Consider the following 52,832-nt stretch of genomic DNA (forward strand, 5'->3'; position numbering starts at 1 on the left):
CCGAGAAAATGCCGCACATCACCGCCAGCACCAGCCCTTTCCTCAGATTGAAATCCTCGGCGGTGATGCCCATTTTGCGCTCTTTCAACTGACCTGCGCGGGTGACTATCCCCACGCCAATTACCGCTACCAGCACGCCGAGCAGCGTCATTCGTCCGCCATGGGTGTTGAGCAGCACGTCGAAATTACCGTTCAGGATTGGCGTTATCAGCGTGCCGACGATCAGGGTGATCCCGATGGCAATCCCGATCCCCATCGACATGCCCAGATAGCGCATGGTCAGGCCGTAGTTAATATTACCGATGCCCCACATTGCGCCAAACAGAAAAACGGGCAGCAGCGTCGAGGCGTTAAAGGAGGTGAAGTAGGCCCAGAAATCGGGCAGAAGTATGGCGCTGATGGTCCAGGGCAGGATCAGCCACGAAACCGTACCGCCAACGGACCACATGGTTTCCCATGACCAATGTTTGACCTTTTTAAACGGGGCATAGAAACAGGCTGCACTGGCTGCGCCTATCAAATGCCAGAAAATACCCATCGTAATCGCATGATTCATTTTTACATCCTCATCGTTTTTATATGTCGTTGGCTTCCCTCCGACCCGATGAGTGTAAAAATTAAGCGGTGAGCGAACCTTCAGAAGGTTGCCGCACTTTTCTGCCAAATGGCAATCAACGCGTTAACCGCGTGAGCAGACTCACAATTTCACGAATGATACAAAAATGAATAACCTTATAAAAAGTACGGCATTGATAATCATTTTCAATATCATTTAATTAACTATAATGAACCAACTGCTTACGCGGCATTAACAGCTGTGCCGCCCGACAATAATGGAGAGGATTATGAGTTATACACTGCCATCCCTGCCGTATGCCTATGACGCACTGGAACCGCATTTCGACAAGCAGACGATGGAAATCCATCACACTAAACACCACCAGGCTTATGTAAACAACGCGAACGCTGCGCTGGAAAGCCTGCCAGAATTCGCTGAATTGTCCGTTGAAGAGCTGATCACCAAACTGGATCAACTGCCAGCAGACAAGAAAACCGTTCTGCGTAACAACGCTGGCGGTCACGCTAACCACAGCCTGTTCTGGAAAGGCCTGAAAACCGGCACCACCCTGCAGGGCGACCTGAAAGCCGCTATCGAGCGCGATTTCGGTTCTGTGGATGCTTTCAAAGCGGAATTCGAGAAAGCCGCTGCGACCCGTTTCGGTTCTGGCTGGGCTTGGCTGGTACTGAAAGGTGACAAACTGGCTGTGGTTTCTACCGCTAACCAGGATTCCCCGCTGATGGGTGAAGCCGTTTCTGGCGTGTCTGGTTTCCCAATCGTGGGCCTGGACGTGTGGGAACACGCTTACTACCTGAAATTCCAGAACCGTCGTCCAGACTACATCAAAGCATTCTGGGACGTGGTGAACTGGGACGAAGCAGCAGCGCGTTTCGCCGCTAAAAAATAAGGTTGCATTGACGCCTGTGAGAAGCGAGTCTGATGACTCGCTTTTTTTGTCTCTGCAGAAAGGAGCAATGACACATGCGCTATCCAGTTAACGTGTTTACAGGCAAGGTAAGGGATTACGACGGTAGCCGTCCGAGCGCTATCGCCAAAGTGCAGGTCGACGGCGAACTGACCCTGACCGATCTCGGGCTGGCGGGTGACGAGCAGGCCGAAAAGAAAATCCATGGCGGGCCTGAGCGCGCGCTGTGCCATTATCCCCGCGAACACTATCTCCATTGGGCGCGTGAATTCCCCGAGCAGGCGGATCTCTTCGTCGCTCCCGCGTTTGGTGAAAACCTGTCGACCGGCGGGATGACCGAAAAAGACGTCTTTATCGGCGACATTTATCGCTGGGGCGATGCGCTGATTCAGGTCACGCAGCCGCGTTCCCCATGCTTTAAACTCAACTTCCATTTCGGTATCAGCGATATGTCCTCGCAGATGCAAAGCGCGGGTAAAACCGGCTGGCTGTATCGCGTGGTGCTGGCGGGGCAGGTTTTTGCCGATGCGCCGCTGGAGCTGGCGTCGCGTCTGAGTGATGTGTCGGTTTACGATGCCTGCGCCATCGCCTGGCATATGCCGTTTGATGACGAACAGTACCATCGGCTTTTGTCTGCGGCGGGGCTGTCGACAAGCTGGACCCGAACGATGCAGAAGCGACGAATTGCCCGCAAGATCGAGGATAATTCGCGGAGATTGTGGGGGAAATAGCGCGACTGTTATCCCCTCACCCCGGCCCTCTCCCAAGGGGAGAGGGAGAAAGACTGCACGGAGCCATTCTTTTCCTGTTGGAGAGGGGAAAGATGGCACTGAAGCATTCCCTCTCCCTGTGGGAGAGGGGTAGGGTGAGGGCAAAGGGCTACGAACGCTTATACAGCGGCAACCACATGGTTAACCGTAATCCTCCCAGCGGGCTGTCGTCGGCTTTCACCCAGCCGCGATGCTGCTGAATGGCGGTTTCGACAATCGCCAGCCCAAGCCCCGTGCCGCCTGACTCGCGATCGCGGGCCTCGTCGGTACGGTAGAACGGCCGGAAAATCTGCTCACGATCATCCGGACTCACGCCTGGACCATCGTCGTCCACGTTGATGGTGACCCCATCTTTATCGACCGAAAACGCCACCTCAATCTTCGTGTGCGAATAGCGCAGGGCATTACGCACGATATTCTCCAGCGCGCTTTCCAGCGTGTTGGGGTTACCGTACAGCGGCCACGGTCCCGGCGGGAAGTTGACGGTAAACGACTTGCCCATCTGTTCGGCTTCGAACGCGGCGTTATCCAACACCTCATGCCACAGGTGATTGGCTTTCACCGTTTCGCTCACCAGCGCATTTTTTTGCTGATTGCGCGACATCACCAGCAGGTCGTTGATCATGCTGTCCAGACGATGCGCTTCCATCTCGATACGCTCCAGCTCCTTGCTTTCACCGCTACGACGACGCAGCAGCGCGGTGCCGAGTTGCAGGCGCGTCAGCGGGGTGCGCAGCTCGTGTGAGATGTCCGACAGTAAACGTTGCTGAGAAGTCATCATCCTTTCGAGTGCGGTGACCATCTGGTTAAAACTGGCTCCAGCGGCAAGGAATTCTTGCGGCCCGGCTTCCAGTTCCGGATGCTGTCGCAGGTTGCCCTGAGCCACTTCATCCGCCGCGTTTTTCAGCTTACGCGCCGGTTTTGCCAGGCTCCACGCCAGCCATAACAGTAGCGGGGAACTCAACAGCATGGTGACAATCAGCAGCAGCAGCGGACGGTCAAACAGCAAGTTGATAAAGTCAGTCTGGGAGCTACTTGCCGGTCGAATCAGATAGAGCTGGTAATTATCTTCCCCATCCCTGATGGAAAATGGCCCCACCATTTCTACCCGACCGTACTTTTTCTTTTGCGGATGATCGGCGTTATCCGCCTGGCCAATGAAGTTACGGATAATTTGCATTTCATTGCGTTCCGCACCGATCACGCGGCCTTCGCTGGTGACCAGCAGCAGGCGTTGTCCGGGCGGCGCCCATTTGTCGATAGCGCGAAACAGCCTGCGCCACCACATCAAATCATTGGGCGGATCGTTTGCCAGTTCAGCTTCTACGTGTTGTTCGATCATCACGCCCTGACGTTGCTCGCTGTCGAGAAGCTCCGTCATCTGGCGTGAGTCGAGTTTTGGCAACATCAAAACCAGCATCAAAACCAGTGCCAGCGTCAGCCAAAAAATGGCGAAGATGCGGGCGGTTAAGCTGCCTATCATGAAGCGGAAACCATCAGATAACCGCGACCACGTAGGGTTTTAAACCATGGGTGACCGTCTTTGCGCTCCGGCAGCTTACGGCGCAGATTAGAGATGTGCATGTCGATGGCGCGGTCAAACGGCGTAAGACGCTTGCCCAGCACTTCCTGACTCAAATGTTCACGCGATACCACCTGGCCGAGATGTTGCGCCAGCAGATAAAGCAGGGTGAACTCGGTGCCGGTTAATTCCAGCGTGACGCCATCAAAGCTTGCTTCCTGGCGGCCAGGGTTCAGGCTCAAGGAATCCACTTCCAGCGTCGGTGAACTGTTATCGCTATTCTGCTGCTGTTCGCTCCAGTGGGAACGACGCAGAATCGCGCGGATACGCGCTACCAGCTCGCGATCGTTAAACGGTTTAGGTAAATAGTCATCCGCGCCCAGCTCAAGGCCGAGAACGCGATCCAGTTCGCTGCCGCGAGCGGTCAGCATAATTACAGGTGTCTGATAGGTCTGGCGTAGTTCTTTAAGCGTATCGATACCGTTTTTCTTCGGCATCATCACGTCAAGCAAAAGCAAGTCAATGCTGTCGTCCAGGAGACTCAGCGCCTGTTCCCCATCATGGGCAACAATCACGTTGAAACCTTCCATGTCCAGCAGCTCTTTTAGTAGAGATGTAAGCTCTCGGTCATCATCAACTAACAGGATTTTATTCATTGTTTAAATACCTCCGAGGCAGAAATTACGACATCAAGGCTGTCTAATCCATGACTTTACGTTGTTTTACACCCCCTGACGCATGTTTGCAGCACGTATCGTAATCTGTCTTCGTTGAATCGCGACACGAAAGATTTTGGGAGCAAGTGATGCGCAAAGTTACCGCTGCCGTCATGGCCTCAACACTGGCGTTTAGTGCTTTAAGCCAGGCTGCTGGAGTCATCACCGGCGTTAACGGGTCCTCAGCTGAGGGCATTACGCAGCACAGTGGCCAAAGCCATATGTTTGACGGCATAAATTTAACTGAACACCAGCGTCAACAGATGCGAGATCTGATGCACAGGGCAAGACACGATCAGCCCCCTGTTAATGTTAGCGAAATAGAGACAATGCACAGCCTTGTCACTGCAGAAAATTTTGACGAAAGCGCTGTACGCGCTCAGGCACAAAAGATGGCGCAGGAACAAGTTGCCCGCCAGGTCGAGATGGCCAGGGTTCGCAATCAAATGTTCCACCTGCTATCGCCCGAGCAGCAAGCGGTTTTGAACGAGAAACATCAGCAACGAATGGATCAGTTGCGTGAGGTTGCCCGGATGCAACAAAGCTCTGATATGACGCTTTTCAGTAGCAATACCCGTAGCAACCAGTAGACCCTGTTTTCCTTGCCATAGACACCATCCCTGTCTTCCCCCTCATGATGAGGGGGTTTTTTTTGCCCAAAATCTCGACTCTGCCCGCAGCGTAACGCCGATTGCGTATTTCATTACCGCCATTGCGAGTACATTCAACCGCCCGCGTTGCGCTTTTTACGTACGGTAATTCACTAGGACGACGTAGTTCATTCAGTTATCATTACTAACAGTAGTACTGAGATAGCTGAACCGCCAAAGATAAGTGGCGGTAAAATAAAGATAAAATCAGAAATCCAAACAGAGTAAACCGACGAGCCTTGGGTTTGCGGGATAACAATAACGCTCTGATCTTTTTCGCTCATGTACTTCTGTTAACGACGCTCTGCGTCATTTTTTAGACAGACATCATTGTGTCTGCCATTTAACAGTGATGTTTTTCTCTGACGATGAAATTTTTAATACCTCTGCTGCTTTCGCCCTTGCAGGCGCTGACCGGTTGCACCAACAGCACGTTGTCGCAAATGGATAATCCCGAGCAAAATATCACCCCGGTGACGGTGGGATATTACGGGCGCAATATTGATCCGATGATCAATCAATATATGCAGGAAAAGCAGGTTACCGGCATGGTGGTCGCGATCATCTATCATAATGGGCCGGCAGAATTCCACTCTTATGGGGTAACGGACGATCTGAGTCAGCGTGCGATTACGCCTGATACCCTCTTTGCACTGGGATCGCTGAGTAAAGGGGTGACCGCTGAGGTTGCCACGCTCTTCGTGAATGAGGGACAACTTAACTGGACGGATACGCTGGAAACTCTGCTTCCACGGGGAACGTCGTTAAGTCCGGATGCTAAAAAAATCACGCTATTGCAGCTTGTGACTCATACTTCGGGTCTACCCCGTCAGCCCATGGATTTATTAACGCTGGAGAACCTTCTCAGCTATTTCCGAACGGGTGAAAACTTCTATGCCCAACTGGATAATGATTCGCTGCTGACGTATCTCAGCGATTTTGACGCGCCAGCCTATCGGGTACCGCAGTATTCCAACATCGGCTATGCCCTTCTGAGCAATATTTTGCAACGACGTACCGGCAAATCGATGGAGACATTAGCGCAGGATAAACTCCTGAAACCGTTACAGATGAGCAACAGCAGCTTCAGGCCGGAATCGCTCAAGACGTATCCCTACCGCGCGCTCGGACACGCAGGAGATCAACCCAAATTTATCTCGCGTGGCGCACTCACTCCCGACTGGGTATTTCAGCAAAATATGATGGGGGCGGCGAGCTTATATAGCAGCGCCCGCGATCTTGCTGAATATGCGCGTGCGCACTTCAGTACCACATCACACCCCACCATTGATCGCGCCCTGGCGGATGTGACGCAAACCTATTTTTACCGACAAAAAGAGGCGGCTAATATCGCCTGGGTCAGTGACGAAACCGCCAGCCAGAAAATAACCTATCAAGTGGGATATATTGGCGGATATTCAAGCTATATCGGTTTTGATAAAAAAAACCAGAGTGCAGTGGTTGTGCTGCAAAATAGCTTTAACTGGAGCAACTACATTGGTCAGACGATCCTGACGCTGCTTGAGCCACAGAAAAGCCCAACCCTTCAGGAAGGTACTTTGGCAATGACGAAACGATCGCTTTGAAAATGGCGGTGATGTTTTTATCCGCTTCATTCTGATTTGTTAACCGTTTATTCATGCTTTACCTCCTGATGCATCCGTTATACTAGCGGCAGAGCATGACAGGAGCGTGTATGAATCAATCCTATGGCCGGCTGGTGAGCCGCGCCGCAATCGCCGCGACGGTTATGGCGTCGTGTTTGCTAATCATCAAAATCTTTGCATGGTGGTATACCGGCTCGGTCAGTATTCTGGCGGCACTGGTGGATTCCCTCGTCGACATCGCCGCGTCGTTAACCAATCTGCTGGTGGTGCGCTATTCTCTGCAACCTGCGGATGATGAACACACGTTCGGCCACGGCAAAGCAGAATCGCTCGCCGCGCTGGCGCAAAGTATGTTTATTTCGGGCTCCGCGTTATTTCTCTTTTTAACCGGTATTCAGCATTTGGCCTCGCCCGTCCCCATGAAAGACCCGGGTGTTGGCGTGGTCGTAACGGTTATAGCACTTATTAGCACAATTGTTCTGGTAACGTTCCAACGCTGGGTGGTTCGCAAAACGCAAAGTCAGGCGGTACGGGCAGATATGCTTCATTATCAGTCTGATGTTATGATGAATGGTGCGATTCTTGTTGCGCTCGGACTCGCATGGTATGGATGGCATCGTGCCGACGCAATATTTGCGTTAGGGATTGGGATCTATATTTTATACAGCGCCTTGCGAATGGGTTATGAAGCTGTGCAATCGCTTCTTGACCGCGCGCTGCCCGATGCCGAACGAGCAGACATCTTTGATATCGTCACCTCCTGGCCGGGCGTCAGTGGTGCTCACGATCTTCGTACGCGGCAGTCAGGGCCGACCCGCTTTATTCAGATTCATTTAGAAATGGAAGATAACCTGCCGCTGGTTCAGGCGCATGTGATTGCTGAGCAGGTTGAACAGGCGATTTTGCAGCGTTTCCCGGGGTCGGACGTCATTATTCACCAGGATCCCTGCTCAGTCGTACCAGGACATTTGAGCTTTCGTAATTCGTTGTAAAAAAGTGAGCCAGGCCAGCATTTTGTGGATAAATTACCCCCATTGGGGCTGACCTGAATCAATTCAGCTGGAAGTGGTTGATATACTATTTGCAGTATCGGTTGGTTGAATCGACCCGTTATATTTCAAGTTGCCCGTGCTTTCCTGCAAATTGAAATATTTCGGGTATAGACCTCTTCCGGCAACAGATTTCATTTTGCATTCCTAAGTTCAGAGGTAGTCATGATTAAGAAAATCGGTGTGTTGACAAGCGGCGGTGATGCCCCAGGCATGAACGCGGCAATTCGTGGTGTTGTGCGTGCAGCGTTGACGGAAGGTCTGGAAATTTTTGGCGTTTATGACGGCTACCTGGGTCTGTATGAAGACCGTATGGTTCAGCTCGATCGCTACAGCGTATCTGACATGATTAACCGTGGCGGCACCTTCCTCGGTTCCGCGCGCTTCCCGGAATTCCGCGAAGAGCACATCCGTCAGGTGGCTATCGAAAACATGAAAAAACGCGGCCTGGACGCGTTAGTGGTTATCGGCGGTGACGGTTCTTATATGGGCGCAAAACGCCTGACTGAAATGGGCTTCCCATGTATCGGTCTGCCCGGCACCATCGATAACGACATCAAAGGCACCGACTACACTATCGGCTTCTTCACTGCCCTCGGTACGGTTGTTGAAGCGATTGACCGTCTGCGTGACACCTCTTCTTCTCACCAGCGTATTTCCATCGTTGAAGTGATGGGCCGTTACTGCGGCGACCTGACCCTGGCTGCGGCCATTGCAGGCGGCTGTGAGTTCATCGTCGTTCCAGAAGTGGAATTCAGCCGTGAAGACCTGGTAAACGAAATCAAAGCCGGTATCGCGAAAGGTAAAAAACACGCCATCGTGGCGATTACCGAACACATCTGTGATGTGGACGAGCTGGCAAAATACATCGAAACCGAAACCAAGCGCGAGACGCGTGCCACGGTTCTGGGTCACATCCAGCGCGGCGGTTCCCCGGGTCCTTACGATCGTATTCTGGCCTCCCGTATGGGCGCATACGCTATCGAACTGCTGCTGCAGGGTCATGGCGGTCGTTGCGTCGGTATTCAGAACGAAAAACTGGTTCACCATGACATCGTTGACGCGATCGAAAGCATGAAGCGTCCGTTCAAAGGTGACTGGCTGGACTGCGCGAAAAAACTGTATTGATTGCTGGCACCCCTCTTCCCGTCGGAGAGGGGTGTTTATTCCCCTAGGTTATAGCCAATCTTTTTTTATTCTTTAATGATTGGTTCTCTTTCTGGCACGCTGCATTCATCAAAACACTACTTTAAGAGAGTTGGGCGATGAACAAATGGGGCGTGGGTTTAACGTTATTGCTGGCATCGACCAGCGTTCTGGCAAAAGACATCCAGTTACTAAACGTGTCGTACGATCCGACGCGTGAGCTGTACGATCAATACAACAAAGCGTTCGCGGCGCACTACAAGCAAGAGACCGGCGATAACGTGGTGATTCGCCAGTCGCATGGCGGCTCCGGTAAACAGGCTACCTCTGTCATTAACGGCATCGAAGCGGATGTGGTCACCCTGGCGCTGGCCTACGACGTAGACGCCATCGCTGAGCGCGGTCGTATTGATAAAAACTGGATTAAACGTCTACCGGACAACTCCGCGCCGTATACTTCTACCATCGTCTTCCTTGTGCGCAAAGGTAATCCAAAACAGATTCATGACTGGAACGATCTGGTTAAACCGGGCGTTTCCGTGATCACCCCGAACCCGAAAAGCTCCGGCGGCGCACGCTGGAACTACCTGGCAGCCTGGGGCTACGCGCTGCACCATAACAACGGTGACCAGGCCAAAGCACAGGATTTCGTGAAGTCCCTGTTCAAAAACGTCGAAGTGCTGGATTCCGGCGCGCGCGGCGCAACCAATACCTTCGTAGAACGCGGCATCGGTGACGTGCTGATTGCATGGGAAAACGAAGCGCTGTTGGCAACCCATGAACTGGACAAAGATAAGTTCGAAATTGTCACCCCGAGCGAATCGATTCTGGCGGAACCGACCGTTTCTATCGTCGATAAAGTGGTTGAGAAAAAAGACACCAAAGCGGTGGCCGAAGCCTATCTGAAGTATCTCTACTCTCCAGAAGGCCAGGAGATCGCGGCGAAAAACTTCTATCGTCCACGCGACCCGGAAGTCGCGAAGAAATATGACAGCGCGTTCCCGAAACTGAAGCTGTTCACCATTGACGAAGAGTTCGGCGGCTGGGCGAAAGCGCAGAAAGAGCACTTCTCTAACGGCGGCACGTTCGACCAGATCAGCAAACGCTAAGCGTTCAGCCCGCATGACACCAGACCCGGCGTGAGAAATTCGCCGGGTTTTTATTTGGTCATCATTTTGCGTTACTCTTTCGCTTCAATTGGATACAGGGAACGCGTGATGAAAAAAATTATCGTACTGGCGCTGGTCGTCAGTGTGGCTGTAGTGGGCGGCTGGTTCTGGATGAAGTCCGGTAATCCTGACGCACTGCGCCATATCGTTCTCGAACAGTGTCTTGTGAATCAGCAACAGCACCGCAATCCCGCGCCGTGCGCGCAGGTAAAACCGGATGCCGGTTACGTGGTGTTTAAAGATCGCAACGGGCCGCTGCAATATCTGCTAATGCCGACGTACCGTATCAACGGTACCGAAAGCCCGTTGCTGACCGAGCCGCAGACGCCGAATTTCTTCTGGCTGGCGTGGCAATCGCGCAACTTTATGAGCATGAAGCGCGGTACGGAAGTGCCGGATAGCGCCATCGCGCTCACGATTAATTCGCCGACCGGGCGCACGCAAAATCATTTTCATATTCACATCTCCTGCCTGCGTCCTGACGTGCGCGAAAAGCTGGATGCGAATCAGGGACAAATTAGCACGCAGTGGCTGCCGTTTCCTGGCGGACTGGAAGGGCATGAGTATCTTGCGCGACGGGTGACGGAAGCCGAGCTGGTCAAACGCAGCCCGTTTATGATGCTGGCGCAAGAACTGCCACAAGCGCGTGAGCACATGGGGCGGTTTGCCATGGTGATGGCACAGCAGTCCGACGGTTCGTTTGTGCTGCTAGCGACCGAGCGAAATTTACTGGTACTTAACCGCGCATCTGCTGAGGAATTACAGGATCATCAATGCGATATCCTGAATTGACCCACCATAAATAGCGTTTACTCGCACTGCCTGTCGCCGTAGACTTGCTGAAAAAATCGACAGGAGACAGGTATGTCGCTCTGGTTTACTCACCCTCTTTTTCTGCCCTCGCTCATTGTTGGCATCACCATCGTGCTGTGGGCGACCTCGCTCCTGCCGGAATTTATCACCGCGCTGCTGTTCTTTACGGCAGCGATGATCGCCAAAATTGCCCCTGCAGATGTGATTTTCGGAGGCTTTGCGTCATCGGCATTCTGGCTGGTCTTCAGCGGATTTGTGCTCGGTGTGGCGATTCGCAAAACCGGCCTGGCGGACAGGGCGGCGCGAGCGCTATCGGCAAAACTGACCGATTCGTGGCTGTTGATGGTGGCAAGCGTGGTGCTGCTGAGTTACGCCCTGGCGTTTGTGATGCCGTCGAACATGGGGCGCATCGCGCTGCTGATGCCGATTGTGGCTGCGATGGCTAAACGCGCCAGCATCGCGGACGGCTCCCGTGCGTGGTTTGGTCTGGCGCTGGCGGTGGGTTTCGGGACGTTCCAGCTTTCCGCGACTATTTTGCCCGCTAATGTGCCCAATCTGGTGATGAGCGGCGCGGCAGAAGGTTCATACGGCATCCATCTGAACTACGTGCCTTATCTCCTGCTGCACACGCCGGTGCTCGGCATTCTAAAAGGGCTGATTCTGATTGGGCTGATCTGCTGGCTGTTCCCCGGCTCACCGAAACATCCGCAAGAAGTTTCTGCGCCGGAGCCGATGGGGCGCGATGAGAAACGTCTCGCCTGGCTTCTGGCTGTGGTGCTGGTGATGTGGGTGACGGAGAGCTGGCACGGAATTGGCCCCGCGTGGACCGGGCTGGCGGCATCGCTGGTGGTGATGCTCCCGCGCATCGGCTTTATTACTGGCGAGGAGTTTTCAGCGGGCGTGAATATGCGCACCTGTATCTACGTGGCGGGCATTTTGGGGCTAGCCATCACCGTCACGCAGACGGGGATTGGGAGCGCCGTAGGAGAGGCGCTGCTTCACCTGATGCCGCTGGATGCAGATAAACCTTTCACCAGTTTCCTGGCGCTCACGGGGATCACCACGGCGCTTAACTTTATCATGACCGCCAACGGCGTTCCGGCGCTGTACACCACGCTGGCGCAGAGTTTTTCCGATGCGACCGGTTTCCCGCTGCTGTCGGTGATTATGATTCAGGTGTTGGGTTATTCCACGCCGCTGTTGCCGTATCAGGCGTCGCCGATTGTGGTAGCGATGGGGCTTGGGAAAGTGCCTGCAAAGGCGGGAATGATGCTGTGTCTGGCGCTGGCAGTGGCGACCTATCTGGTCCTGTTGCCGCTCGATTACTTATGGTTTAGCGTGCTGGGGAAATTATAGATTCTGCGCTGTGTTTCCCCTCACTCCGGCCCTCTCACAATGGGAGAGGGAGAAACCTTTCAGGCATTTATCTTGCCACTCGGGAAAGAAGACGCTGAACGGTTTCCTCTCCCTTGTCGGGAGAGGGCGAGGGGACAAGCCATTAAGCCTGTTTAGCGGCTTCTGCTGCTTTAACGATCACCGCGAAAGCGTCAGCTTTCAGGGATGCACCGCCAACCAGCGCGCCGTCGATGTCCGGCTGGGTGAACAGCTCAGCAGCGTTTGCCGCGTTAACGGAACCGCCGTACTGAATGATCACTTGCTCAGCCACTTTCGCGTCGGCTTTCGCAATATGGTCACGGATAAATTTGTGAACAGCCTGCGCTTGCGCAGGGGTCGCAGATTTGCCAGTACCGATTGCCCATACAGGTTCGTAAGCGATAACCACGCCTTCGAACGCGCTTGCGCCCTGGGATTTCAGCACAGCGTCGATCTGACGCGCGCACACTTCTTCGGTTTTGCCTGCTTCGTTTTCTGCTTCGGTTTCACCGATGCACAGAACTGGAATCAGACCCTGTTCTTTCAGCACAGCGAATTTCTTCGCGATGAACTCGTCAGACTCTTTGTGGTAAGTACGACGCTCAGAGTGGCCGATGATGATGTATTTTGCGCCGATATCTTTCAGCATTTCAGCGGAGGTTTCGCCGGTGAATGCGCCAGACAGGTTAACGTCAACGTTCTGTGCACCCAGAACGATGTGGCTGCCGTCAGCAGCGTGTTTAGCCAGATCCAGATAAATGTCTGGTGGAGCGATCGCTACAGCACAGCCCGTCACGCCAGCCAGCTCTTTACGCAGGTTCGCGATCAGCTCGTTTACCATGTGGCGGCTGCCGTTCAGTTTCCAGTTACCCATCACTAAAGGATGTCGCATTTCAATTCTCCACGCTACTAAAGCGAATTAAGGATTATGGCCGCCCTGACGGGCAGCATGGTCTGTGAATCAGTATAGAGATTTTCCCTCGAAAGGCTTTGCTTTTTGTCATTAATTCGCCCCTCCGAGTGTGTCAGATAGCGCCAGCTTAATCGGTTCAACGGCGAAGGTCAGCCCCTTTTCGCCGTGATCTGCGACCACATAGCGAATCGCGCCGTCTGTTTCGGCGTAGTAACGTTTGTTTTTACCGGCGGTCAGCAATTTTTGCAGCTTTTGCTGGCTTTGTGCTTTGGTCAAAATCGGGGTAAAGGCGCGCAAAATCGCGCTCATGTACTCCAGCGCTTTGGCTTTGGCGGCTTTCTGTTCCGGGCCTTGAATCGGCAGCCAGGTGATTTGCATGCTTTTGATTTTTAACGTACCGCGTTCAAGCGCAGTCGAGGCGTACAGATTTTCGTTAATTTTACTGGCCGCACGCGTCAGGGTAGGCGTGTCTTTTGCGCCGTCTATCGCGCGAAACTCACCCAGCGCGAGCGTGGGATTATCTTTGTTGAACGTTTCACGGAACTGACTGATCGATTGATCGAACGACGGCGCGCCTTGCAGAAGATATGGCGCAGTCGCAGGGGGAGAAGCGTCATTGGCGTGCAGGAAAAAGCTGGCGCTCAGCATCGTTAAACACAGCAGAATCGGGTGAGTCCATCTTTTCATCAATATTATCCCTGGCGGTCATTGCTCATGATTAAAACGATATCTGCCCGGCTTGTCAAAAGGTCGGCACTCCAGGGTAAACTACGCGGCAGACGATAATAAGGAACCTGACATGACCATACAGCAGTGGCTGTTTTCATTCAAAGGGCGTATTGGACGCCGTGATTTCTGGATTTGGATCGTGACGTGGATTGTCGCGATGCTGGTGCTTTTCGGCCTGGCCTACAGCAACTGGCTGGGCACCCAAACGGCAGCGTTTGCGCTGGTGTGTCTGCTGTGGCCAACGGCTTCCGTGATCGTTAAACGTCTGCATGACAGGGGCCGTTCCGGTTTGTGGGCGCTGCTGATCCCTCTGGCGTGGATGCTGGTGGCGGGTCACTGGGCGATACTGCCGTCGGTCCTACCTTGGGTGGTAGGGAAACTCATTCCGACGGTAATTTTTGTCATGACCCTCATCGATCTGGGCGCGTTTGTGGGCACCCAGAGCGAGAATAAATACGGCAAGGACACGCAGGACGTGAAGTTCCGCTAATTACCAGTAGTGTTCAGCAGTCATATGGCCCGGTCGGCGGCGCAAATGTTTGGTCATCTGCCGGGTGTCTTTCAGCAACTGCTGGGTATCACGCACCATCTGTGGGTTGCCGCACAACATCACATGGCTGGTTTCCGCATTCATCTGTAAACCCACGGCGGATTCAAGTTCACCGCTTTCAATCAGCGCCGGAACGCGTCCGGTGAGCGCACCAGCAACCGTTTCACGGCTGACCACCGTCTGGATTTTCAACTTCCCTTCGTAGCGTTTTTCAAGCTCCTGCATCAGCGTCAGATAGCTCAGATCGGCGGCGTAGCGTGCGGCATGCACCAGAACGATATTTTTGAATCGTTCCAGATCCTTCCCGTATTGCAGAATCGACAGATAAGGGCCGATGGCCGTACCGGTTGCCAGCATCCACAGGGTGTCGCAGTCGGGGATCTCTTCCAGCACAAAGAAACCAGCGGCTTCGCTGACCATCAGAACGTCATCACCGGGCTGAAGCGCAGCCAGGCGCGGGCTGAGTTTGCCGTCAGGAACGGTCACCAGATAAAATTCGAGATCCGGATTGTCCGGCGCATTGACGTAGGAATAGGCGCGCTGCACGCGCTCGCCGTCAATTTCCAGCCCCAGCTTGGCGAATTGCCCGGCCGTGAACGGATGAATGGGGGCATGAACGGTGATACTAAAAAGCGCATCGGTCCAGAACGTTACTTTTGTGACTTTACCTGTTACCCAGTCCGCCATGACGATCTCCTGTGCTGATATCTGTTTCTATCTTCCGTTCTTGCCGGGGAGATTTCCAGCCCAGCGGGGCCGGAAAGCTCTATTGATCAAATCACCTTACAGGATATGAGTTTGAACATTTGGGTCTTTGCGATCCAGATAATGAATCGACTGGATGCGACGGATAGTGCGTGATTTTCCGCGAATCAGCAGCGTTTCAGTGGTGGCCATATTGCCCTTGCGGGTGATGCCGTCCAGCAGATCGCCTTTGGTGATGCCGGTTGCCGAGAAGATCACGTTATCGCTGCGTGCCATATCATCCAGGGACAGCACTTTATTCGCTTCAATGCCCATCGCTTTGCAGCGCGCCAGCTCCTGTTCGCCGATGCGACGGTTCTCTTCGCTGTCACCTTTCACGTCATGACGAGCCAGCAGGCGACCCTGCATATCGCCGTCCAGCGCACGGATCACCGCAGCGGACACTACGCCTTCCGGCGCGCCACCAATGCCGTACAGCACGTCGACTTCGCTGTCTGGCATACAGGTCAAAATAGACGCCGCGACGTCGCCATCCGGAATGGCAAAAACACGCACGCCGAGCTGCTGCATATGCGCAATGGTGACGTCATGGCGCGGTTTGGCGAGAATAGTGACGGTCAGTTCACTGAGCGGTTTACCCAGCGCGGCTGCGACATTACGCAGGTTATCTGCCAGAGGCAGATTGAGATCGATAGCGCCTTTCGCGCCTGGGCCGACAATCAGTTTTTCCATGTACATATCAGGCGCGTTCAGGAAGCAGCCTTTATCGCCAACGGCAAGCACCGCCAGCGCGTTCGCCTGGCCCATCGCCGTCATGCGCGTGCCTTCAATCGGGTCAACAGCGATATCCACCGCATCGCCGTTGCCGGTGCCGACTTTCTCACCGATGAACAGCATGGGCGCTTCGTCGATCTCGCCTTCGCCGATGACAATGGTCCCGTCAATGTTGACCTGGTTGAGCATAATGCGCATCGCATGAACGGCCGCGCCGTCAGCAATATTTTTGTCGCCACGTCCTAACCACTTATAGCCTGCGAGGGCGGCGGCTTCGGTTACGCGGGAGAATTCGATGGCAAGTTCACGTTTCATGGGGTACTCGTGCAGTCAAAAGGAATTGCACGAAGTTTATCACAGAGTGGGATGACGAGTTCCCTCTCCCCTAAGGGGAGAGGGTTAGGGTGAGGGAAATTACTCTTCGTGCTCTTCCCACGCCAGGGCGCGTTTCACCGCTTTTTTCCAGCCGCTGTAGCGATAGTTACGCTCGGTCGTTTCGATACCCGGACGGAATTCACGCTCGATGACCGCTTTTTCCTGTAGCTCATCCAGATTCTGCCAAAAACCAACCGCCAGACCTGCCAGATACGCGGCACCCAACGCGGTGACTTCGCGCACTTCTGGACGCTCAACGCGGGTGCCCAGAATGTCGGACTGGAACTGCATCAGGAAGTTGTTCGCGACCGCGCCGCCGTCCACGCGCAGAGCGTGCAGACGAATGCCGGAGTCGGCTTGCATCGCTTCCAGTACGTCACGCGTCTGGTAGGCGATGGATTCCAGCGTGGCGCGGATGATGTGGTTAGAGTTCACTCCACGCGTCAGGCCGAAAATAGCGCCGCGCGCATACGGGTCCCAGTATGGCGCGCCCAGACCTGTGAATGCCGGCACCACGTATACGCCGTTGGTGTCCTTCACTTTGGTGGCGAAGTATTCGGAATCGAACGCATCGCTGATGAGCTTCATTTCGTCGCGCAGCCACTGAATGGATGCACCCGCCATGAAGACCGCACCTTCCAGGGCATAATTCACTTCGCCGCGTGGGCCGCAGGCGATGGTGGTCAGCAGGCCATTTTCTGATTTCACCGCTTTCTCGCCGGTATTCATCAGCATAAAGCAGCCGGTGCCGTAGGTGTTTTTCGCCATCCCTTCTTTCACGCACAGCTGGCCAAACAGCGCAGCCTGTTGGTCACCGGCGATACCGGAGATCGGAATACGCGTGCCGCCTTTACCACCGATGTTGGTCTGGCCGTACACTTCGGATGATTTACGCACTTCTGGCAGCATGGCGCGCGGGATGTCCAGCGCCTCCAGCATTTTGTCATCCCAGTCCAGCTTGTGGATGTTGAACAGCATGGTACGGGAGGCGTTGGTGTAATCGGTAACGTGTACCCGCCCTTGGGTCATCTTCCAGATGAGCCAGGTATCGACGGTACCGAACAGCAGTTCGCCGCGTTTTGCGCGCTCACGGGAGCCTTCAACGTGATCCAAAATCCACTTCACTTTGGTGCCTGAGAAGTACGGATCCACCACCAGACCGGTGGTGCTGCGGATGTAATCTTCCATGCCGTCGCGCTTGAGTTTCTCGCAGATTTCGGCCGTACGGCGACACTGCCAGACGATGGCGTTATAGATTGGTTTACCGGTTTCACGTTCCCACACAATCGCGGTTTCACGCTGGTTGGTGATACCAATTGCCGCGATTTCATCGGAACTGATGTCGGCTTTCGCCAGCACTTCGACCAGCGTTGAGCTTTGGGTCGCCCAGATTTCCATTGGGTCGTGCTCTACCCAGCCAGGCTTAGGATAGATTTGTTCGAATTCGCGCTGTGACACGCTGACGATATTCGCGTCATGATCCATTACGACAGCGCGGGAGCTGGTGGTGCCCTGGTCGAGCGCAACGATATATTTTTTGTCGGTCATAGTAGGTGTCCCGTAGTCAGATTACAGCGAAGCTTTTTGTTGTGCGGTAGAGGTCGTTTCTTTCTCGTCTTCCACACAGGTGTCGCACGGTAAGTGGCGACCAATTAATTTGCGATAGCCGAATGCGCCCAGCGCAGCCCCTGCAATCGGGCCGAACAGCGGCACCAGGAAGTAAGGGATATCTTTGGCGCCGGTAAAGGCCACTTCACCCCAGCCCGCAAAGAAGGCGAAGGTTTTCGGACCCAGATCACGCGCCGGGTTCATCGCAAAGCCCGTCAGTGGACCCATTGATGCGCCGATCACGGCAATCAGTAAACCAATCAGCAGTGGAGCCAGTGGGCCGCGCGGAATGCCGTTACCATCATCGCCCAGCGCCATGATAACGCCCATCAGAATAGCGGTAATCACCATCTCAACCGCGAAGGCCTGCACAAAATTGATATGCGGGTTTGGATACGTTGAGAAGATACCGGCCAGATCCAGACTTTCGACACTGCCGCGCACCATATGATGCGTCTGTTCGAAGTCGATGAAAAGATTGTAATAAAGCCCGTAAACTAATGCCGCTGCGCAAAAGGCGCCGGCAAATTGAGAAATAATAAACGGCACAACTTTGCGTCCGTCAAAGCATGCGAACAGCCACAACGCGATGGTCACCGCCGGGTTAAGGTGTGCGCCGGAAACCCCTGCAGTCAGGTAAATGGCCATTGCCACGCCCAAACCCCAGATGATGCTGATCTCCCACTGGCCGAAGGTCGCGCCAGCCACTTTCAGGGCAGCAACACAGCCTACCCCAAAGAAAATCAACAACCCGGTACCAAGGAACTCGGCGATGCACTGGCCTTTTAAGGTTGATGTCTGACTCATAATCGGAATCCTGAAGAAAGATGAATGTTTATTGTTAGCGCAGCGACAACGAACAGCCACGATGTCCTGTAGACATGCTGTTAATTTATCGTTAACGAGCAAAAACGAGAAATATCGAAATCAAAATGTGTGTGCTGTGTCAATAAAATGAGCGATTTCGCGCTATGAAGCGTGTTTTAGCGGCAGTAGTGAAATGTGAGCTGAATCATTTCATTAACTAAAGTATTAACAATTTAGGGGTAGGTGGCGCGAATGCACCAGGACCAGACCGAAAAGTGTTGCAAACCGCGATCTGCGCGGCATGCCGCTGGACAGGGGACGCCGCGCTCCATACAATCGACATTAAATATGTTGTGCGCGTTTTACACGCCATTGTTCAGTTTTCCTCCTCCTTGATGAAATGTGAACGATGTAGCGTAAGTTCGAAGCGTCGCCTTGCCATTCAGAAGAGGTATGACCATGTCATTAGAAGTGTTTGAGAAACTGGAATCAAAAGTACAGCAGGCGATCGACACCATCACACTGCTGCAGATGGAAATCGAAGAACTGAAAGAAAAGAACAACGCTCTGGCGCAGGAAGTGCATTCTGCTCAGAATGGTCGTGAAGAGCTCGAGCGCGAAAATCAGCAGCTGCGCGAACAGCAGAACGGCTGGCAGGATCGTCTGCAGGCATTGCTCGGCCGCATGGAAGAAGTCTAATTACGCTTCATCTTTCGCGCCGTAGCGGCGTTGGCTGCGCTCAGCTACCCCAGTCACGTAGTTGACTACGCTCCTGGGGATATCTTCGTTTGCCGCCTTGCTGCAACACGAAATCTTTGCGTAATGGCCCGCGTCAAATGCAGGCCAAAGTGAATTCATAAAAAAGGCACCTTTCGGTGCCTTTTTTATTACTCGATATCGAGAGGATCTTCGGAAAGGATGATGCCGGTATTGTCGGCGTAGAGATGGTCGCCGGAGAAGAAGGTGACGCCACCGAAGTTAACGCGCACATCGCTTTCGCCGATGCCTTCGCCTGCGGCACCCACGGGAATAGCTGCAATGGCCTGAATGCCCAAATCCAGCTCTTCCAAATCGTCAACCTGACGGACAGCGCCGTACACCACAATTCCTTCCCACTCGTTTTGCAGGGCCAGACGGGCAAGATCGGCGTCGATTAACGCACGACGGACGGAGCCGCCGCCATCAACCAGCAAAATACGGCCACGGCCATTTTGTTCGAGCAGCTCATACAGCAACCCGTTGTCCTCGAAACATTTTACCGTGATGATTTGTCCGCCAAATGACGACCGTCCCCCAAAGTTGGAAAACAGCGGTTCCACGACGTTGACATCTTCTTGATAGATGTCACAAAGCTCGGAAGTATCGTATTTCATAGGTTTAACGCTCGGTTGCTGCGAATGTGTTCAGTATATCGCGCTAAACGCGTTGTTGGCAAAATCATCAATTGTTAATTGATATTTGTCAGTTAACGCAGCGTCTGGCTCAGGATAATCCCAAGTACGAACAACAGGTTAGTCAGCAATGCGCCTTTTACCGTACGTTCGAGCATGGGCGGCATCGCAGAGGGGTTTAGCTCGCGCATCACGAAACGCGCCTGTTTGATCAGCAGCGGCGCAGACAGAACAAACAGCCAGCCCCAGAAGCTGTGCAATGAAAGCAGATTAAACAGTGCCAGGCAGATCAGCGCACCCAACAGCAGGCCCGCGTGATAGCGACGGGCGTTGACCGGGCCTAACCGTACCGCCAGGGTGTTTTTACCGTTCTGACGGTCACTTTCGATATCGCGCAGGTTATTGATGTTGAGAACCGCCGCAGCCAGTAATCCGCAGGCAGTAGCGGGCAGGAATAGCGCGGGAATCAGCGTATGCGCCTGCAAATACCCGCTGCCCATCACGCTCAGCCAGCCAAAGAAAACCAGTACGGAAATATCACCCAAACCGATATAACCATAAGGGCGCGTGCCGACGGTATAGGTAATCGCAGCAATAATCGCCAGAATCCCCAACACCATAAAGCCGATGAAATCGGCCGTCGTTTTACATGCTACTGATACCAGAGCCAGGCCAGAAAGACAGATGAGCACCACGGTGATAATCAGTGCACGTTTCATCTGCGCCTGAGTAATCACCCCTTTCTGCATACCGCGCAGCGGCCCAATACGATCGGGTTTATCGCTGCCCTTGACCGCATCGCCGTAGTCGTTAGCAAGGTTAGAGAGGATTTGCAGCAGACCGGCCGTGATGAGCGCCAGTCCGGCAACCAGCGGATCGAAATGACCTTGCCACCAGGCAAGCGTGGTGCCAACGACGATTGCGGCAAAGGCCAGAGGTAATGTCTTGGGACGCAGGCTTTCGAGCCACGCCTGAGTACGGCTGATATCAGTCATTTTATTTAGCCAATAAAAATGGGGGCATTAGCCCCCATCAACAGTGATGAAAATGCATTAACCGCGATTATAAGATAAAACGGCTTAGATCTTCATCTGCCACTAACGCATCCAGATGTTTACTCACATAATCTGCGTCAATGGTAATACTTTGGCCGTTCAGATCGCTGGCTTCATAAGAGATATCTTCGACCAGACGTTCCAGCACGGTGTGCAAACGACGCGCCCCGATGTTTTCGGTGGTTTCGTTAACCTGCCATGCGGCCTGAGCGATGCGCTTGATACCGTCCTCGGTGAACTCAATGGTCACACCTTCGGTGGCCATCAGCGCTTTGTACTGCACGGTGATCGAGGCATTTGGCTCAGTCAGAATGCGTTCGAAATCGTCGGTAGTCAGCGCCTGCAACTCCACGCGAATCGGCAGACGGCCCTGCAATTCAGGAATGAGATCGGAAGGCTTAGCCACCTGGAACGCGCCAGAAGCGATAAACAGAATGTGATCGGTTTTGACCATGCCGTGCTTGGTCGAAACAGTACAGCCCTCGACCAGCGGCAACAGGTCACGCTGAACGCCTTCACGAGACACGTCCGGGCCGTTGGATTCACCGCGCTTACAGATTTTGTCGATCTCATCGATAAACACGATGCCGTGCTGCTCAACCGCGTCGATGGCGTCCTGTTTCAGCTCTTCTGGATTCACCAGTTTGGCCGCTTCTTCTTCAATCAGCAGCTTCATTGCGTCTTTGATTTTCAGCTTGCGCGGCTTTTGCTTCTGGCCGCCCAGGTTCTGGAACATCGACTGCAGCTGGCTTGTCATCTCTTCCATACCCGGAGGAGACATAATTTCTACGCCCATTGGCGCCGCAGCCAGATCAATTTCAATCTCTTTGTCGTCCAGTTGGCCTTCACGCAGTTTTTTGCGGAATGCCTGACGTGCGGCGGACGGTTCCTGAGGTTGTTCATTCTGACCCCAGTTGTTTTTTGCCGGTGGGATCAGCACGTCGAGAATACGTTCTTCGGCCATTTCTTCAGCACGATAACGGTTTTTCTCGATGGCCTGTACGCGCACCATTTTCATCGCTGAATCGGCCAGATCGCGGATAATCGAGTCCACTTCTTTACCGACGTAGCCCACTTCAGTGAACTTGGTGGCTTCAACTTTGATGAACGGTGCATTTGCCAGCTTCGCCAGACGACGGGCGATTTCGGTTTTACCGACGCCGGTCGGGCCGATCATCAGAATATTTTTTGGGGTAACTTCGTGGCGCAGCTCTTCATCAAGCTGCATACGACGCCAGCGGTTACGCAGGGCGATTGCCACGGAACGCTTGGCATTGTCCTGGCCGATAATGTGTTTGTTCAGCTCGCTGACAATTTCGCGTGGGGTCATTTCAGACATGGGAGATCCTTACGCTTTAGAGTTCAATTCTTCGATGGTATGGAAGTGGTTGGTGTAAATGCAGATATCACCTGCAATTCCCAACGCCTTCTCGGCAATTTCGCGGGCGCTCAGCTCAGTATTTTCAAGCAAAGCATGCGCAGCGGCCTGGGCATAAGGACCGCCGGAGCCGATAGCAATCAGATCGTTTTCTGGCTGAATGACGTCGCCGTTCCCGGTGATAATCAGAGAGGCATTTTCATCCGCGACAGCCAGCAGCGCTTCGAGTTTGCGCAGCATGCGGTCGGTGCGCCAGTCTTTCGCCAGCTCAACGGCCGCTTTGACCAGGTGGCCCTGGTGCATTTCAAGCTTGCGTTCAAACAGTTCGAAGAGCGTGAAGGCGTCAGCGGTACCGCCCGCAAAACCGGCGATCACTTTGTCGTTATACAGGCGGCGCACTTTTTTCACGTTGCCTTTCATGACGGTATTACCCAGCGTGGCCTGGCCATCACCGGCGATTACCACATGGCCGTTACGGCGTATACTTACTATTGTTGTCACGAGCAGACCCCCTGGTTACAAATTCGAAACAGATGCCCTGAGCTGATACTCAGGGCTGAATAGAATGATAGATGGGGGGGATTTTGGGGGTTTCAACCCCCAGAGGCGAGTCGAATGCAGTTTGTGTGACCGGCAATTTTCAGGCGGCTAATGGTGCCGTCTGCATTTTCTTTGCCCTTCACCGGGCCGATCACCACGCGATTCCAGCCGCCGTTGGTGGTGATGCGTGAATCAAAACCTTCGAAGGCCAACTGCGCACGCACGGTTTCTGCCTGGTCTGCGCCTTTGAACGATCCACACTGAATCATCCAGCGGCGATCGTCTTTCTTCTCGGCCGTTTGTTTCGGTGCTTCGGCCGTCTGCGTAACCGGTGCGCTCTGCTGTGGCTGCGCTTTCGGCTGCTGCGCGGTGTTATGCGCTGGCGTTTGCAGCAGATCCTGATACGGCTGCGCTGATGCGGTTTGTTTCTGCTGTTGCGCCTGCACCTGGCGCGGCTGCTGGGCAGGTTGAGTCTGCACGGTACGCGTTTGCTGCTGGGGCTGCTGATACGGTTGTTCGGTCACACGCGGCTGCGTGCGCGGTTGCTGTACCGGCTGGGTTTGCGTCAACTGCTGTTGCTGAACTTGCTGCTGTGCCTGACGTTGACGTTGCAGCGTTTGCTGACGCTGCTGTGGCGTCTGTTCATTCCACGGCACTTCGGTCAGCTGCGTAGGCTGCTGGCGCATATCGGCCTGCATCTGCGCCAGAAGCTGGCGTTGCTCATTCGTTAGCTGATCGGCATTTTTCACTTCACCACCGGCAGAAGGCTCGGTTGGGGCACGCACGCCTGGCTGGCGACTTTCCAGCTCTTTGATATAGCGCCAGCGCTCTTCAGGTTTTGGCGGCAAACCATTACCGGCCACTTTGTTGCCCTGAAGCGCTTCAGACTCTTCTTTTTTGTGGTGAGTAATAAAGTATAAACCGCCGATAAAGGCCACGAGCACAGCCGCGGCTATCGCGACCATAGCGGGCGAGACGGAGGACAGGCTACTTTTCTTGCTCCGTGAGGTGCTCTTTTTGCGTCGCGAAGGTGCCGGCTGGCCGCGACGTACATAATCTCGTTGTGCCACTATCGTTTCGCTGTATTTATGCATTCGTCAGCCCGCCATGTTACTTAAGCGGCGGGCCTTTGACCAGATGAGGGAGTCTTAAAGCCGTTTACTTTAAGTAAGCGCCTGTGTAGAGCCCCGAATAATAAGTTCGCAATCCAGTAACCGCGAGCCGCTGCTGACGGTTTGCCCATGCAGCTGATCAAGCAGTAACAGCATGGCCTCGCGCCCAATATCATAGCGCGGTTGCGCGACGGTCGAGAGGGGAGGATCGCAAAACTCGGAAAGGGAAATATTATCGAACCCGATAATAGATAAATCTTGCGGCACGCGCAGGCCCCGGCGTTTGGCATACGACAACGCGCCCAACGCCATCACGTCGCTGTGGCAGAAAACGGCCGTTGGCGGTACAGGCTGCGACAGTAGTTGCTCGAGCGCCAGGCCTCCGGCTTCAAGCGTAAAATCACCGCGCGCGATGTAATGCGGATCGACCGTCACGCCAGCACGACGCAATGCCTGTACGTAGCCCTGCAGACGATAATGGCACAGCGGCATCTCTTCCGGCCCGGCGATACAGCCAATGCGCTTATGCCCCAAATCCTGGAGATAGTTCACGGCGTTAAACGCGGCAGTTAGATTATCAATATGAACCGTCGGCAGTTTAAGCTCTGGCGCAAATTCATTCGCCATCACCATCGGCGGCAGGTTGCGCTGCTCTTCGATGCTGGCATCAAACGGCAAACGCGATCCGAGCAGCAGCATGCCGTCGATCTGCTTGGTAATGATGAGGTCGATAAAGGTTTTTTCTTGCTGATTCTGATGCGCGCAATCGCCGATCAGCACCAAATAACCCTGTGCGGCGGCGGTAACTTCGATGCCGCGAATAATCTCGCTAAAGAAGGGATCGCAAATGTCCGGCACAATCACCAGAATGGTCCGCGACTCATTTCGCTTGAGGTTACGGCCCATCGCCTGAGGTAAATAGCCCACTTCCAGCGCCGCCTGCTCAACGCGATTACGCGTCGTCTGAGAGACTTTATCCGGGTTCATTAACGCGCGGGACACCGTTGCCGTGGACACTTTGGCTTTCTGGGCAACGTCTTTCATGGTCGCCGGGGCAACCTCTTTCCTGGACTTCAACGTCTTCTCCTCGCAGGACCACCAACTACTGACTGATTCATTTTTACAGATAGTGAATGGAAGCGGTTACAGAATTTTCATAAAAAGTGTGAGGAGCGTTTGATTTTTCGATCCCTCTCGCATCGTTTCTATCCTTCGATGGGGTCGACATCCAGAACCCACTTCACTTTTCGCGCTTCTGGCAAGGTGTTGATGAGCGCCAGCGTGCCACTAATCACATGCTGTAAACGCACGCGAGAAGGGTGCTGAAGCAAAATTTGCCAGCGATACCGGCCACCGCGCTTAGGCGCCAGCGCGGGAACGGGGCCTAAAATCCACAGCTGATTATCTACCAGCGGGCTGGCCTGCAACAGATTACGTAACTGCTGCAAAAACAGCGGTGCCTGCTGATTGTTATGGTCTTCCGCGCGAATAATCACGTGGCTGGTCCACGGGGGTAACTGCATGGTCTGACGCTCAGCCAGCGCCTGCTCCGCAAACGCGTCATAGCCTTTATGGAGCAACGTCTGTAACAGCGGGTGTTCAGGGTGATGAGTTTGCAGCACCACTTCCCCTTGCTTACCCGCGCGACCTGCACGCCCGGCCACCTGCGTGTAAAGCTGGGCGAAGCGCTCAGCGGAACGGAAATCGGCAGAAAACAGCGCGCCATCGACGTCCAGCAGCGCCACCAGCGTGACGTCCGGGAAGTGATGCCCTTTCGCCAGCATCTGCGTACCAATCAGAATGCGCGCGCCGCCGCGATGAACCTCAGCCAGCTGTTGCTCTAACGCCCCTTTACGGCTGGTGGTGTCGCGGTCAATACGCGAAAGCGGTACGCCGGGGAAAAACGGTGCCAGCGCCTGTTCGAGCTGCTCAGTGCCAAGACCAACCGGAACCATATGCGTCGAGCCGCACGATGGGCACTGGCGCGGCACCGGGCGCTGGCTGTCACAGTGGTGACAACGCAAATGATGCTGCGCCTGATGCAGCGTGTAGTAATGATCGCAGCGCGGGCATTCCGCTATCCAGCCGCAGTCGTGGCACAGCAGCGTCGGCGCAAATCCACGACGGTTCAGGAACAGAATCACCTGATTATCGGCCTGCAAATGCTGACGCATGCGAGTGATTAACGCGGGCGCGAGTCCAGCCTGTATCTGCTGACCTTTCAGATCCAGCACATGCTGAATAGCCGGGCGCGCATTACCCGCGCGGCGCGTCAGGCGCAGCATGTGGTATTTGCGCTGGCGCACGTTGTGCAGCGTTTCCAGGGCGGGCGTTGCCGAGCCAAGAATAATCGGGATTTGTTCGCTGTGCGCGCGGTAAACGGCCAGATCGCGGGCGTGATAGCGCCAGCCTTCCTGCTGTTTATAGGAACTGTCGTGTTCTTCGTCGATCACGATGACGCCCAGATTCTTAAATGGCGTAAACAGCGACGAGCGGGTACCAATCACAATCGCCGCTTCGCCGTTTTTGGCTTTCAGCCAGGCGCTTAAACGTTCCGTATCGTTCAAGCCGGAATGGAGCACTTCGACCGGGGCGTTAAAACGTTCACGAAAACGGGCGATGGTCTGTGGCGTCAGGCCGATCTCAGGCACCATCACCAGCGCTTGTTTACCCTGCGCGAGCGCATTTTCCAGTACGCTCAGATACACTTCGGTCTTGCCGGAACCGGTCACGCCCGCTAACAGCCAGGCGGAAAAACTATCAGATGCGCTGTGAATCGCGCCAACGGCGGTCGCTTGTTCCGTGTTGAGACGCAGTCGCTCACCGGCCACGCTAAACCCGTCGCGCCAGTCCACCAGTGCAGGCGCTTCGCTGGCAAGCTCGCACAGCCCTTTTTTGCGCAATGCCTGCAGCGCTGCGTCATTAAATTCCAGCTCTTCAACCTGATGACGCCAGATTCTGCCCTGACGCAGCGCGGCCAGCGCCTGCTGCTGCTTAGGCGATCGTTTCAGGCTGTTGATATCGACGGCTTGTCCGTCTTCTGTCGCAAACCAGTACCACGTTGGGGCATGGCTGGCGCTTTTACCCTGGCGCAGCAAAATCGGCAGCGCGTGAAACAGCACGTCGCCAATCGGGTGGTGATAATAATCCGCCGCCCACAGCAGCAGCCGCCAGACGCTTACGGAGTAAACCGGCTCAACGTCGAGTACCTCCACCACCGCTTTTAATTCATTGATCGGCAGCTCGCTTTTGTCGCTTACCGACACCACCACGCCGACGCGCTGCTGCTTGCCAAAAGGCACGGTTACGCGACAGCCCGCTTTGGCGCTCATGCTGTCGGGCAGCAAATAGTCAAAGGTGCGGGGAAGCGGAACGGGCAGGGCAACGTGAGCAACGGGCATCGAATCTTCCTGACTTGAAATGTGGCGCGTTAGTATACACATTAGATGCTATAGACGTGCTGATCAGTTTGCATCCACCGAATGGATTCTGTATGATTCGCCGCCTTTGGTGTAACTTTACGCCAAAGAATTTACTATCAACATCGCGTGGTGTCTGGCGTTAGGGCTGGAAGAGCGACGCGGCCTTAACTGAGGTTCTCCCCATGAAAAAAGATATTCACCCGAAATACGATTTTATTACTGCAAACTGCTCTTGCGGTAACGCGATCAAAATCCGCTCTACAGTGGGTCACGATCTGAACCTGGACGTGTGCGGCCAATGCCACCCGTTCTACACTGGTAAGCAGCGTGATGTTGCAACCGGTGGCCGTGTTGACCGCTTCAACAAGCGTTTCAGCATCCCGGGCGCTAAATAAGCTACCCGAAAAAAAAGCGCCGAAAGGCGCTTTTTTTGTTTCTGCACTTCAGTATTCCCACGTATCCGGGTCGATACCCAGTTCACGCATGATCACTTTCGCCGCTTCCGGAATTTCATCGCTACGCTCTTTGCGCAGGTCTTCATCATTCGGCAGGGGTTGGCCAGTAAACGCATGCAAAAATGCTTCGCAGAGCAGTTCGCTGTTTGTCGCGTGACGCAGGTTGTTCACCTGACGACGCGTGCGTTCATCGGTGAGGATCTTTAACACCTTCAGAGGAATGGAAACCGTAATTTTTTTTACTTGCTCACTCTTCTTACCGTGCTCAGCGTATGGGCTGATATATTCGCCGCTCCATTCAGCCATGAGATACCTTTAATCCTCTCTGTCATTTATAAGGGCATAAAGCCATAGGTTGTATGGGGCTTTATACCGTAATCTCGCGTAGTTTACCGTAAGGACGATACCGTGACACGGGTATTGCGCCTTTAGCGTGCACTAAAGCATGTCATTTTAACGGCTATTCTCGCATTGCTCAATCTATACGCAAAGAAGTTTAGATGTCCAGATGTATTGACGTCCATAAGTTCAGTGTTTACTCTGGTGCCTGACTTTTCACCTTATTAGCCAGGAAGCCTTCACCATGACGCGTAAACAGGCCACGATCGCAGTGCGTAGCGGATTGAATGATGACGAGCAGTACGGCTGCGTTGTCCCGCCGATTCATCTTTCCAGTACCTATAATTTCACCGGATTTAATGAACCTCGTGCGCATGACTATTCACGTCGTGGCAACCCGACGCGTGATGTTACCCAGCGCGCGCTGGCGGAACTCGAAGGCGGCGCAGGCGCAGTTCTGACCAATACCGGTATGTCGGCCATTCATCTGGTGACCACGGTATTCCTGAAACCTGGCGATTTGCTGCTCGCTCCGCACGACTGTTACGGTGGCAGCTACCGACTTTTTGATAGCCTGGCAAAACGCGGCTGTTATCGCGTTCTCTTTGTCGATCAAAATGATGAACAGGCGCTAAAACAAGCACTTGCCGAAAAGCCTAAGCTCGTTCTGGTGGAAAGCCCAAGCAACCCGTTATTGCGTGTTGTCGATATTGCGAAAATTTGTCAGCTCGCAAGGGATGCGGGAGCGATAAGTGTAGTGGATAATACGTTTCTCAGTCCGGCGCTTCAGAACCCACTTTCCTTGGGGGCGGACCTGGTATTGCATTCATGCACGAAATATTTGAACGGTCACTCTGACGTGGTCGCGGGCGTAGTGATTGCAAAAGATCCGGAAATTGTCACCGAACTGGCATGGTGGGCCAATAACATTGGCGTGACAGCGGGTGCGTTCGACAGCTATTTGCTGCTGCGCGGGATCCGCACGCTGTCGCCACGTATGGAAGTGGCACAACGCAATGCCCAGGCGATTGTCGATTTCCTGAAAAACCAGCCGCTGGTGAAAAAGCTGTATCACCCGTCGTTGCCGGAAAACCAGGGCCACGAGATCGCCGCGCGCCAGCAGAAAGGGTTTGGCGCGATGTTAAGTTTTGAACTGGATGGCGATGAGCAAACGCTGCGTCGCTTCCTGAGCGCGTTGTCACTGTTTACGCTGGCGGAATCATTAGGGGGAGTCGAAAGCTTGATCTCTCACGCCGCAACAATGACACACGCAGGCATGGCGCCAGAAGCGCGTGCCGCCGCCGTGATTTCTGAGACGCTGCTTCGCATCTCAACCGGTATTGAAGACTGTGAAGATTTAATTGCCGATCTGGAAAATGCCTTCCAGGTCGCAGCCAAGGGGTAATCATGAGTGTGATAGCGCAGGCAGGGGCGAAGGGTCGTCAACTGCATAAGTTTGGTGGTAGTAGTCTTGCTGATGTGAAATGTTACCTGCGTGTCGCAGGGATCATGGCGGAGTATTCGATGCCGGGCGACATGATGGTTGTCTCGGCGGCGGGCAGCACTACCAACCAGTTGATTAGCTGGCTCAAACTGAGCCAGACCGATCGCCTTTCTGCGCATCAGGTTCAACAAACATTACGCCGTTATCAAAGCGATTTGATTTCCGGCCTGCTGCCCGCGCAAGCGGCGGACGGGCTGATCAGCGCTTTTGTTCACGATCTGGAGCGTCTTGCGGCGCTGCTGGACAGCGGCATTACCGAAGCGGTTTACGCGGAAGTGGTCGGTCACGGTGAAGTCTGGTCTGCACGCTTGATGGCCGCCGTGTTGGAACAGCAAGGTCTGGAGGCCGCGTGGCTGGACGCACGCGACTTCCTGCGCGCCGAACGCGCTGCGCAGCCGCAGGTTGACGAAGGGTTGTCTTATCCGCTGCTGCAACAGCTTTTGGTGCAGCATCCGGGTAAACGTATTGTCGTCACTGGCTTTATCAGCCGCAGCAACGCGGGTGAAACCGTGCTGTTGGGCCGTAACGGCTCTGACTATTCCGCCACGCAAATCGGTGCGCTGGCAGGAGCGTCTCGCGTCACCATCTGGAGCGATGTGGCTGGCGTTTACAGTGCCGATCCACGCAAAGTCAAAGATGCCTGTCTGCTGCCGCTGCTGCGCCTGGACGAAGCCAGCGAGCTGGCACGTCTCGCCGCCCCGGTTCTGCACGCCCGCACGCTGCAGCCCGTTTCCGGGAGCGATATCGATCTACAACTGCGCTGTAGCTACACGCCGGATCAGGGTTCCACGCGCATCGAACGCGTTCTGGCATCGGGTACGGGCGCGCGCATTGTCACCAGTCACGATGATATTTGCCTGATTGAGTTCCAGGTGCCTGCGGGCCAGGACGTCAAGATGGCGCATAAAGATATCGATTTAATTCTCAAACGTGCGCAGGTACGTCCGCTGGCGGTTGGCGTACACAGCGATCGTCATTTACTGCAGTTCTGCTACACCGCAGAAGTGGCCGATAGTGCACTCAAAACGCTGGACGAAGCCGGTTTGCCGGGCGAACTCCGTCTGCGTCAGGGCCTGGCGCTGGTGGCGATGGTCGGTGCAGGCGTCTCTCGTAATCCGCTGCATTGCCACCGTTTCTGGCAACAGCTGAAGGGGCAACCGGTTGAATTTACCTGGCAGTCGGAAGAGGGCATCAGCCTGGTCGCCGTGCTGCGTAAAGGGCCAACCGAGAGTCTGATTCAGGGCCTGCACACCACGCTGTTCCGCGCGGAAAAACGTATCGGTCTGGTGCTGTTTGGTAAAGGTAATATCGGTTCCCGCTGGCTGGAGCTGTTTGCTCGCGAGCAAACGACGCTGTCGGCGCGTACCGGATTTGAATTTGTCCTGGCAGGCGTTGTAGACAGTCGCCGCAGCCTGCTCAATTACGAAGGGCTGGACGCCAGCCGTGCGCTCGCGTTCTTCAATGACGAAGCCGTTGAACAGGATGAAGAGTCGCTGTTCCTGTGGATGCGCGCGCACCCGTACGACGATTTAGTGGTGCTGGATGTCACTGCCAGCGAACAGCTTGCCGATCAGTATCTGGATTTCGCCAGCCACGGTTTCCACGTCATCAGCGCCAACAAGCTGGCGGGGGCGAGCAGCACCGATAAATATCGTCAGATTCACGATGCGTTTGAAAAAACCGGGCGTCACTGGCTGTACAACGCTACTGTGGGCGCGGGCTTACCGGTCAACCATACGGTGCGGGATCTGATTGACAGCGGTGACAGCATTTTAGCCATCAGCGGAATCTTCTCCGGGACGCTGTCGTGGCTGTTCCTGCAATTCGACGGCACGGTGCCGTTCACTGACCTGGTCGATCAGGCGTGGCAGCAGGGGTTGACCGAACCCGATCCGCGTGTGGATTTGGCCGGGAAAGACGTGATGCGCAAGCTGGTGATTCTGGCGCGTGAGGCGGGTTACGATATTGAGCCAGGTCAGGTGCGTGTGGAATCGTTAGTTCCTGCGGGCTGCGAAGAGGGTTCCGTCGATCACTTCTTTGAGAACGGTGATGAGCTGAACGACCAGATGGTGCAACGTCTGGAAGCCGCGCAGGAGATGGGGCTGGTGCTGCGCTACGTGGCGCGTTTCGATGCCAACGGTAAAGCGCGTGTGGGTGTGGAAGCGGTGCGTCCGGAGCATCCGCTGGCAGCGCTGCTGCCGTGCGATAACGTCTTTGCCATCGAAAGCCGCTGGTATCGCGATAACCCGCTGGTGATTCGTGGGCCAGGCGCGGGGCGTGATGTGACTGCAGGTGCCATTCAGTCGGATATTAACCGTCTGGCGCAACTGCTGTAGTTTTTTGCTCTGCTTCGTCTGATGCCCTCACCCTAACCCTCTCCCACGGGAGAGGGAATCGCTCGGGGCGATCTTTTCTCAATCCTCGCAGATAAGAGGGAATGTTTTCTCTCTCTTCACAACGCGGTGAAGAAACTTTTTTCTCTCCCCTCAAAGCGCGGCGAGGGATTATCGTCTCCCTTTTCACAACGTAGCGAAGGGATTATTTTCTCCCTCTCCCCGTGGGAGAGGGCTGGGGTGGAGGCATCAGACCGCACTTTCCCCACCATCATGAACTTCTTTCATCTTGCCTGAACATTCCTCACCGTTATGACTGATTATTTCAGTTGACGGCATTCGCGTTTTCCGTCATTTTTACATCCAGACGTCTAAATGGATAGATGTTTATAACTAGCAATAATTATCACGCGATTGATGAGGTAAGGTATGAGCTTTTTTCACGCCAACCAGCGGGAAGCCCTGAATCAGAGCCTGGCTGAAGTGCAGGGCCAGATTAACGTCTCTTTTGAATTCTTTCCGCCGCGCACCAGTGAAATGGAGCAAACCCTGTGGAGCTCTATCGATCGCCTGAGCAGCCTGAAGCCGAAATTTGTCTCCGTCACCTACGGGGCAAACTCAGGCGAGCGCGACCGTACGCACAGCATTATTAAAGGCATTAAGGACCGCACGGGACTTGAAGCCGCGCCGCATTTAACCTGTGTGGATGCGACTCGCGACGAATTGCGCGCTATCGCCCAGGATTATTGGAACAACGGGATTCGCCATATCGTCGCCCTGCGTGGCGACCTGCCGCCGGGCAGCGGTAAACCGGAAATGTACGCCACCGATCTGGTCGCGTTGCTCAAGGACGTGGGCGATTTTGATATCTCCGTCGCCGCTTACCCGGAAGTGCATCCGGAAGCGAAAAGTGCCCAGGCCGATCTGCTCAACCTGAAACGTAAAGTCGATGCCGGTGCCAACCGCGCGATTACCCAGTTTTTCTTCGACGTCGAAAGTTATCTGCGTTTTCGTGACCGCTGCGTTAACGCTGGAATCGACCTTGAAATTATCCCGGGCATCCTGCCGGTCTCGAACTTCAAGCAGGCGAAGAAGTTTGCGGACATGACCAACGTGCGTATCCCGCTGTGGATGCAGAAAATGTACGAAGGGCTGGATGACGACGCTGAAACCCGCAAGCTGGTGGGGGCCAATATCGCGATGGACATGGTGAAAATTTTAAGTCGTGAAGGGGTGAAGGATTTTCATTTCTACACGCTAAACCGCGCCGAGATGAGTTACGCCATCTGCCACACACTCGGCGTTCGCCCAGGACTGTAATACCAAGACCCTCTTCGGAGGGTTTTTCATTTCCGCCTCCCCCCGCTTCCGCGCGGCATTATGCAAAAGCCATGCAATATCCGAGGTTAATTAAAAGGATTTAACTATCGAATCTGTGGGTTATCTCAACTATACCTTATCAGCAAGCGTGTATATCTTAAAAAGAACACTATAGAGGGAGCAGAGAGATGAGCATGTCAGAAGAGACCAATAATTCGTTATCCAGCGGCAAGTGTCCTTTTCACCATGGAGGGTCTGATCAGAGCGCAGGCGCGGGGACAGGCAGTCGCGACTGGTGGCCCAAGCAACTACGCGTTGAACTCTTAAACCAACATTCCAACCGTTCGAACCCCCTGGGTGAAGACTTCGACTACCGCAAAGAATTCAGCAAACTCGACTATTCCGCTCTCAAAGGCGATATCAAAGCTCTTCTGACCGATTCTCAATCCTGGTGGCCTGCCGACTGGGGCAGCTACGTGGGCCTGTTTATTCGTATGGCATGGCACGGCGCAGGGACATACCGTTCCGTGGATGGTCGTGGCGGTGCCGGTCGCGGTCAGCAGCGCTTTGCCCCTCTGAATGCATGGCCGGATAACGTGAGTCTTGATAAAGCACGTCGTCTGCTGTGGCCTATTAAACAAAAATACGGGCAGAAAATTTCCTGGGCCGATCTGTATATCCTGGCGGGGAACGTGGCGCTGGAGAATTCAGGCTTCCGTACGTTTGGCTTTGGTGCCGGGCGCGAAGATGTCTGGGAACCCGATATGGACGTTAACTGGGGCGATGAAAAAGCCTGGCTGACCCATCGAGATCCTGAATCACTGGCAAAACGTCCGTTAGCCGCCACTGAAATGGGGCTGATTTACGTCAATCCGGAAGGGCCAAATGCTAGCGGTGAGCCGCTGTCGGCAGCCGCAGCGATTCGCGCAACGTTCGGTAACATGGGCATGAACGATGAAGAGACCGTCGCACTGATTGCGGGCGGACATACGCTCGGCAAAACGCACGGCGCAGCGGCGGCCACGCATGTGGGTGTCGATCCGGAAGGGGCGTTGATTGAATCCCAGGGCTTAGGCTGGACCAGCACACACGGAACGGGCGTGGGCGCAGATGCGATCACCTCCGGTCTGGAAGTCGTCTGGTCACAGACGCCAACCCAGTGGAGTAATTACTTCTTCGAAAACCTGTTCAAATACGAGTGGGTACAGACCCGCAGCCCGGCTGGCGCGATCCAGTTCGAAGCCGTTGACGCGCCGGAAATTATTCCCGATCCGTTCGACCCGTCGAAAAAACGCAAACCTACCATGCTGGTGACCGACCTGACGCTGCGTTTCGACCCAGAGTTCGAGAAAATTTCTCGTCGCTTCTTGAACGATCCACAGGCATTTAACGAAGCATTCGCGCGTGCCTGGTACAAACTGACGCACCGAGATATGGGGCCAAAAGCACGTTACATCGGTCCTGAAGTGCCGAAAGAAGATCTGATCTGGCAGGACCCGCTGCCGCAGGCGGTGTTCAATCCGTCACAAGAAGATATTGCGAGTCTGAAAGCGGAAATTGTGGCTTCCGGGCTGTCTGTTAGCGAGCTGGTGTCGGTTGCCTGGGCGTCTGCTTCCACCTTCCGCGGCGGTGACAAACGTGGCGGTGCTAACGGCGCGCGTCTGGCGCTGGCTCCGCAGCGCGACTGGGACGTGAACGCCGCAGCGGTGCGCGCGTTACCGACGTTGGAAGCGATTCAACGCACGACCAACAAAGCGTCACTGGCCGATATCATCGTGCTGGCGGGCGTCGTTGGCGTTGAGCAGGCGGCAAAAGCGGCGGGTGTGTACATCACAGTGCCGTTTACGCCGGGCCGCGTGGATGCGCGTCAGGATCAGACCGATATTGAGATGTTTAACCTGCTTGAGCCAATTGCCGATGGATTCCGCAACTATCGCGCTCAGGTTGATGTCTCGACAACGGAATCGCTGCTGATTGATAAAGCGCAACAGCTGACGTTAACCGCGCCAGAACTGACCGCGCTGGTTGGGGGAATGCGTGTGCTGGGCGCTAACTTTGATGGCAGCCAGAATGGCGTGTTCACCGATCGCGTTGGCGTGTTGACCACCGATTTCTTCGTAAATCTGCTGGATATGGGAACCCAGTGGAAAGCCACAGACGAATCCAACGAACTGTTTGCGGGCAGCGACCGTGCAAGTGGCGAGGTGAAATACACCGCAACGCGTGCCGATCTGGTCTTTGGTTCGAACGCGGTTCTGCGTGCGCTGGCGGAGGTTTACGCCAGCCAGGATGCCAGCGAGAAGTTCGTCAAAGATTTTGTCGCGGTATGGACCAAAGTGATGAACCTTGATCGTTTTGATGTGAAGTAATCAGGCATCCGTCATAAATAAAAATCCCCGCCTCGGCGGGGATTTTTTATGTCAGACGTTATTCCCACTCATGCAGACAACGCTGACCATATTGATCGGCGACCAGCAGCGCAGCGTACACCTCATCTGGCGTCACACCGCCCGGCATATTGTGGATGGTTTCGCCTTTAGCGCAGGCCGTCTCGGCCACCCGGCGCATCTTAGCGGGAATATCTTCTTTGATATCCAGCTGTGCCAGGGTGATGGGCAGCCCAACGCTGTGACACAGCGCGGCAACCGTTTCGATCTCTTCTACCGGCGCGTTTTCCAGTACCAACTGGGTGAGCGTGCCGAACGCGACTTTTTCACCGTGATAAAAATGGTGTGCATCCGGAATCGCCGTCAGGCCGTTGTGAATCGCGTGGGCAGCGGCCAGTCCGCCACTTTCAAAGCCCACGCCGCTGAGGTAAGTATTGGCTTCGACGACGTGCTCAAGGGCTGGCGTGACGACATGCTGTTCCGCTGCCAGCATCGCCTTTTCTCCCTCTTCGATCAGGGTGTTGTAGCAGAGTTCCGCCAGAGCGAGAGCCGCTTGAGTGCATTTCCCCCCGGCCATGGTGGTGGCTCCGCTGCGTGAGCAGGCGCGCGCCTCAAACCAGGTTGCCAGCGCATCGCCAATCCCGGCGGCCAAAAGACGCGCAGGCGCACCCGCCACGACTTTGGTATCGACGATAACCATATTGGGATTGTGTGGGAGCATCAGGTAATGATCGAACTCGCCGCTGTCGGTGTAGATGACAGAAAGAGCGCTGCACGGTGCATCCGTGGAGGCAATGGTTGGCGCGATAGCCACCGGTACATCCATAAAATGCGCTAATGCTTTGGCGGTATCGAGCGTTTTACCGCCACCGATACCCAGCACGGCCTGGCAGTCAGCGCCTTTCGCCAGCTTGCGCAGACGGTCAATTTCATTTTGTGAACATTCGCCGCCAAATGGCGCGATTTCGACGTGTAGTTCTGCCTGTTTGAAGCTTTGACGCAAGGTGTCTTCCGCAAAGCCTAAAACAAACTTATCCCCGACCACTAGCCAGCGTTTCGCCAGCGGTTTGAGATAGTCGCCGAGTCGGGTGAGGGCATCTGCACCCTGGATGTATTTGCCCGGTGATTGAATGATACGGTCCATAACATTTCTCCCTTAGAGGTTGAGGTTACTAAACGCGTTTTCCCGTCGTGCTCGAACGTCACTCTTTGGACTTTACCGCCACAGCAGTCAGTATTTGTTGCGCTACATCTAAGGAGGGGAATTTTTGGACAAAAAAAAGGCCACACGAAGTGTGGCCTTTTGATTCGTAAACCGTTAGCCGGTGTTACGCATACCTGCCGCAACGCCCGCAATCGTCACCATCAGCGCCTGTTCAACGCGTGGATCCGCCTCTTTACCTTCTTCTTCGGCCTTACGTGAGCGATGCAACAGCTCAGCCTGCAGAACGTTCAGTGGGTCGGTGTAGATATTACGCAGTTGGATAGACTCGGCAATCCACGGCAAATCGGCCATCAGATGCGAGTCGTTGGCGATAGCCAGCACAATTTTAATGTCGCCTTCCAGCAGTTCGCGCAGCTCTTTGCCTAACGCCCACAGTTCGGGTTTCACCAGACGCTGATCGTAGTATTCCGCCAGCCACAGGTCGACTTTGGAGAACACCATTTCCAGCATGCCAAGGCGTGTGGAGAAGAACGGCCAGTCGCGGCACATCGTCTCAAGCTCAGTCTGCTTACCGTCTTCCACCACTTTTTGCAGCGCCGCACCCGCGCCCAGCCAAGCGGGCAGCATCAGACGGTTTTGTGTCCAGGCGAAGATCCAGGGGATAGCGCGCAGAGATTCCACACCGCCGGTCGGACGGCGTTTTGCCGGACGAGAACCCAGCGGCAGTTTGCCGAGCTCCTGCTCCGGCGTGGCCGAGCGGAAGTACGGCACGAAATCTTTGTTTTCACGCACGTAGCCGCGGTACAAGTCGCAGGAGATATCCGACAGCTCATCCATGATGTGACGCCATGCGTCTTTCGGTTCCGGCGGTGGCAACAGGTTGGCTTCCAGAATCGCGCTGGTGTAGAGCGACAGACTGCTGATTGTTACTTCTGGCAGACCGTATTTAAAGCGGATCATCTCGCCTTGCTCGGTGACGCGCAAACCGCCTTTCAGGCTGCCCGGTGGTTGAGAGAGCAGTGCGGCATGAGCTGGTGCACCACCACGACCGATAGAGCCGCCGCGTCCGTGGAACAGCGTTAATTCGATACCTGCTTTTTCGCAGGTTTTGATCAGCGCATCTTGCGCCTGGTACTGCGCCCAGGATGCCGCCATCACGCCCGCGTCTTTTGCGGAGTCGGAATAGCCAATCATCACCATCTGTTTGCCCTGAATAAAGCCGCGATACCAGTCGATGTTCAGTAACTGGGTCATCACGTCGTTGGCGTTATTCAGGTCGTCGAGGGTTTCAAACAGCGGCGCGACAGGCAGCGCAAAGCTGATACCGGCTTCTTTCAGCAGCAGATGAACGGCCAGCACGTCAGACGGCGTTTTGGCCATGGAGATCACATAGGCCGCAACCGATCCTTTTGGCGCATCAACGATCGCTTTGCAGGTGTTCAGGACTTCGCTGGTTTCTTCGCTCGGTTCCCAGCTGCGTGGCAGAAGCGGACGTTTGGAATTTAATTCGCGGATCAGGAACGCCTGTTTGTCGGCTTCTGACCAGCTTTCGTAATCGCCAATGCCGAGATAGCGGGTCAACTCGCCCAGCGCTTCGGTATGGCGGGTGCTTTCCTGACGCACATCAATACGCACCAAAGGCACGCCGAAACACTTCACGCGGCGCAGAGTGTCGAGCAGTTCGCCGTTGGCGATGATGCCCATGCCGCACGCTTGCAGTGATTTATAACAGGCGTACAGCGGGTCCCACAGCTGTTCGTTTTGACTCAGCAGTCCGGCTGGTTTTGGCAGACGCTGGCCTTTCAAACGTGCCTCCAGCCAGGCTTGAGTCGCCATCAACTGGCCGCGCAGACCTTTTAGCAAGAAGCGGTATGGTTCGGTTGCACCGGCTTCGCCAACCAGTTCGAGCAGTTCTGGCGTGGCTTCCACCATCGACAGCTCAGAAATCAGGATCTGAATATCTTTCAGGAACAGATCGGTGGCTTTCCAGCGGCTGAGCAACAGCACATGACGCGTGATTTCGGCGGTCACATTTGGGTTACCGTCGCGGTCACCACCCATCCAGGAGGTGAAACGCACCGGAACAAAATCGACCGGCAGGCGATAGCCGAGGTTCTCTTCCAGCTGTTCGTTTAATTCACGCAGGTAGTTCGGCACGCCTTCCCACAGGCTGTTTTCGACAACCGCAAAACCCCATTTGGCTTCATCAACCGGGCTTGGGCGATATTTGCGAATTTCATCGGTGTGCCAGGACTGGGCAATCAGCTGGCGCAGGCGGCGCATCAGCTGGTTACGCTCGTAATCGACGATGTCTTTGTTATCTAACTGCTTGAGACAGCTATTCACTTCGCCCATTTTGTGAATCAGGGTACGGCGGGTGATTTCGGTCGGGTGCGCAGTCAGCACCAGCTCAAGCGAAAGGGACTCAACCGCTTTTTTGATGGTCTCTTCGTTCAGTTCAGGCTGGTCTTTGAGTTTTCTGAGCGTACGGGCAATCACTTCCGGGTTGCTGGCACCTTCGCCTTTTGGCGAAATGCTGTGGTATTGCTCGGCGGTGTTAGCCAGATTCAGGAACTGGCTGAACGCTCGCGCCACGGGCAGAAGCTCATCATTTGACAGGTTTTGCAGCGTGGTGAGCAGCTCCTGACGATTGGCTTCATTTCCTGCACGGGAGGATTTGGACAGCTTACGGATTGTTTCGACGCGGTCGAGAATGGTCTCTCCTAGCGCATCCTTGATGGTATCTCCCAGCACTTTGCCGAGCATACTGACATTACTACGCAACGCGGAATATTGTTCGTTCATATAAACCCAGACACCCCATCATTATGTTTTATGTCCATTCAAAAATCTTTTGGACATTATTTTGTCATCTCTCTTTATAAAGCCACGTAAAACCCCTGTCGTCAATTGCTGCGAAAACGGTTCAGCAAACGAATAAATGCAGGCAATTTACGAAATTTAATTCGCTTCGCGTCAGATAAGAGATGCTTATGGGAATGTGACAGAGATCGCGGGATTGACTCCCCTCACCCTAACCCTCTCCCCTTTGGTGCGAGGGCAGGGTGAGGGGGCAGTTTTTAATGCCAGCAGAAGTGATGCACAACCTGCGTAATTAACTCGCGCGTGGGCTTAATAAAGCGCGTTTCCAGGTATTCATCCGGCTGGTGGGCCTGATTGATGGAGCCCGGACCCAGCACCAGCGTTGGGCACAGCGTCTGGATAAACGGCGCTTCGGTGCAGTAGTTCACCACGTCCGTTTTCTCACCGAGCAGTTTCTCGACTACTTGCACCAATTGATGATCCGGCGGGCATTCGTAACCTGGAATCGGTGGATGCAGATCGAAAATGGTCAGACGGCCAGGCCAGCGTTCACTCACCGGGGCCAGCGCTTCGCTGAGTAAACCGTTGAGATCGTCGAGCGTCATGCCCGGCAGCGGGCGAATATCCATGTGCAGTTCGCAGCAGGCGCAGATACGGTTGGATGCGTCACCGCCGTGCAGACTACCGAGATTCAGCGTGGGATACGGCACGGTGAAGGAATCGTGGTGGAAGCGTTCTTTCAGGGAGTCGCGCAGCACCATAATGCGGCCAATGGCGTCGTGCATCAGCTCAATGGCATTGACGCCGCGCGCCGGATCGCTGGAGTGACCCGACTGGCCCAACACGCGCACTGCCGTAGAGATATGGCCTTTATGCGCCCGAATCGGTTGCAGGGACGTCGGTTCGCCAATAATCGCGCAGTCTGGGCGAATGGCGGTATTTTCAGAGAAATAGCGTGCGCCTGCCATGCTGGTCTCTTCGTCGGCGGTCGCCAGAATGTAGAGCGGTTTTTTAAGCGTTTTCACATCAACGTCACGCAGCGCATCGAGAATAAAGGCAAAAAAGCCTTTCATGTCGGCGGTGCCCAGACCGTAAAGTTTGCCGTCATGCTCGGTGAGCGTGAAGGGATCGCGCGTCCAGCGCCCGTCATCGAAGGGCACGGTGTCCGTATGACCAGCCAGTAAAAGGCCGCCTGCACCCTGTCCGGCACTGGCCAGCAGGTTAAATTTATGACGGGTTCCAGGAACGGGTTGAACTTCCACCTTAAAGCCGAGATCGCTAAACCATCCAGCCAGCATATTGATTAAAGACTCATTGCTCTGGTCGAGCGCTTCTTCGGTCGCACTGATGGACGGCGTGGCAATCAGGGCGCGGTAAATCTCGATAAAGGGTGGTAAATTCATTTTCATTGTTGACATACCTTAGGTCGTGATAGTATCAATATTCATGCACTAAATGTGAATAAAAATACACTAACGTTGATCGTAAAGGAACCCGATGTTGAATACGCTGATTGTAGGCGCTAGCGGTTATGCGGGCGCAGAGCTTGTAAGCTACGTGAATCGCCATCCTCATATGACCATAACCGCTTTGACTGTCTCAGCGCAAAGCAATGATGCGGGAAAGTTAATTTCCGATTTGCATCCGCAACTTAAGGGAATCGTCGATCTGCCGTTGCAGCCGATGTCCGATATCAGTGAGTTTGTCGGCGGCGTGGATGTGGTGTTTCTGGCCACCGCGCACGAAGTCAGCCACGATCTGGCCCCGCAGTTTTTGGCGGCGGGTTGCGTGGTGTTTGACCTCTCCGGCGCGTTCCGCGTTAACGACAGTGCGTTCTACGAAAAATATTACGGTTTCACTCACCAGCATACCGATCTGCTTGAGCAGGCGGTTTACGGCCTGGCGGAGTGGAACGACGACAAGATAAAAGAAGCCAATCTGATTGCCGTTCCGGGGTGTTATCCAACGGCGGCGCAGCTTTCGCTTAAACCGCTGATCGACGCTGACCTGCTGGATCTGAATCAGTGGCCAGTGATCAACGCCACCAGCGGCGTGAGCGGTGCCGGTCGCAAGGCGGCGATGGCCAACAGTTTTTGCGAAGTGAGTCTGCAACCGTATGGCGTGTTCAATCACCGTCATCACCCGGAGATCACCACGCATCTGGGCGCGGAGGTGATTTTCACACCGCATCTGGGCAATTTCCCGCGCGGGATTCTGGAAACCATCACCTGCCGTCTGAAGCCGGGCGTGACCAAAGACCAGATTTCTGAAGCCTTTACGCTGGCCTATGCCAACAAACCGCTGGTGCGTCTGTACGATAAAGGCGTTCCGGCGCTGAAAAACGTGGTCGGTCTGCCGTTCTGCGACATCGGCTTTGCCGTTCAGGGCGAGCATCTGATTGTGGTGGCGGCGGAAGATAACCTTCTTAAAGGCGCTGCCGCTCAGGCGATGCAGTGCGCAAATATTCGTTTTGGCTACGCTGAAACCCAGTCTCTTATTTAAGGTGTGATGATGAATCCATTAATTATCAAACTCGGTGGCGTGTTGCTGGACAGCGAAGAAGCGCTGGAGCGTCTGTTTAGCGCGCTGGTTGACTATCGTGAATCCCATCAGCGTCCGCTGGTGATTGTTCACGGCGGCGGTTGCGTGGTGGATGAGCTGATGAAAGGCCTTAACCTGCCGGTGAAAAAGAAGAACGGCCTGCGCGTGACGCCTGCCGATCAGATTGACATCATCACCGGTGCGCTGGCGGGAACGGCGAACAAAACGCTGCTGTCATGGGCGAAGAAACATCATATCGCGTCGGTTGGCCTGTACTTGGGCGATGGCGACAGCGTAAAAGTGACGCAGCTCGACGAAGAGTTGGGCCATGTTGGACTGGCGCAGCCGGGTTCGCCTAAGCTGATTAACACGCTGCTGGAAGGCGGTTTCCTGCCAGTGGTGAGCTCTATCGGTGTCACCGAAGAAGGGCAACTGATGAACGTGAACGCCGACCAGGCCGCAACGGCGCTGGCCGCCACGCTGGGTGCTGACCTGATTCTGCTTTCAGACGTGAGTGGTATTCTGGACGGTAAAGGCCAGCGTATCGCCGAGATGACGGCGGCAAAAGCGGAGCAGCTGATTTCTCAGGGCATCATTACGGATGGCATGATTGTGAAAGTGAACGCGGCGCTGGACGCTGCGCGCACGTTAGGCCGTCCGGTGGACATCGCCTCATGGCGGCACGCGGAACAACTTCCGGCGCTGTTTAACGGCACGCCGATTGGCACGCGTATTCTGGCATAAGCATTTTTCCCCTCATCAGAGGGGTATCAATAAACGAATTTAAGGAAGCATGTTATGGCACTTTGGGGTGGGCGTTTTACACAGGCAGCGGATCAACGGTTCAAACAGTTCAACGACTCTTTGCGCTTCGACTACCGCCTGGCCGAACAAGATATCGTCGGCTCTGTGGCCTGGTCCAAAGCGCTGGTCACCGTCGGCGTGTTAAGTGCCGATGAGCAAGTACAGCTCGAAGAGGCGCTGAACAATCTGTTGGAAGAAGTACGCCTGGATCCGCAGCAAATCCTCGAAAGCGATGCGGAAGATATTCACAGCTGGGTGGAAGGCAAGCTGATCGACAAAGTTGGCCAGTTGGGTAAAAAGCTGCACACCGGACGTAGCCGTAACGATCAGGTGGCGACCGACCTGAAGCTGTGGTGTAAAGACACTATCATGGAACTGCTGTCGGCGAACCGTCAGCTGCAGAATGCGCTGGTCGAAACCGCGCAGAACAATCAGGACGCGGTGATGCCGGGTTATACTCACCTGCAGCGTGCGCAGCCTGTCACGTTTGCTCACTGGTCTCTGGCGTATGTCGAGATGCTGGCGCGTGACGAAAGCCGTTTGCAGGATACGCTGAAGCGTCTGGACGTGAGCCCGCTGGGCAGCGGGGCGCTGGCAGGAACCGCCTACGAAATCGACCGTGAACAGCTGGCGGGCTGGTTAGGCTTTGCTTCTGCGACCCGCAACAGTCTGGACAGCGTGTCGGATCGCGACCATGTTCTGGAGCTGCTGTCGAACGCTTCTATCGGCATGGTGCATTTGTCGCGTTTTGCCGAAGATCTGATTTTCTTCAACTCCGGGGAAGCCGGTTTTGTGGAGCTGTCCGATCGTGTTACTTCTGGTTCTTCGTTGATGCCGCAGAAGAAAAATCCGGACGCGCTGGAGCTGATTCGCGGTAAGTGTGGTCGTGTGCAGGGCGCGTTGACGGGAATGATGATGACCCTGAAAGGTCTGCCGTTGGCCTACAACAAAGATATGCAGGAAGATAAAGAAGGGCTGTTCGATGCACTCGACACCTGGCTGGATTGTCTGCATATGGGCGTACTGGTGCTGGACGGCATTCAGGTGAAACGTCCGCGTTGCCAGGAAGCGGCGCAGCAGGGCTATGCAAACTCCACCGAGCTGGCAGATTATCTGGTCGCCAAAGGTGTACCGTTCCGTGAGGCGCACCATATTGTGGGCGAAGCCGTGGTTGAGGCGATTCGCCAGGGCAAGCCGCTGGAAGATTTAACGCTAGCCGATTTGCAGAAATTTAGCGCCGTGATTGGCGATGACGTGTACCCGATTCTTTCGCTGCAATCCTGTCTGGATAAGCGCGCGGCGAAAGGCGGCGTGTCACCGAAGCAAGTCGCGCAGGCGATTGCGGATGCGAAAAACCGGTTAGTTTGATTTGGTTTGAATAGTGCGGGCTGGTGCCCTCACACCGGCCCTCTCCCACGGGGAGAGGGAGCAAACATTAAAATGGCAACTTCGGTTGCCATTTTGCTTTTACCTCGGGCTTTTTTATGCAAAAAAAAAGCGGACCACGGGGTCCGCAAAAGTTCACGTTGGCTTTAGTTGTTCGAGTCAGGGATAAACTCGTGTGACTCGGCGGGGACGTCAAGGGTCAAACACGTGCCGCCTCGTCTATGTGCTGTATTATTCAACAGAGTGCTTGATAGGGATAATCGTTCGTTGCTATGCTATCTATCGCCATGAACTATCATGGCGATAGAGGATGAATAATGAATATTCGTGATCTTGAATACCTGGTGGCACTCGCTGAGCACCGACATTTTCGCCGCGCGGCAGATTCTTGCCACGTTAGTCAGCCCACGCTGAGCGGTCAGATCCGCAAGCTGGAAGATGAGCTGGGCGTAATGCTGCTGGAGCGCACCAGCCGTAAAGTACTGTTCACTCAGGCCGGTTTGTTGCTGGTGGATCAGGCGCGCACCGTATTGCGCGAGGTCAAAGTGCTCAAGGAAATGGCTAGCCAGCAGGGCGAGGCGATGTCCGGTCCGCTGCATATTGGCCTGATTCCAACTGTTGGCCCGTATCTCCTGCCGCTCATCATTCCGATGCTGCATCAGACCTTCCCGAAACTCGAAATGTATCTGCACGAAGCGCAGACACATCAATTGCTGGCCCAACTCGACAGCGGCAAGCTCGACTGCGCGATCCTGGCGCTGGTCAAGGAGAGCGAAGCGTTTATTGAGGTGCCGCTGTTTGATGAGCCGATGATGCTGGCGATCTACGAAGATCACCCGTGGGCCAATCGCGATCGCGTACCGATGGGCGATCTGGCGGGTGAAAAGCTGTTGATGCTGGAAGACGGTCACTGCCTGCGCGATCAGGCGATGGGTTTCTGCTTTGAAGCGGGTGCTGAGGAAGATACCCATTTCCGCGCAACCAGTCTGGAAACGCTGCGTAATATGGTGGCGGCGGGAAGTGGTATTACGCTGCTGCCTGCGCTGGCTGTACCGCGCGAGCGTCGACGCGATGGCGTGGTTTATCTGCCGTGCATTAAACCGGAGCCGCGTCGCACGGTGGGCCTGGTTTATCGTCCGGGATCACCCCTGCGCAGCCGCTATGAGCAGCTGGCAGAGGCCATCCGCAGTTCGATGGATGGCCATTTTGACGACGCGTTAAAACAGGCGGTTTAAGCCGTTCAGCGCGGCTACCCGATAGGCTTCCGCCATTGTCGGGTAGTTAAAGGTGGTGTTAACGAAGTACTCGATCGTGTTACCGCCACCTTTTTGCTCCATGATTGCCTGGCCGATATGAATGATTTCCGCCGCACGTTCACCGAAGCAGTGAATGCCGAGGATCTCTTTCGTCTCGCGATGGAACAAAATCTTCAGCGTTCCCACGCTCATTCCCACGATTTGCGCCCGCGCCAGATGTTTAAACTGCGCACGACCGACTTCGTATGGCACTTTCATTGACGTCAGCTGCTGTTCGGTCTTACCCACAGAACTGATTTCCGGAATGGTATAAATGCCGGTGGGAATATCTTCAATCAGATGGGCGGTGGCTTCACCTTTCACCAGCGCTTGCGCCGCGATGCGCCCCTGATCGTAAGCGGCAGAGGCCAGACTCGGATAACCAATCACATCGCCTACCGCGTAGATATGCGGCAGCGCCGTCTGGTACATGCTGTTGACCTTCAACTGGCCGCGACTGTCGGTGGTAAGACCGATGTTTTCCAGCGCCAGTGAATCGGTGTTACCGGTACGGCCATTCGCGTACAGCAGGCAATCGGCTTTCAGCTTTTTGCCGGACTTCAGATGCATGATCACGCCATCGTCGCAGGCTTCGATTCTTTCGTACTCTTCGTTGTGGCGAATCACCACACCGCTGTTCCAGAAGTGGTACGAGAGTGAATCGGACATCTCCTGATCGAGAAACGCCAGCAGGCGGTCGCGGGTGTTGATCAAATCAACTTTGACCTCCATCCCACGGAAAATGGAGGCGTATTCGCAGCCAATGACCCCTGCGCCGTAGATCAGCACATGGCGCGGTTCATGATGCAGGCTCAAAATGGAGTCGCTGTCATAAACGCGCGGATGCGAAAAATCGACGTCGTCCGGATGATAGGGGCGTGAACCGCAGGCGATGACAAATTTCTCGGCGGTAATAGTCTCAACGGAGCCGTCGTGACATTTCAGCGCCAGCGTATGTTCGTCAACAAAATGCGCGTCACCCTGCAGGATTTCGCAGTGGTTGCGCTCGTAAAACCCCTGGCGCATCCGCGTCTGCTGATTAATTACGGTATCAGCATGGTTGAGGATGTCGGCAAAAGAGGAACGAAGAAGGCGGGAGTGATCGCTGTAAAGAGGGTTTTGGTTGAATTCGATAATGCGGCTAACGGCGTGGCGGAGGGCTTTTGAAGGGATGGTGCCCCAGTGGGTACAACCGCCGCCAACATTATGGTAGCGCTCAATGACCGCTACTCTGGCTCCCTGTTTCACCAGACCCATAGCAGCGCCTTCGCCGCCGGGGCCGGAACCAATAACTATTGCGTCGTAATCGTAGGAATGTGACATGGCAAGGCTTACCTGTTCTTATACATAAAAGCAACAGAATAGTAACATCATTGGCGGGATAACCCAATTATCGTTGTGCTCTTTTCGAGCTGTGGAGCACAAACCTCGCGTAAACAATCATTCACAAAGCTGTGCAAACAGATTAATTTTATTCTCTGGTATAGTGCCTTAAGGCCTTTGGAAGGATTCAACTATTGTGATGGGCGTAAGAGCACAACAAAAAGAGAAAACCCGGCGTTCGCTGGTGGAAGCGGCATTCAGTCAACTGAGTGCTGAGCGAAGCTTTGCCAGTTTGAGCCTGCGCGAAGTCGCACGCGAGGCCGGGATTGCGCCAACGTCTTTCTATCGTCATTTCCGGGATGTGGATGAACTGGGCCTGACTATGGTGGATGAGAGCGGGTTAATGTTGCGCCAGCTCATGCGCCAGGCGCGTCAGCGTATTGCCAAGGGGGGCAGCGTGATCCGCACGTCAGTCTCTACTTTTATGGAATTTATTGGCAACAACCCTAACGCATTCCGCCTGTTATTGCGGGAGCGTTCGGGAACGTCAGCTGCTTTCCGTGCCGCTGTGGTGCGAGAAATTCAGCATTTTATCGCGGAACTTGCCGACTATCTGGAACTCGAAAACCATATGCCACGTGCCTTCACGGAAGCGCAGGCCGAGGCGATGGTGACCATTGTTTTCAGTGCGGGTGCCGAAGCACTGGATGTGGGCGTTGAACAACGCAAACAACTCGAAGAGCGACTGGTCTTGCAACTGCGGATGATTTCCAAAGGCGCTTATTACTGGTATCGCCGTGAACAAGAAAGGTCGGCGCATCAAATCGACGAAGGGTGAGTAATGAAACAGTCAGGTCAGGATAAAGGTACGTTGTTGCTGGCATTGATCGCTGGCTTATCAATTAATGGTACGTTTGCAGCGGTGTTTAGCTCGATTGTGCCGTTTTCGATTTTCCCGATGATCGCGTTGGTGCTGACGGTTTACTGTCTGCACCAGCGTTATCAGAACCGCACCATGCCGGTAGGTTTACCGGGCCTGGCGGCGGCGTTCTTTATTCTGGGTGTCCTGCTGTATAGCACCGTCGTGCGCGCGGAGTATCCTGATATCGGCTCCAATTTCCTGCCCGCCGTGCTGTCTGTGGCGCTGGTGTTCTGGATTGGCATCAAAATGCGTCACCGTAAGCACCAGCTCCCTGAATGATGGCGTTATTTCAACGTTAACAGTACGCCGCACTCCATATGGTGCGTGTAGGGGAACTGATCGAACAGTGCCAGACGTTCAACCTTGTGCGTCTGGCTTAATGTTTCCAGGTTCTTGCACAGCGTTTCCGGGTTGCAGGAAATATACAAAATACGCGGATACGCCTGCACCATCTTCTCTGTTTCGCTGTCCAGCCCGCTGCGCGGGGGATCGACGAAAATCGTCTCGCACTGGTAGCTCTTCAAATCGATACCCTGCAAACGGTTGAATTCACGCTCACCGTTCATTGCCTGCGTAAACTCTTCTGCCGCCATACGAATGATCTGCACGTTATCGATATGGTTGGCGGCAATATTGTATTGCGCGGAGGCGACAGACGGCTTGGCAATTTCGGTGGCCAGCACGCGCTCAAAGTTACGCGCCAGCGCCAGCGAAAAGTTGCCGTTACCGCAATACAGCTCCAGCAGATCGCCTTTTGACCCTTCCGTTGCACTCAGCGCCCACTCCAGCATTTGCACATTCATGGCCGCATTTGGCTGAGTGAAGCTGTTTTCGACCTGACGATAAATCATCTCTTTACCGGCCACCGGCAGGCGTTCATCCACGTAATCCTGATCGAGCATGATTTTGGTTTTGGTCGCGCGGCCAATCAGATGAACGTTGATATTCTGCACCCGCAGCGTATCGCGCAGCGCTTCGGCTTCTTTGCGCCATTCGTCGCCCAGCTTTTTGTGATACAGCATCGAGACGATGGCCTGATTGCTTTGGGTAGTCAGGTAATCAATCTGGAACAATTTATGGCGCAACTGGGGGTTATTGCGCACGCCTTCAATCATCAGCGTCATTAATTGGTTAATTAATTCGCTGGCTGCCGGGAAACTGTTTACGCGGATGCGGGACTTGGTCTGCTGATCGAAAATGATGTGATACAGGTCGTCGCCGTCATGCCAGATACGGAACTCAGCACGCATGCGGTAATGGCTGACAGGAGAACGAAACACCTCGGGAACGGGCGCGGCAAAAGGCGTCATCATACTTTGCAGGCGGACAACTTTCTCTGCCAGCTGCGCGTCGTACTGTTCTGTCGGGAGGTGTTCGGGTGTCATCATGCATCCTGAGTGGTAAAGAATTTCGCGGGGATTGTAAGCACTGTACAGGGGATGTCCAGATTTAATCATGCATAGCTGTCTGGACATCTATACGTTTCTAATTGTAGCATTCTGTTTCCGGTCTCATGTAAGTGAAAAGGGAATCCAGTGCAAATCTGGAGCTGACGCGCAGCGGTAAAGACTGGCGGGATGAGAGTTGTAGACACTGTGAAAATGGGAAGTCTTCATCCGTAAAACGCCACTAAGCCCGAAGACCTGCCGGAATTACGTCGCATCTGGTTTCATCATCGCGTGCTATAGATGACGCCTGCGGCATCCTTCTTATATTGTGGATGCTTTAAAAATGATTAAAAAAGTATCGCTGATGACGGCACTCTCCGTCACGGCATTTTCGGGCTGGGCGCAGGATAGCGCTGACTCATTGGTGGTCACAGCAAACCGTTTCGAACAACCGGCAAATACCGTTCTGGCACCAACTTCTGTTGTGACGCGTGAAGATATTGAACGCTGGCAGGCAAAAAGCGTCGTCGAAGTCATGCAGCGTTTACCGGGCGTAGATATTGCGCAAAGCGGCGGAATGGGTGCAAACGCGTCTACCTTTATTCGTGGTACAGAATCCCGTCACGTCCTGGTGCTGATCGATGGTATCCCGCTGAACAATGCGGGTATCAGCAACGTTGCGGATCTGAGCCAAATCCCAACATCCCTCATTCAACGTATCGAATACATTCGCGGCCCGCGCTCGGCGCTGTACGGTTCCGATGCGGTTGGCGGCGTGATCAACATTATCACTGGGCGTGATAAGCCTGGCGCGGACATCACCGCGAGTGTCGGTTCGAAGGGCTATCAGTCTTACGATGGTTCATTCCAGCAGGTGTTGGATAAAACCAAAATCACAATGGCGGGTAACTATACCTACACCCGCGGTTTTGATATCGATGCGCAGGATGCACCGCGTCAGCCCGATCGTGATGGCTTTATGAGTAAGTCGCTGTACGGCTCTATCGAACAGCAGATTACCGACAGCCTGAGTGGTTTCGTTCGCGGATTTGGCTATGACAACCGTACGGCCTACGACGGGTATGACAGTTACGACGATAATTTCAATTTTACCGGCACGCCGGATACGCGTCAGTTATACAGCCAGAACTGGGATACCGGACTACGTTACAAGCAGGGCATTTATCAGACGCAGCTCGTGGCGGGTTACGGTCGCAGTAAAGACCAGAACTACGATCCGAGTAAAGGTCGCTATGCCGCCTCTTCTACTATGGATGATGTGAAGCAATACACCACACAATGGATGAACACCTTTACCGTAGGCCACGGTAACATCGGTGCGGGTGTGGACTGGCAGAAGCAGCAGACACAGGCGGGCACGGGTCTTCTTAAAGAGGGCTTTAAGCAGGATAACACCGGCGTTTTCCTTTCTGCGATGCAGCAGTTTGATAGCGTCACGCTGGAAGCGGCGGCACGTCATGATGATAACTCTAACTTCGGTAACCACAGCACCTGGCAAACCAGCGCGGCGTGGGAGTTCGTTGACGGTTATCGCATCATCGGTTCTTACGGTACAGCGTATAAAGCGCCAACGATGAGCCAGATACACAGCCCGCAATACGGTAATCCCGATCTCAAGCCAGAAGAGAGTGAACAGTGGGAGGGTGGCTTTGAAGGGCTAACAGGTCCGGTGACCTGGCGTGTCAGCGCTTATCGTAATGACGTCGATAACCTGATTGGCTATGGCAATAGAAATCGTCCTTATAACGTCGATAAAGCGCGTATCGAAGGGGTTGAAGCTACGGCAGAGTTTGATACCGGCCCGGTCGGTCATCAGATTTCTTACGATTATGTCGACCCGCGCAATGCCACGACCAATCAGGTGCTTGCCCGTCGTTCTAAGCAACAGGTGAAATACCAGTTGGATACGCAGGTATGGGATTTCGACTGGAACCTGGCCTATCGCTATCTGGGCACACGTTACGATGTGGCCGTCGATCCTAATACCTTTGCAACTGAACGCGTGCAAATGGGGGGTGTAAGCGTGTGGGATCTCGCAGTTTCATATCCTGTCACCTCACATCTCACAGTTCGTGGTAAAATAGCCAACCTGTTCGATAAAGATTACGAGACAGTTTATGGCTACGAAACTGCAGGACGGGAATACACCTTGTCTGGCAGCTACACCTTCTGATCCACGTCCCACCGTGCTGGTTTTTGACTCCGGCGTCGGTGGGCTTTCGGTCTATGATGAGATTCGGCATCTTCTGCCGGATCTTCATTACATCTATGCTTTCGATAATGTCGCCTTTCCGTATGGGGAAAAGAGCGAGGACTTTATTGTCAAACGTGTGGTTGAAATCGTCACAGCCGTTCAGGCGCGCTACCCCTTAGCATTAGCCGTCATTGCCTGTAATACGGCGAGTACCGTTTCTCTTCCTTCATTGCGTGAAAAATTCCCGTTCCCGGTTGTGGGTGTCGTTCCGGCGATTAAGCCTGCAGCTCGTCTGACGGCGAATGGCATCGTTGGATTATTAGCGACACGCGGAACGGTGAAGCGTCCTTATACGCGTGAGCTCATCGACCGCTTTGCCAATGAATGCAAGATTGCAATGTTAGGTTCAGCTGAGCTGGTGGAGATGGCCGAAGCGAAGCTGCACGGTGAACCCGTTTCGCTGGAAGAGTTGCGACGCATTCTCGGCCCATGGCTGCGGATGGCTGAACCGCCAGATACGGTGGTGCTGGGCTGTACGCATTTCCCTCTATTACAGGATGAGCTGCTGGAGGTGTTGCCGGAAGGAACACGTCTTGTGGATTCCGGCGCGGCGATCGCCCGACGGACAGCCTGGTTGCTGGAGCATGAAGCGCCAGAGGCTAAATCCAGTGATAAGAACATTGCCTTTTGTATGGCGTTAACCCCTGAGACTGAGCAACTTTTACCCGTTTTACAGCGTTACGGCTTTGAAACGCTCGAAAAACTAGCGCTTTAACGCGCTTTTGGGTAAAAAAGAGACGGTTGGAAATTAATTTTAAATTTCCTCTTGTCACCTCAGAATAACTCCCTATAATGCGCCTCCACTGACACGGAACAACGGAATACAAGCCGCCGGGTCAGCGGGGTTCAGCGATGAACGCCGGCAGAGAAAAGCGAAAATAAACGCTTGACTCTGAATGAGGAAAACGTATTA

The 52,832-nt window shown here is 54.4% G+C and carries 47 protein-coding genes and 1 riboswitch (1 of these 48 only partly in view); of the genes, 24 read left to right on the forward strand and 23 right to left on the reverse strand.

What is annotated here, in order from left to right:
- Positions 1–556, reverse strand: partial view of an L-rhamnose/proton symporter RhaT gene (rhaT, locus tag ACKI5T_RS16195; protein WP_407438757.1) — the 5' portion only. Its footprint begins 479 nt before the window's first position; only the first 556 of its 1,035 coding nucleotides appear in the window; the start codon lies at positions 554–556; its stop codon lies off the left edge, out of view.
- Between the two features lie 289 nt (positions 557–845).
- Here rhaT and sodA point away from each other — a divergent pair, with 289 nt between their 5' ends.
- Positions 846–1,466 (forward strand): superoxide dismutase [Mn], encoded by a 621-nt coding sequence (gene sodA / locus ACKI5T_RS16200; protein ID WP_015961022.1) that lies wholly within the window; start codon positions 846–848, stop codon positions 1,464–1,466.
- 74 nt (positions 1,467–1,540) lie between these two features.
- On the forward strand, positions 1,541–2,215 hold the full coding sequence (gene yiiM, locus ACKI5T_RS16205) for a 6-hydroxyaminopurine reductase (RefSeq protein WP_407438759.1): 675 nt from the start codon (positions 1,541–1,543) through the stop codon (positions 2,213–2,215).
- Between the two features lie 148 nt (positions 2,216–2,363).
- Here yiiM and cpxA read toward each other — a convergent pair whose 3' ends face one another.
- Both cpxA and cpxR read right to left on the reverse strand, forming a co-directional pair.
- Positions 2,364–3,737 (reverse strand): envelope stress sensor histidine kinase CpxA, encoded by a 1,374-nt coding sequence (gene cpxA / locus ACKI5T_RS16210; RefSeq protein ID WP_015961020.1) that lies wholly within the window; start codon positions 3,735–3,737, stop codon positions 2,364–2,366.
- The gene (gene cpxR / locus ACKI5T_RS16215; RefSeq protein WP_015961019.1) at positions 3,734–4,432 is read right to left on the reverse strand and encodes an envelope stress response regulator transcription factor CpxR; all 699 of its coding nucleotides are present in this window, start codon (positions 4,430–4,432) and stop codon (positions 3,734–3,736) included. The genes cpxA and cpxR overlap by 4 nt, the downstream gene beginning before the upstream one ends.
- 149 nt (positions 4,433–4,581) lie before the next feature.
- On the opposite strand from cpxR, the gene cpxP reads away from it, so the two are divergent.
- The 7 genes from cpxP (at position 4,582) to ACKI5T_RS16250 (ending at position 12,282) form a co-directional block, all read left to right on the forward strand.
- Entirely contained in the window at positions 4,582–5,082 is a 501-nt protein-coding gene (gene cpxP / locus ACKI5T_RS16220; protein WP_015961018.1) for a cell-envelope stress modulator CpxP, read from the forward strand.
- 428 nt (positions 5,083–5,510) lie between these two features.
- Entirely contained in the window at positions 5,511–6,728 is a 1,218-nt protein-coding gene (locus tag ACKI5T_RS16225) for a serine hydrolase domain-containing protein (RefSeq protein ID WP_407438762.1), read from the forward strand.
- Between the two features lie 110 nt (positions 6,729–6,838).
- A complete protein-coding gene (fieF, locus tag ACKI5T_RS16230; RefSeq protein WP_015961016.1) occupies positions 6,839–7,741 on the forward strand; it encodes a CDF family cation-efflux transporter FieF in 903 nt (300 codons plus the stop codon).
- 222 nt (positions 7,742–7,963) lie between these two features.
- Positions 7,964–8,926 (forward strand): 6-phosphofructokinase, encoded by a 963-nt coding sequence (gene pfkA / locus ACKI5T_RS16235; protein WP_407438765.1) that lies wholly within the window; start codon positions 7,964–7,966, stop codon positions 8,924–8,926.
- Positions 8,927–9,063: 137 nt separating this feature from the next.
- Positions 9,064–10,053 carry a sulfate ABC transporter substrate-binding protein gene (locus ACKI5T_RS16240; RefSeq protein WP_407438766.1) on the forward strand — a complete coding sequence of 330 codons (990 nt, stop codon included), beginning with the start codon at positions 9,064–9,066 and terminating at the stop codon, positions 10,051–10,053.
- A gap of 108 nt (positions 10,054–10,161) precedes the next feature.
- Entirely contained in the window at positions 10,162–10,905 is a 744-nt protein-coding gene (locus ACKI5T_RS16245) for a CDP-diacylglycerol diphosphatase (RefSeq protein WP_407438768.1), read from the forward strand.
- A 72-nt stretch (positions 10,906–10,977) separates the two neighbouring features.
- The gene (locus ACKI5T_RS16250; RefSeq protein WP_133632587.1) at positions 10,978–12,282 is read left to right on the forward strand and encodes an SLC13 family permease; all 1,305 of its coding nucleotides are present in this window, start codon (positions 10,978–10,980) and stop codon (positions 12,280–12,282) included.
- A gap of 142 nt (positions 12,283–12,424) precedes the next feature.
- Here ACKI5T_RS16250 and tpiA read toward each other — a convergent pair whose 3' ends face one another.
- Both tpiA and ACKI5T_RS16260 read right to left on the reverse strand, forming a co-directional pair.
- Complete coding sequence (tpiA, locus tag ACKI5T_RS16255; protein ID WP_407438769.1) at positions 12,425–13,192, reverse strand: triose-phosphate isomerase; 768 nt, start codon at positions 13,190–13,192, stop codon at positions 12,425–12,427.
- 111 nt (positions 13,193–13,303) lie between these two features.
- Positions 13,304–13,900, reverse strand: coding sequence for a DUF1454 family protein (locus ACKI5T_RS16260; RefSeq protein WP_407438770.1), 597 nt, complete (start codon positions 13,898–13,900; stop codon positions 13,304–13,306).
- A 112-nt stretch (positions 13,901–14,012) separates the two neighbouring features.
- On the opposite strand from ACKI5T_RS16260, the gene ACKI5T_RS16265 reads away from it, so the two are divergent.
- Positions 14,013–14,432 carry a DUF805 domain-containing protein gene (locus ACKI5T_RS16265; RefSeq protein WP_407438771.1) on the forward strand — a complete coding sequence of 140 codons (420 nt, stop codon included), beginning with the start codon at positions 14,013–14,015 and terminating at the stop codon, positions 14,430–14,432.
- On the opposite strand, the gene fpr is transcribed toward ACKI5T_RS16265, so the two are convergent.
- The 4 genes from fpr to ACKI5T_RS16285 all read right to left on the reverse strand — a co-directional run bounded on the left by fpr (position 14,433) and on the right by ACKI5T_RS16285 (position 18,761).
- A complete protein-coding gene (gene fpr / locus ACKI5T_RS16270; protein WP_407438773.1) occupies positions 14,433–15,179 on the reverse strand; it encodes a ferredoxin--NADP(+) reductase in 747 nt (248 codons plus the stop codon).
- Positions 15,180–15,275: 96 nt separating this feature from the next.
- Positions 15,276–16,286, reverse strand: a complete 1,011-nt coding sequence (gene glpX, locus ACKI5T_RS16275) for a class II fructose-bisphosphatase (protein WP_015961007.1) — start codon at positions 16,284–16,286, stop codon at positions 15,276–15,278.
- A 99-nt stretch (positions 16,287–16,385) separates the two neighbouring features.
- Positions 16,386–17,894: a glycerol kinase GlpK gene (glpK, locus tag ACKI5T_RS16280; protein WP_015961006.1), complete on the reverse strand. Its 1,509-nt coding sequence runs from the start codon at positions 17,892–17,894 to the stop codon at positions 16,386–16,388.
- Between the two features lie 21 nt (positions 17,895–17,915).
- Complete coding sequence (locus tag ACKI5T_RS16285; protein ID WP_015961005.1) at positions 17,916–18,761, reverse strand: MIP/aquaporin family protein; 846 nt, start codon at positions 18,759–18,761, stop codon at positions 17,916–17,918.
- A gap of 453 nt (positions 18,762–19,214) precedes the next feature.
- Between ACKI5T_RS16285 and zapB the strand changes: the two genes are divergently transcribed.
- Positions 19,215–19,460 (forward strand): septal ring assembly protein ZapB, encoded by a 246-nt coding sequence (gene zapB, locus ACKI5T_RS16290; RefSeq protein WP_190275359.1) that lies wholly within the window; start codon positions 19,215–19,217, stop codon positions 19,458–19,460.
- On the opposite strand, the gene ACKI5T_RS16295 is transcribed toward zapB, so the two are convergent.
- From ACKI5T_RS16295 to priA, 8 genes are all read right to left on the reverse strand, one after another.
- Complete coding sequence (locus ACKI5T_RS16295; protein ID WP_407438775.1) at positions 19,461–19,619, reverse strand: hypothetical protein; 159 nt, start codon at positions 19,617–19,619, stop codon at positions 19,461–19,463.
- Between the two features lie 29 nt (positions 19,620–19,648).
- Entirely contained in the window at positions 19,649–20,134 is a 486-nt protein-coding gene (gene rraA, locus ACKI5T_RS16300; RefSeq protein ID WP_015961003.1) for a ribonuclease E activity regulator RraA, read from the reverse strand.
- Between the two features lie 92 nt (positions 20,135–20,226).
- The gene (menA, locus tag ACKI5T_RS16305) at positions 20,227–21,147 is read right to left on the reverse strand and encodes a 1,4-dihydroxy-2-naphthoate polyprenyltransferase (protein WP_407438777.1); all 921 of its coding nucleotides are present in this window, start codon (positions 21,145–21,147) and stop codon (positions 20,227–20,229) included.
- Between the two features lie 67 nt (positions 21,148–21,214).
- Positions 21,215–22,546, reverse strand: a complete 1,332-nt coding sequence (gene hslU, locus ACKI5T_RS16310) for an HslU--HslV peptidase ATPase subunit (protein ID WP_407438779.1) — start codon at positions 22,544–22,546, stop codon at positions 21,215–21,217.
- 9 nt (positions 22,547–22,555) lie between these two features.
- A complete protein-coding gene (gene hslV / locus ACKI5T_RS16315) occupies positions 22,556–23,086 on the reverse strand; it encodes an ATP-dependent protease subunit HslV (protein ID WP_407438781.1) in 531 nt (176 codons plus the stop codon).
- Positions 23,087–23,178: 92 nt separating this feature from the next.
- Positions 23,179–24,195 (reverse strand): cell division protein FtsN, encoded by a 1,017-nt coding sequence (gene ftsN, locus ACKI5T_RS16320; RefSeq protein ID WP_407438800.1) that lies wholly within the window; start codon positions 24,193–24,195, stop codon positions 23,179–23,181.
- A 93-nt stretch (positions 24,196–24,288) separates the two neighbouring features.
- Positions 24,289–25,314: a DNA-binding transcriptional regulator CytR gene (gene cytR, locus ACKI5T_RS16325; protein ID WP_407438783.1), complete on the reverse strand. Its 1,026-nt coding sequence runs from the start codon at positions 25,312–25,314 to the stop codon at positions 24,289–24,291.
- Between the two features lie 128 nt (positions 25,315–25,442).
- Complete coding sequence (gene priA, locus ACKI5T_RS16330) at positions 25,443–27,638, reverse strand: primosomal protein N' (protein WP_407438784.1); 2,196 nt, start codon at positions 27,636–27,638, stop codon at positions 25,443–25,445.
- 203 nt (positions 27,639–27,841) lie between these two features.
- Here priA and rpmE point away from each other — a divergent pair, with 203 nt between their 5' ends.
- A complete protein-coding gene (gene rpmE, locus ACKI5T_RS16335) occupies positions 27,842–28,054 on the forward strand; it encodes a 50S ribosomal protein L31 (protein ID WP_015960996.1) in 213 nt (70 codons plus the stop codon).
- A gap of 48 nt (positions 28,055–28,102) precedes the next feature.
- On the opposite strand, the gene metJ is transcribed toward rpmE, so the two are convergent.
- The gene (gene metJ / locus ACKI5T_RS16340; RefSeq protein ID WP_015960995.1) at positions 28,103–28,420 is read right to left on the reverse strand and encodes a met regulon transcriptional regulator MetJ; all 318 of its coding nucleotides are present in this window, start codon (positions 28,418–28,420) and stop codon (positions 28,103–28,105) included.
- 277 nt (positions 28,421–28,697) lie between these two features.
- Between metJ and metB the strand changes: the two genes are divergently transcribed.
- The 4 genes from metB (at position 28,698) to katG (ending at position 35,979) form a co-directional block, all read left to right on the forward strand.
- Positions 28,698–29,858 carry a cystathionine gamma-synthase gene (gene metB, locus ACKI5T_RS16345; RefSeq protein WP_407438785.1) on the forward strand — a complete coding sequence of 387 codons (1,161 nt, stop codon included), beginning with the start codon at positions 28,698–28,700 and terminating at the stop codon, positions 29,856–29,858.
- Positions 29,859–29,860: 2 nt separating this feature from the next.
- Positions 29,861–32,293 (forward strand): bifunctional aspartate kinase/homoserine dehydrogenase II, encoded by a 2,433-nt coding sequence (locus ACKI5T_RS16350; protein ID WP_407438786.1) that lies wholly within the window; start codon positions 29,861–29,863, stop codon positions 32,291–32,293.
- Between the two features lie 426 nt (positions 32,294–32,719).
- Positions 32,720–33,610 carry a methylenetetrahydrofolate reductase gene (gene metF, locus ACKI5T_RS16355; RefSeq protein ID WP_133632574.1) on the forward strand — a complete coding sequence of 297 codons (891 nt, stop codon included), beginning with the start codon at positions 32,720–32,722 and terminating at the stop codon, positions 33,608–33,610.
- Positions 33,611–33,798: 188 nt separating this feature from the next.
- A complete protein-coding gene (katG, locus tag ACKI5T_RS16360) occupies positions 33,799–35,979 on the forward strand; it encodes a catalase/peroxidase HPI (protein WP_407438788.1) in 2,181 nt (726 codons plus the stop codon).
- A 58-nt stretch (positions 35,980–36,037) separates the two neighbouring features.
- On the opposite strand, the gene ACKI5T_RS16365 is transcribed toward katG, so the two are convergent.
- The 3 genes from ACKI5T_RS16365 to argE form a co-directional block, all read right to left on the reverse strand.
- Positions 36,038–37,141, reverse strand: coding sequence for a glycerol dehydrogenase (locus ACKI5T_RS16365; RefSeq protein WP_407438790.1), 1,104 nt, complete (start codon positions 37,139–37,141; stop codon positions 36,038–36,040).
- Positions 37,142–37,315: 174 nt separating this feature from the next.
- Entirely contained in the window at positions 37,316–39,967 is a 2,652-nt protein-coding gene (gene ppc, locus ACKI5T_RS16370) for a phosphoenolpyruvate carboxylase (protein ID WP_015960989.1), read from the reverse strand.
- 275 nt (positions 39,968–40,242) lie between these two features.
- Entirely contained in the window at positions 40,243–41,394 is a 1,152-nt protein-coding gene (gene argE / locus ACKI5T_RS16375) for an acetylornithine deacetylase (protein WP_015960988.1), read from the reverse strand.
- An 88-nt stretch (positions 41,395–41,482) separates the two neighbouring features.
- Here argE and argC point away from each other — a divergent pair, with 88 nt between their 5' ends.
- From argC to oxyR, 4 genes are all read left to right on the forward strand, one after another.
- The gene (argC, locus tag ACKI5T_RS16380) at positions 41,483–42,487 is read left to right on the forward strand and encodes an N-acetyl-gamma-glutamyl-phosphate reductase (RefSeq protein WP_407438793.1); all 1,005 of its coding nucleotides are present in this window, start codon (positions 41,483–41,485) and stop codon (positions 42,485–42,487) included.
- Between the two features lie 6 nt (positions 42,488–42,493).
- On the forward strand, positions 42,494–43,270 hold the full coding sequence (gene argB / locus ACKI5T_RS16385; protein ID WP_096759554.1) for an acetylglutamate kinase: 777 nt from the start codon (positions 42,494–42,496) through the stop codon (positions 43,268–43,270).
- 54 nt (positions 43,271–43,324) lie between these two features.
- Positions 43,325–44,698 (forward strand): argininosuccinate lyase, encoded by a 1,374-nt coding sequence (gene argH / locus ACKI5T_RS16390; protein ID WP_407438795.1) that lies wholly within the window; start codon positions 43,325–43,327, stop codon positions 44,696–44,698.
- Between the two features lie 335 nt (positions 44,699–45,033).
- A complete protein-coding gene (gene oxyR / locus ACKI5T_RS16395; RefSeq protein WP_015960984.1) occupies positions 45,034–45,951 on the forward strand; it encodes a DNA-binding transcriptional regulator OxyR in 918 nt (305 codons plus the stop codon).
- Here oxyR and sthA read toward each other — a convergent pair.
- Positions 45,934–47,334 carry a Si-specific NAD(P)(+) transhydrogenase gene (gene sthA, locus ACKI5T_RS16400; protein ID WP_015960983.1) on the reverse strand — a complete coding sequence of 467 codons (1,401 nt, stop codon included), beginning with the start codon at positions 47,332–47,334 and terminating at the stop codon, positions 45,934–45,936. The two genes, oxyR and sthA, sit on opposite strands and share 18 nt — an antisense overlap.
- Before the next feature lie 196 nt (positions 47,335–47,530).
- Between sthA and fabR the strand changes: the two genes are divergently transcribed.
- Both fabR and ACKI5T_RS16410 read left to right on the forward strand, forming a co-directional pair.
- Complete coding sequence (fabR, locus tag ACKI5T_RS16405) at positions 47,531–48,172, forward strand: HTH-type transcriptional repressor FabR (RefSeq protein ID WP_015960982.1); 642 nt, start codon at positions 47,531–47,533, stop codon at positions 48,170–48,172.
- Between the two features lie 3 nt (positions 48,173–48,175).
- On the forward strand, positions 48,176–48,535 hold the full coding sequence (locus ACKI5T_RS16410; protein WP_015960981.1) for a YijD family membrane protein: 360 nt from the start codon (positions 48,176–48,178) through the stop codon (positions 48,533–48,535).
- Positions 48,536–48,540: 5 nt separating this feature from the next.
- Here ACKI5T_RS16410 and trmA read toward each other — a convergent pair whose 3' ends face one another.
- On the reverse strand, positions 48,541–49,641 hold the full coding sequence (gene trmA / locus ACKI5T_RS16415; protein ID WP_407438801.1) for a tRNA (uridine(54)-C5)-methyltransferase TrmA: 1,101 nt from the start codon (positions 49,639–49,641) through the stop codon (positions 48,541–48,543).
- A 104-nt stretch (positions 49,642–49,745) separates the two neighbouring features.
- Positions 49,746–49,922, forward strand: a riboswitch (cobalamin riboswitch).
- Between the two features lie 65 nt (positions 49,923–49,987).
- On the opposite strand from trmA, the gene btuB reads away from it, so the two are divergent.
- A complete protein-coding gene (gene btuB, locus ACKI5T_RS16420; protein ID WP_407438798.1) occupies positions 49,988–51,838 on the forward strand; it encodes a TonB-dependent vitamin B12 receptor BtuB in 1,851 nt (616 codons plus the stop codon).
- Positions 51,783–52,634 carry a glutamate racemase gene (murI, locus tag ACKI5T_RS16425; RefSeq protein ID WP_407438799.1) on the forward strand — a complete coding sequence of 284 codons (852 nt, stop codon included), beginning with the start codon at positions 51,783–51,785 and terminating at the stop codon, positions 52,632–52,634. The genes btuB and murI overlap by 56 nt, the downstream gene beginning before the upstream one ends.
- Positions 52,635–52,832: the final 198 nt, after the last annotated feature.

The sequence above is a fragment of the Lelliottia sp. genome (assembly GCF_045627565.1).
GTDB lineage: Bacteria > Pseudomonadota > Gammaproteobacteria > Enterobacterales > Enterobacteriaceae > Enterobacter.

Excerpts from the sequence above, each read along its gene's own strand:
- sodA (WP_015961022.1), top strand. The coding sequence starts at position 846 with ATGAGTTATACACTGCCATCCCTGCCGTATGCCTATGACGCACTGGAA.
- yiiM (WP_407438759.1), top strand. The coding sequence starts at position 1,541 with ATGCGCTATCCAGTTAACGTGTTTACAGGCAAGGTAAGGGATTACGAC.
- cpxA (WP_015961020.1), bottom strand. The coding sequence starts at position 3,737 with ATGATAGGCAGCTTAACCGCCCGCATCTTCGCCATTTTTTGGCTGACG.
- cpxR (WP_015961019.1), bottom strand. The coding sequence starts at position 4,432 with ATGAATAAAATCCTGTTAGTTGATGATGACCGAGAGCTTACATCTCTA.
- cpxP (WP_015961018.1), top strand. The coding sequence starts at position 4,582 with ATGCGCAAAGTTACCGCTGCCGTCATGGCCTCAACACTGGCGTTTAGT.
- ACKI5T_RS16225 (WP_407438762.1), top strand. The coding sequence starts at position 5,511 with ATGAAATTTTTAATACCTCTGCTGCTTTCGCCCTTGCAGGCGCTGACC.
- fieF (WP_015961016.1), top strand. The coding sequence starts at position 6,839 with ATGAATCAATCCTATGGCCGGCTGGTGAGCCGCGCCGCAATCGCCGCG.
- pfkA (WP_407438765.1), top strand. The coding sequence starts at position 7,964 with ATGATTAAGAAAATCGGTGTGTTGACAAGCGGCGGTGATGCCCCAGGC.
- ACKI5T_RS16240 (WP_407438766.1), top strand. The coding sequence starts at position 9,064 with ATGAACAAATGGGGCGTGGGTTTAACGTTATTGCTGGCATCGACCAGC.
- ACKI5T_RS16245 (WP_407438768.1), top strand. The coding sequence starts at position 10,162 with ATGAAAAAAATTATCGTACTGGCGCTGGTCGTCAGTGTGGCTGTAGTG.
- ACKI5T_RS16250 (WP_133632587.1), top strand. The coding sequence starts at position 10,978 with ATGTCGCTCTGGTTTACTCACCCTCTTTTTCTGCCCTCGCTCATTGTT.
- tpiA (WP_407438769.1), bottom strand. The coding sequence starts at position 13,192 with ATGCGACATCCTTTAGTGATGGGTAACTGGAAACTGAACGGCAGCCGC.
- ACKI5T_RS16260 (WP_407438770.1), bottom strand. The coding sequence starts at position 13,900 with ATGAAAAGATGGACTCACCCGATTCTGCTGTGTTTAACGATGCTGAGC.
- ACKI5T_RS16265 (WP_407438771.1), top strand. The coding sequence starts at position 14,013 with ATGACCATACAGCAGTGGCTGTTTTCATTCAAAGGGCGTATTGGACGC.
- fpr (WP_407438773.1), bottom strand. The coding sequence starts at position 15,179 with ATGGCGGACTGGGTAACAGGTAAAGTCACAAAAGTAACGTTCTGGACC.
- glpX (WP_015961007.1), bottom strand. The coding sequence starts at position 16,286 with ATGAAACGTGAACTTGCCATCGAATTCTCCCGCGTAACCGAAGCCGCC.
- glpK (WP_015961006.1), bottom strand. The coding sequence starts at position 17,894 with ATGACCGACAAAAAATATATCGTTGCGCTCGACCAGGGCACCACCAGC.
- ACKI5T_RS16285 (WP_015961005.1), bottom strand. The coding sequence starts at position 18,761 with ATGAGTCAGACATCAACCTTAAAAGGCCAGTGCATCGCCGAGTTCCTT.
- zapB (WP_190275359.1), top strand. The coding sequence starts at position 19,215 with ATGACCATGTCATTAGAAGTGTTTGAGAAACTGGAATCAAAAGTACAG.
- ACKI5T_RS16295 (WP_407438775.1), bottom strand. The coding sequence starts at position 19,619 with ATGAATTCACTTTGGCCTGCATTTGACGCGGGCCATTACGCAAAGATT.
- rraA (WP_015961003.1), bottom strand. The coding sequence starts at position 20,134 with ATGAAATACGATACTTCCGAGCTTTGTGACATCTATCAAGAAGATGTC.
- menA (WP_407438777.1), bottom strand. The coding sequence starts at position 21,147 with ATGACTGATATCAGCCGTACTCAGGCGTGGCTCGAAAGCCTGCGTCCC.
- hslU (WP_407438779.1), bottom strand. The coding sequence starts at position 22,546 with ATGTCTGAAATGACCCCACGCGAAATTGTCAGCGAGCTGAACAAACAC.
- priA (WP_407438784.1), bottom strand. The coding sequence starts at position 27,638 with ATGCCCGTTGCTCACGTTGCCCTGCCCGTTCCGCTTCCCCGCACCTTT.
- rpmE (WP_015960996.1), top strand. The coding sequence starts at position 27,842 with ATGAAAAAAGATATTCACCCGAAATACGATTTTATTACTGCAAACTGC.
- metJ (WP_015960995.1), bottom strand. The coding sequence starts at position 28,420 with ATGGCTGAATGGAGCGGCGAATATATCAGCCCATACGCTGAGCACGGT.
- metB (WP_407438785.1), top strand. The coding sequence starts at position 28,698 with ATGACGCGTAAACAGGCCACGATCGCAGTGCGTAGCGGATTGAATGAT.
- ACKI5T_RS16350 (WP_407438786.1), top strand. The coding sequence starts at position 29,861 with ATGAGTGTGATAGCGCAGGCAGGGGCGAAGGGTCGTCAACTGCATAAG.
- metF (WP_133632574.1), top strand. The coding sequence starts at position 32,720 with ATGAGCTTTTTTCACGCCAACCAGCGGGAAGCCCTGAATCAGAGCCTG.
- katG (WP_407438788.1), top strand. The coding sequence starts at position 33,799 with ATGAGCATGTCAGAAGAGACCAATAATTCGTTATCCAGCGGCAAGTGT.
- ACKI5T_RS16365 (WP_407438790.1), bottom strand. The coding sequence starts at position 37,141 with ATGGACCGTATCATTCAATCACCGGGCAAATACATCCAGGGTGCAGAT.
- ppc (WP_015960989.1), bottom strand. The coding sequence starts at position 39,967 with ATGAACGAACAATATTCCGCGTTGCGTAGTAATGTCAGTATGCTCGGC.
- argE (WP_015960988.1), bottom strand. The coding sequence starts at position 41,394 with ATGAAAATGAATTTACCACCCTTTATCGAGATTTACCGCGCCCTGATT.
- argC (WP_407438793.1), top strand. The coding sequence starts at position 41,483 with ATGTTGAATACGCTGATTGTAGGCGCTAGCGGTTATGCGGGCGCAGAG.
- argB (WP_096759554.1), top strand. The coding sequence starts at position 42,494 with ATGATGAATCCATTAATTATCAAACTCGGTGGCGTGTTGCTGGACAGC.
- argH (WP_407438795.1), top strand. The coding sequence starts at position 43,325 with ATGGCACTTTGGGGTGGGCGTTTTACACAGGCAGCGGATCAACGGTTC.
- oxyR (WP_015960984.1), top strand. The coding sequence starts at position 45,034 with ATGAATATTCGTGATCTTGAATACCTGGTGGCACTCGCTGAGCACCGA.
- sthA (WP_015960983.1), bottom strand. The coding sequence starts at position 47,334 with ATGTCACATTCCTACGATTACGACGCAATAGTTATTGGTTCCGGCCCC.
- ACKI5T_RS16410 (WP_015960981.1), top strand. The coding sequence starts at position 48,176 with ATGAAACAGTCAGGTCAGGATAAAGGTACGTTGTTGCTGGCATTGATC.
- trmA (WP_407438801.1), bottom strand. The coding sequence starts at position 49,641 with ATGACACCCGAACACCTCCCGACAGAACAGTACGACGCGCAGCTGGCA.
- btuB (WP_407438798.1), top strand. The coding sequence starts at position 49,988 with ATGATTAAAAAAGTATCGCTGATGACGGCACTCTCCGTCACGGCATTT.
- murI (WP_407438799.1), top strand. The coding sequence starts at position 51,783 with ATGGCTACGAAACTGCAGGACGGGAATACACCTTGTCTGGCAGCTACA.